This is a genomic window from Mycolicibacterium frederiksbergense, from assembly GCF_012223425.1.
Lineage (GTDB): Bacteria > Actinomycetota > Actinomycetes > Mycobacteriales > Mycobacteriaceae > Mycobacterium > Mycobacterium frederiksbergense.
The window spans coordinates 57,672-114,301 of the sequence record NZ_CP038798.1; the positions used below are offsets into that span (position 1 = coordinate 57,672).

Annotated in this window: 49 protein-coding genes and 14 pseudogenes (2 of these 63 cut by a window edge); 31 read left to right on the plus strand and 32 right to left on the minus strand. The window is 64.8% G+C overall.

What is annotated here, in order from left to right; translation table 11 throughout:
- The 3 genes and pseudogenes from EXE63_RS02060 to EXE63_RS02070 form a co-directional block, all read left to right on the plus strand.
- Positions 1-262 carry the 3' portion of an MmpS family transport accessory protein gene (locus EXE63_RS02060; protein WP_168140583.1) on the plus strand. 164 nt of this gene lie to the left of the window's left edge, so the window shows 262 of its 426 coding nt (coding positions 165-426); its start codon lies beyond the left edge, outside the window; it ends in the stop codon at positions 260-262.
- Positions 259-1,743: pseudogene (locus EXE63_RS02065) on the plus strand (MMPL family transporter); the annotation flags it as partial. The gene EXE63_RS02060 and the pseudogene EXE63_RS02065, both read left to right, overlap by 4 nt.
- A gap of 80 nt (positions 1,744-1,823) precedes the next feature.
- Positions 1,824-2,963 (plus strand): IS3 family transposase, encoded by a 1,140-nt coding sequence (locus EXE63_RS02070; RefSeq protein WP_168140584.1) that lies wholly within the window; start codon positions 1,824-1,826, stop codon positions 2,961-2,963.
- On the opposite strand, the gene EXE63_RS02075 is transcribed toward EXE63_RS02070, so the two are convergent.
- From EXE63_RS02075 to EXE63_RS02085, 3 genes are all read right to left on the minus strand, one after another.
- A complete protein-coding gene (locus tag EXE63_RS02075; protein WP_168140585.1) occupies positions 2,925-3,269 on the minus strand; it encodes an IS110 family transposase in 345 nt (114 codons plus the stop codon). The genes EXE63_RS02070 and EXE63_RS02075 overlap by 39 nt on opposite strands.
- A 244-nt stretch (positions 3,270-3,513) precedes the next feature.
- Complete coding sequence (locus EXE63_RS02080; RefSeq protein ID WP_168140586.1) at positions 3,514-3,819, minus strand: transposase; 306 nt, start codon at positions 3,817-3,819, stop codon at positions 3,514-3,516.
- A gap of 171 nt (positions 3,820-3,990) precedes the next feature.
- A complete protein-coding gene (locus EXE63_RS02085; protein WP_006242318.1) occupies positions 3,991-5,295 on the minus strand; it encodes an IS256 family transposase in 1,305 nt (434 codons plus the stop codon).
- Positions 5,296-5,615: 320 nt separating this feature from the next.
- On the opposite strand from EXE63_RS02085, the pseudogene EXE63_RS02090 reads away from it, so the two are divergent.
- Both EXE63_RS02090 and EXE63_RS02095 read left to right on the plus strand, forming a co-directional pair.
- Positions 5,616-6,605: pseudogene (locus EXE63_RS02090) on the plus strand (IS256 family transposase); the annotation flags it as partial.
- A gap of 105 nt (positions 6,606-6,710) precedes the next feature.
- On the plus strand, positions 6,711-6,944 hold the full coding sequence (locus tag EXE63_RS02095) for a hypothetical protein (protein ID WP_234904137.1): 234 nt from the start codon (positions 6,711-6,713) through the stop codon (positions 6,942-6,944).
- 49 nt (positions 6,945-6,993) lie between these two features.
- Here the strand turns inward: EXE63_RS02095 and EXE63_RS33390 are convergent, their stop codons facing one another.
- The 3 genes from EXE63_RS33390 to istA (EXE63_RS02115) form a co-directional block, all read right to left on the minus strand.
- Positions 6,994-7,725 carry a DUF3024 domain-containing protein gene (locus EXE63_RS33390; protein WP_366515274.1) on the minus strand — a complete coding sequence of 244 codons (732 nt, stop codon included), beginning with the start codon at positions 7,723-7,725 and terminating at the stop codon, positions 6,994-6,996.
- Between the two features lie 233 nt (positions 7,726-7,958).
- Complete coding sequence (istB, locus tag EXE63_RS02110) at positions 7,959-8,750, minus strand: IS21-like element helper ATPase IstB (RefSeq protein WP_062895396.1); 792 nt, start codon at positions 8,748-8,750, stop codon at positions 7,959-7,961.
- Entirely contained in the window at positions 8,747-10,333 is a 1,587-nt protein-coding gene (gene istA / locus EXE63_RS02115) for an IS21 family transposase (protein ID WP_062887208.1), read from the minus strand. Before istA (EXE63_RS02115) ends, istB (EXE63_RS02110) begins: the two co-directional genes overlap by 4 nt.
- Before the next feature lie 211 nt (positions 10,334-10,544).
- Between istA (EXE63_RS02115) and EXE63_RS02120 the strand changes: the two are divergent.
- The 3 genes and pseudogenes from EXE63_RS02120 to EXE63_RS02130 all read left to right on the plus strand — a co-directional run.
- Positions 10,545-11,411: pseudogene (locus EXE63_RS02120) on the plus strand (tyrosine-type recombinase/integrase); the annotation flags it as partial.
- Positions 11,408-13,375 carry a site-specific integrase gene (locus EXE63_RS02125; RefSeq protein ID WP_168140587.1) on the plus strand — a complete coding sequence of 656 codons (1,968 nt, stop codon included), beginning with the start codon at positions 11,408-11,410 and terminating at the stop codon, positions 13,373-13,375. The pseudogene EXE63_RS02120 and the gene EXE63_RS02125, both read left to right, overlap by 4 nt.
- Positions 13,376-13,422: 47 nt before the next feature.
- Positions 13,423-13,641 (plus strand): annotated as a pseudogene (locus EXE63_RS02130) (transposase); the annotation flags it as partial.
- A gap of 532 nt (positions 13,642-14,173) precedes the next feature.
- Here the strand turns inward: EXE63_RS02130 and EXE63_RS02135 are convergent.
- From EXE63_RS02135 to EXE63_RS32725, 4 genes are all read right to left on the minus strand, one after another.
- Positions 14,174-15,640, minus strand: a complete 1,467-nt coding sequence (locus EXE63_RS02135) for an aldehyde dehydrogenase family protein (protein WP_234904166.1) — start codon at positions 15,638-15,640, stop codon at positions 14,174-14,176.
- A gap of 222 nt (positions 15,641-15,862) precedes the next feature.
- Positions 15,863-16,900, minus strand: coding sequence for a dihydrodipicolinate synthase family protein (locus tag EXE63_RS02140; RefSeq protein ID WP_168140588.1), 1,038 nt, complete (start codon positions 16,898-16,900; stop codon positions 15,863-15,865).
- Between the two features lie 27 nt (positions 16,901-16,927).
- Positions 16,928-17,239: a cupin domain-containing protein gene (locus EXE63_RS32720; RefSeq protein WP_234904140.1), complete on the minus strand. Its 312-nt coding sequence runs from the start codon at positions 17,237-17,239 to the stop codon at positions 16,928-16,930.
- Positions 17,240-17,938 carry a cupin domain-containing protein gene (locus EXE63_RS32725; RefSeq protein WP_234904141.1) on the minus strand — a complete coding sequence of 233 codons (699 nt, stop codon included), beginning with the start codon at positions 17,936-17,938 and terminating at the stop codon, positions 17,240-17,242.
- 359 nt (positions 17,939-18,297) lie between these two features.
- On the opposite strand from EXE63_RS32725, the pseudogene EXE63_RS32730 reads away from it, so the two are divergent.
- Together EXE63_RS32730 and EXE63_RS02150 are read left to right on the plus strand one after the other, a co-directional pair.
- Positions 18,298-18,534 (plus strand): annotated as a pseudogene (locus tag EXE63_RS32730) (integrase catalytic domain-containing protein); the annotation flags it as partial.
- Between the two features lie 23 nt (positions 18,535-18,557).
- The gene (locus tag EXE63_RS02150) at positions 18,558-19,433 is read left to right on the plus strand and encodes an integrase catalytic domain-containing protein (protein ID WP_234904142.1); all 876 of its coding nucleotides are present in this window, start codon (positions 18,558-18,560) and stop codon (positions 19,431-19,433) included.
- Between the two features lie 354 nt (positions 19,434-19,787).
- On the opposite strand, the pseudogene EXE63_RS02155 reads toward EXE63_RS02150, so the two are convergent.
- Positions 19,788-20,009, minus strand: a pseudogene (locus EXE63_RS02155) (transposase); the annotation flags it as partial.
- Positions 20,010-20,119: 110 nt separating this feature from the next.
- On the opposite strand from EXE63_RS02155, the gene EXE63_RS33350 reads away from it, so the two are divergent.
- The 5 genes and pseudogenes from EXE63_RS33350 to EXE63_RS33580 all read left to right on the plus strand — a co-directional run bounded on the left by EXE63_RS33350 (position 20,120) and on the right by EXE63_RS33580 (position 24,550).
- Positions 20,120-21,379, plus strand: coding sequence for an integrase catalytic domain-containing protein (locus EXE63_RS33350; protein ID WP_181023472.1), 1,260 nt, complete (start codon positions 20,120-20,122; stop codon positions 21,377-21,379).
- A gap of 154 nt (positions 21,380-21,533) precedes the next feature.
- On the plus strand, positions 21,534-21,878 hold the full coding sequence (locus tag EXE63_RS32740; protein WP_234904143.1) for a site-specific integrase: 345 nt from the start codon (positions 21,534-21,536) through the stop codon (positions 21,876-21,878).
- On the plus strand, positions 21,878-22,459 hold the full coding sequence (locus EXE63_RS02165; protein WP_272955786.1) for a tyrosine-type recombinase/integrase: 582 nt from the start codon (positions 21,878-21,880) through the stop codon (positions 22,457-22,459). Before EXE63_RS32740 ends, EXE63_RS02165 begins: the two co-directional genes overlap by 1 nt.
- Positions 22,357-22,587 (plus strand): tyrosine-type recombinase/integrase, encoded by a 231-nt coding sequence (locus EXE63_RS33220; protein ID WP_366515279.1) that lies wholly within the window; start codon positions 22,357-22,359, stop codon positions 22,585-22,587. Before EXE63_RS02165 ends, EXE63_RS33220 begins: the two co-directional genes overlap by 103 nt.
- Positions 22,584-24,550, plus strand: a pseudogene (locus tag EXE63_RS33580) (tyrosine-type recombinase/integrase). The gene EXE63_RS33220 and the pseudogene EXE63_RS33580 overlap by 4 nt, the downstream one beginning before the upstream one ends.
- Before the next feature lie 4 nt (positions 24,551-24,554).
- Here EXE63_RS33580 and EXE63_RS02175 read toward each other — a convergent pair.
- A pseudogene (locus EXE63_RS02175) lies at positions 24,555-25,613 on the minus strand (IS256 family transposase); the annotation flags it as partial.
- 172 nt (positions 25,614-25,785) lie between these two features.
- Here EXE63_RS02175 and EXE63_RS02180 point away from each other — a divergent pair.
- Together EXE63_RS02180 and EXE63_RS02185 are read left to right on the plus strand one after the other, a co-directional pair.
- A complete protein-coding gene (locus EXE63_RS02180) occupies positions 25,786-26,589 on the plus strand; it encodes an IclR family transcriptional regulator (RefSeq protein ID WP_209999710.1) in 804 nt (267 codons plus the stop codon).
- 24 nt (positions 26,590-26,613) lie between these two features.
- Positions 26,614-27,084, plus strand: coding sequence for a hypothetical protein (locus EXE63_RS02185; RefSeq protein ID WP_047040856.1), 471 nt, complete (start codon positions 26,614-26,616; stop codon positions 27,082-27,084).
- A gap of 224 nt (positions 27,085-27,308) precedes the next feature.
- Here EXE63_RS02185 and EXE63_RS02190 read toward each other — a convergent pair whose 3' ends face one another.
- The 7 genes from EXE63_RS02190 to pcaH all read right to left on the minus strand — a co-directional run bounded on the left by EXE63_RS02190 (position 27,309) and on the right by pcaH (position 32,996).
- Positions 27,309-27,797: a cupin domain-containing protein gene (locus tag EXE63_RS02190; RefSeq protein WP_137144042.1), complete on the minus strand. Its 489-nt coding sequence runs from the start codon at positions 27,795-27,797 to the stop codon at positions 27,309-27,311.
- 71 nt (positions 27,798-27,868) lie between these two features.
- Positions 27,869-28,558, minus strand: a complete 690-nt coding sequence (locus EXE63_RS02195; protein WP_168140590.1) for a 3-oxoacid CoA-transferase subunit B — start codon at positions 28,556-28,558, stop codon at positions 27,869-27,871.
- A complete protein-coding gene (locus EXE63_RS02200; RefSeq protein ID WP_047040851.1) occupies positions 28,555-29,253 on the minus strand; it encodes a 3-oxoacid CoA-transferase subunit A in 699 nt (232 codons plus the stop codon). Before EXE63_RS02200 ends, EXE63_RS02195 begins: the two co-directional genes overlap by 4 nt.
- Entirely contained in the window at positions 29,250-30,431 is a 1,182-nt protein-coding gene (gene pcaDC / locus EXE63_RS02205) for a bifunctional 3-oxoadipate enol-lactonase/4-carboxymuconolactone decarboxylase PcaDC (RefSeq protein WP_168140591.1), read from the minus strand. The genes EXE63_RS02200 and pcaDC overlap by 4 nt, the downstream gene beginning before the upstream one ends.
- Positions 30,428-31,633, minus strand: coding sequence for a lyase family protein (locus EXE63_RS02210; RefSeq protein ID WP_168140592.1), 1,206 nt, complete (start codon positions 31,631-31,633; stop codon positions 30,428-30,430). The genes pcaDC and EXE63_RS02210 overlap by 4 nt, the downstream gene beginning before the upstream one ends.
- A complete protein-coding gene (gene pcaG / locus EXE63_RS02215) occupies positions 31,630-32,199 on the minus strand; it encodes a protocatechuate 3,4-dioxygenase subunit alpha (RefSeq protein WP_168140593.1) in 570 nt (189 codons plus the stop codon). Before pcaG ends, EXE63_RS02210 begins: the two co-directional genes overlap by 4 nt.
- On the minus strand, positions 32,199-32,996 hold the full coding sequence (gene pcaH / locus EXE63_RS02220; RefSeq protein WP_168140594.1) for a protocatechuate 3,4-dioxygenase subunit beta: 798 nt from the start codon (positions 32,994-32,996) through the stop codon (positions 32,199-32,201). Before pcaH ends, pcaG begins: the two co-directional genes overlap by 1 nt.
- 70 nt (positions 32,997-33,066) lie before the next feature.
- On the opposite strand from pcaH, the gene EXE63_RS02225 reads away from it, so the two are divergent.
- From EXE63_RS02225 to EXE63_RS02235, 3 genes are all read left to right on the plus strand, one after another.
- Positions 33,067-33,816 carry an IclR family transcriptional regulator gene (locus EXE63_RS02225; RefSeq protein ID WP_047040843.1) on the plus strand — a complete coding sequence of 250 codons (750 nt, stop codon included), beginning with the start codon at positions 33,067-33,069 and terminating at the stop codon, positions 33,814-33,816.
- Between the two features lie 273 nt (positions 33,817-34,089).
- Positions 34,090-35,067 carry a dihydrodipicolinate synthase family protein gene (locus tag EXE63_RS02230; protein WP_168140595.1) on the plus strand — a complete coding sequence of 326 codons (978 nt, stop codon included), beginning with the start codon at positions 34,090-34,092 and terminating at the stop codon, positions 35,065-35,067.
- Positions 35,067-36,071: a ketopantoate reductase family protein gene (locus EXE63_RS02235; RefSeq protein WP_168140596.1), complete on the plus strand. Its 1,005-nt coding sequence runs from the start codon at positions 35,067-35,069 to the stop codon at positions 36,069-36,071. Before EXE63_RS02230 ends, EXE63_RS02235 begins: the two co-directional genes overlap by 1 nt.
- 206 nt (positions 36,072-36,277) lie before the next feature.
- Here EXE63_RS02235 and EXE63_RS02240 read toward each other — a convergent pair.
- The 3 pseudogenes from EXE63_RS02240 to EXE63_RS02250 all read right to left on the minus strand — a co-directional run.
- Positions 36,278-36,487 (minus strand): annotated as a pseudogene (locus EXE63_RS02240) (transposase); the annotation flags it as partial.
- Positions 36,488-36,533: 46 nt separating this feature from the next.
- A pseudogene (locus EXE63_RS02245) lies at positions 36,534-38,500 on the minus strand (tyrosine-type recombinase/integrase).
- A pseudogene (locus tag EXE63_RS02250) lies at positions 38,497-38,874 on the minus strand (tyrosine-type recombinase/integrase); the annotation flags it as partial. The pseudogenes EXE63_RS02250 and EXE63_RS02245, both read right to left, overlap by 4 nt.
- A 43-nt stretch (positions 38,875-38,917) precedes the next feature.
- Between EXE63_RS02250 and EXE63_RS32485 the strand changes: the two are divergent.
- The 3 genes and pseudogenes from EXE63_RS32485 to EXE63_RS02270 all read left to right on the plus strand — a co-directional run bounded on the left by EXE63_RS32485 (position 38,918) and on the right by EXE63_RS02270 (position 40,854).
- Entirely contained in the window at positions 38,918-39,148 is a 231-nt protein-coding gene (locus EXE63_RS32485; RefSeq protein WP_209999712.1) for a hypothetical protein, read from the plus strand.
- Between the two features lie 450 nt (positions 39,149-39,598).
- Positions 39,599-40,170, plus strand: a pseudogene (locus EXE63_RS02265) (dioxygenase family protein); the annotation flags it as partial.
- Positions 40,171-40,503: 333 nt separating this feature from the next.
- Positions 40,504-40,854, plus strand: a complete 351-nt coding sequence (locus tag EXE63_RS02270) for a 2Fe-2S iron-sulfur cluster-binding protein (RefSeq protein ID WP_168140597.1) — start codon at positions 40,504-40,506, stop codon at positions 40,852-40,854.
- 168 nt (positions 40,855-41,022) lie between these two features.
- On the opposite strand, the gene EXE63_RS02275 is transcribed toward EXE63_RS02270, so the two are convergent.
- The 8 genes and pseudogenes from EXE63_RS02275 to EXE63_RS02310 all read right to left on the minus strand — a co-directional run bounded on the left by EXE63_RS02275 (position 41,023) and on the right by EXE63_RS02310 (position 48,012).
- On the minus strand, positions 41,023-42,342 hold the full coding sequence (locus tag EXE63_RS02275) for an IS256 family transposase (protein ID WP_011727856.1): 1,320 nt from the start codon (positions 42,340-42,342) through the stop codon (positions 41,023-41,025).
- A gap of 109 nt (positions 42,343-42,451) precedes the next feature.
- Positions 42,452-42,592: pseudogene (locus EXE63_RS32755) on the minus strand (carboxymuconolactone decarboxylase family protein); the annotation flags it as partial.
- A gap of 90 nt (positions 42,593-42,682) precedes the next feature.
- Complete coding sequence (locus EXE63_RS02285) at positions 42,683-43,021, minus strand: DUF3024 domain-containing protein (protein WP_062887574.1); 339 nt, start codon at positions 43,019-43,021, stop codon at positions 42,683-42,685.
- Between the two features lie 4 nt (positions 43,022-43,025).
- Positions 43,026-43,604, minus strand: coding sequence for a hypothetical protein (locus tag EXE63_RS02290; RefSeq protein WP_062895398.1), 579 nt, complete (start codon positions 43,602-43,604; stop codon positions 43,026-43,028).
- A gap of 45 nt (positions 43,605-43,649) precedes the next feature.
- Positions 43,650-44,441, minus strand: coding sequence for an IS21-like element helper ATPase IstB (gene istB, locus EXE63_RS02295; protein WP_062895396.1), 792 nt, complete (start codon positions 44,439-44,441; stop codon positions 43,650-43,652).
- Positions 44,438-46,024, minus strand: a complete 1,587-nt coding sequence (gene istA, locus EXE63_RS02300) for an IS21 family transposase (protein WP_062887208.1) — start codon at positions 46,022-46,024, stop codon at positions 44,438-44,440. The genes istB (EXE63_RS02295) and istA (EXE63_RS02300) overlap by 4 nt, the downstream gene beginning before the upstream one ends.
- A gap of 210 nt (positions 46,025-46,234) precedes the next feature.
- A pseudogene (locus EXE63_RS02305) lies at positions 46,235-46,426 on the minus strand (carboxymuconolactone decarboxylase family protein); the annotation flags it as partial.
- A 191-nt stretch (positions 46,427-46,617) separates the two neighbouring features.
- A complete protein-coding gene (locus tag EXE63_RS02310; protein ID WP_099961824.1) occupies positions 46,618-48,012 on the minus strand; it encodes an IS1380 family transposase in 1,395 nt (464 codons plus the stop codon).
- 186 nt (positions 48,013-48,198) lie between these two features.
- On the opposite strand from EXE63_RS02310, the gene EXE63_RS02315 reads away from it, so the two are divergent.
- The 5 genes from EXE63_RS02315 to EXE63_RS02335 all read left to right on the plus strand — a co-directional run bounded on the left by EXE63_RS02315 (position 48,199) and on the right by EXE63_RS02335 (position 52,967).
- Positions 48,199-49,326 carry an FHA domain-containing protein gene (locus EXE63_RS02315; RefSeq protein WP_168140598.1) on the plus strand — a complete coding sequence of 376 codons (1,128 nt, stop codon included), beginning with the start codon at positions 48,199-48,201 and terminating at the stop codon, positions 49,324-49,326.
- A gap of 111 nt (positions 49,327-49,437) precedes the next feature.
- Positions 49,438-50,862: a neutral zinc metallopeptidase gene (locus EXE63_RS02320; RefSeq protein ID WP_272955787.1), complete on the plus strand. Its 1,425-nt coding sequence runs from the start codon at positions 49,438-49,440 to the stop codon at positions 50,860-50,862.
- 31 nt (positions 50,863-50,893) lie between these two features.
- Entirely contained in the window at positions 50,894-51,292 is a 399-nt protein-coding gene (locus tag EXE63_RS02325) for a hypothetical protein (protein WP_168140600.1), read from the plus strand.
- Positions 51,293-51,689: 397 nt separating this feature from the next.
- Positions 51,690-52,646: a hypothetical protein gene (locus EXE63_RS02330; RefSeq protein ID WP_168140601.1), complete on the plus strand. Its 957-nt coding sequence runs from the start codon at positions 51,690-51,692 to the stop codon at positions 52,644-52,646.
- A gap of 141 nt (positions 52,647-52,787) precedes the next feature.
- On the plus strand, positions 52,788-52,967 hold the full coding sequence (locus EXE63_RS02335) for a type II toxin-antitoxin system prevent-host-death family antitoxin (protein ID WP_168140602.1): 180 nt from the start codon (positions 52,788-52,790) through the stop codon (positions 52,965-52,967).
- On the opposite strand, the gene EXE63_RS02340 is transcribed toward EXE63_RS02335, so the two are convergent.
- A complete protein-coding gene (locus tag EXE63_RS02340; protein WP_168140603.1) occupies positions 52,964-53,713 on the minus strand; it encodes an MmpS family transport accessory protein in 750 nt (249 codons plus the stop codon). The genes EXE63_RS02335 and EXE63_RS02340 overlap by 4 nt on opposite strands.
- Positions 53,714-54,023: 310 nt before the next feature.
- Here EXE63_RS02340 and EXE63_RS02345 point away from each other — a divergent pair, with 310 nt between their 5' ends.
- The 3 genes from EXE63_RS02345 to EXE63_RS02355 all read left to right on the plus strand — a co-directional run bounded on the left by EXE63_RS02345 (position 54,024) and on the right by EXE63_RS02355 (position 56,523).
- Entirely contained in the window at positions 54,024-54,860 is an 837-nt protein-coding gene (locus tag EXE63_RS02345) for a hypothetical protein (protein ID WP_168140604.1), read from the plus strand.
- A gap of 267 nt (positions 54,861-55,127) precedes the next feature.
- A complete protein-coding gene (locus tag EXE63_RS02350; RefSeq protein ID WP_168140605.1) occupies positions 55,128-55,928 on the plus strand; it encodes a hypothetical protein in 801 nt (266 codons plus the stop codon).
- A gap of 175 nt (positions 55,929-56,103) precedes the next feature.
- Positions 56,104-56,523, plus strand: a complete 420-nt coding sequence (locus tag EXE63_RS02355) for a hypothetical protein (RefSeq protein WP_168140606.1) — start codon at positions 56,104-56,106, stop codon at positions 56,521-56,523.
- Between the two features lie 40 nt (positions 56,524-56,563).
- On the opposite strand, the gene EXE63_RS02360 is transcribed toward EXE63_RS02355, so the two are convergent.
- Positions 56,564-56,630, minus strand: the end of a protein-coding gene (locus EXE63_RS02360; RefSeq protein ID WP_234904148.1) for a helix-turn-helix domain-containing protein. Its footprint extends 380 nt past the window's final position; only the last 67 of its 447 coding nucleotides appear in the window; its start codon lies off the right edge, out of view — the gene reads right to left on this strand; it ends in the stop codon at positions 56,564-56,566.

Below are 56,630 nucleotides of genomic sequence, written 5' to 3' on the forward strand. Positions count from 1 at the left end.
CGAGTACGAGGTATTCGGCAACGGAAGCTACGCCGACATCAACTACCTCGATCTGGAAAGTCGGCCGCAGCGAGTGGACGGTGCCCCCCTGCCGTGGTCCCTGAGACTGGAAACCACTGACCCCGCCGCCTTTCCGAACATCATCGCTCAAGGCGACAATGACCGCATTACCTGCCGCATCATCATCGACGGGGAAGTCAAGGACGAGAGGACGTACACCGGCATGGCGGCTCAGACTTTCTGCTTGGTGAAATCGGCATGAGTGCAGCGACAAACGGTACACGGACGGACACGTCTGCTGCGCCCCGCAGGACACCCGCGGAAGACTCGCGGTGTGGATCCGCCGTCTCTCCGTGCCGATCATTCTGGCTTGGCTGTTCATCATCGCCGTCCTGAACACGACCGTGCCGCAGCTGGAAATTGTCGGGCAGCAGCAGTCGGTTTCGATGAGTTCCGAGGATGCACCGTCGATGGTGGCGATGAAGCGCATCGGCACGGTGTTCGATGAATTCAGTTCCGACAGTTCGGCGATGATCGTTCTGGAGGGCGACGATCCGCTCGGACACCGAACACGTCGAGCATGTGCAGGACTTCTGGGGAGACCCGTTGACGGCTACCGGCGCCCAGAGCCCGGACGGTAAAGCCGCCTATGTGCAGGTGTACACCAAGGGAAACCAAGGCGAGGCTCTCGCCAATGAGTCGATCGCTGCGGTGCAGGACATCGTCGCTGGTCTCCCAGCCCCGGACGGGGTGACCGCCTACGTCACCGGGCCGGCGGTGCTGACGGCTGATCAGCAGATCGCCGCAGACCGAAGCCTGCGGCTGATCGAAGCCGTCACGTTCACGATCATCTTCGTGATGCTGTTGCTGGTCTTCCGTTCGATCGTCACGATGCTGTTGGTGATCGCGATGGTCGTCGGATCCTTGTTCGCGGCGCGGGGCGTCGTAGCGTTTCTCGGATTACACGAGATCATCGGGCTCTCGGTGTTCGCGACCAACTTGCTGGTGACCCTGGGTATCGCGGCCGCGACAGACTATGCGATCTTCTTGATCGGCCGCTATCAGGAAGCCCGCGGCTCCGGGCAGAGCCGCGAGTCGGACTACTACACGATGCTCCACGGCACCGCACACGTGGTACTGGGTTCGGGTTTGACGATCGCGGGTGCGACATTCTGTCTGCAGTTCACCCGGCTGCCGTACTTCCAGACGCTCGCCGTTCCACTGGCGATCGGCATGGTCGTGATCGTTCTTGTGGCTCTGACCCTGGGTTCGGCGGTTGTGGTGGTGGCCAGTCGTTTTGGTCTGCTGGAGCCCAAACGCAAACTGCGGGTGCGGACGTGGCGCAAGATCGGGGCCGCGGTGGTGCGATGGCCCGGACCGATCCTCGTGGCCACGATGGCGCTCTCCTTGATCGGTCTGCTTACCTTGCCTGGGTACGAGACCAACTACAACGATCGCAACTACCTGCCCAACGACATCCCGGCAGCCGAGGGGTACGCGGCTGCGGAACGCCATTTCGATCCCGCCCGGCTGAACCCGGAATTGGTGATGGTGGAAAGCGATCAGGACATGCGCAACCCCGCTGACTTCCTCGTGATCGAGAAGATCGCGAAGGCGATATTCAATGTCGATGGTGTCGCCCGAGTCCAGACGATCACGCGCCCACAGGGAACTCCGATCGAGAACACCTCGATACCGTTCCAGATCAGCCAGCAGGGCGTGTCGTCCCAGCTCAACCAGAAGTGAGGTGAGCCCTCTGTAGTGGTCCGGTCGTTGTGGGACTCTGTTGCCCGAGTGTTCGGGCAGGAAGAATCGACGAAGACATGACATCGAACAAGCGCCGGCGGCATACCCCGGATCAGATCATCCGCAAGCTGGCCGAGGGCAACAAGCTCCTGGGGACTGGCCAGGAACTCGCTGAGGTGTGTCGGCACCTGGAGGTCACCGAGTCGACCTGGCATCGCTGGGTCGCCCAGTACGGCGGCATGAAGGCCAACGAGGCCAAACGGCTCAAAGAGCTCGAAGCCGAGAATGCCCGGCTCAAGAAGCTGGTGGCCAATCAGGCCCTCGACATCGGACATGGTCAAGGAGATCTCGTCGGGAAACTTCTGACCCCGAACCGCAAGCGCAGCGCCGTCACAGCGCTGCGTGAGCGGTTCGGGGTGTCTGAATGCCGCGCCTGCTCGGTGGTCGGCTTGCACCGCTCCACGATGCGGCTGACGCCGGCGCCGGTCACCACTGAGGAGGCCGAGCTGCGGGCCTGGCTGCGTCGGTTCTCCACAGACCGGCCACGCTGGGGATGGCGCCGGGCCGCGAAGATGGCGCGCCGAGCGGGTTGGAAGGCCAACAACAAGCGCATCCGCCGGCTGTGGCGCGAGGAGGGTCTGCGGGTGCCCCAGCGCCGCCGCAAGAAGCGGCTGACCGGTGTCGGCGTCACCGTCGGCGCGATGTCCCCAATCCGACCGAACGCGATCTGGGCGATGGACTTTCAGTTCGACACCACCGCCAACGGACGCACCCTGAAGATGCTCAACGTCATCGACGAGTTCACCCGCGAAGCACTCGCCATCGAAGTGGATCGCTCCATCGACGCCGACGGTGTCGTCGACGTCCTGGACCGCCTGGCACTCCTCCATGGGACGCCGCACTATGTGCGCTTCGACAACGGACCTGAATTCGTCGCGCACGCCGTAGCTGATTGGTGTCGATTCAACAGTGCCGGTTCGCTTTTCATCGATCCGGGCTCGCCGTGGCAGAACGCCTGGATCGAATCATTCAACGGCAGACTCCGCGACGAACTGCCCAACCTATGGCGGTTCGACTCGCTGCTGGAAGCCCGAGTGATCATCGAGGACTGGCGCCGCGACTACAACGCCAACCGGCCCCACTCCGCCCACGGCGACCGCACCCCAGCCGAGTTTGCCCTACAGTGGGCCACGACCCACCAACCGAAAGTCGCATAACGACTGGACCACCAAACGGGTCCCTCTCACGCTCTTCAAATGCTGAGCGTTAAGCAGCCACAGCTGATCGACTCGATCCTCGAGGAGATAGAACACCGGTTTCCAATACACACCGGTCGATTCCAACCCGACCCGGCTCACCTGATGCGAAACCAGCCAGTCGCCCAATGCCACCAGTTCGGCGGTATCAGTGCCGAACGTCTTTGTCTCACTGCCGCGTCGACGGCCCTGCGGGAACCGCACGGTGGCGACCACCGTGTCTCGATGCACATCCAGACCCGCGCAAAACTCGACCACCTCATCCACGATCAACCTCCCGACTCGCACCAACAGGACAGGGCGACTGCCGGAGGAAGGTCGTCGATCAAAGGAGTCTGAAGTTCGCGCTCACCGGCAGCACAACCGGGTGCCCACAACCCTCCACGCCATACTTTTTTCCGGGCTCACGGGCACCAAGCGGCGTCGGCGTCAGCCCAGCAGCCACCACTACCAGCATCAACCCATGCCCGCACCAACGCAACACCGGCAAACGCCCGCGAACGCCGGATTCTCATTTCATCGGGTGCGCCCGCAGCGGGCCCATTAGTACTTTTTTTAAAAACTGGCGGTCCAAACGTAATTCGGCGTTCTCCTTGCGTAGCCGCTCCAACTCGGCACGCTCATCAGCATCAAGCACCGCGCCATTATCGCCGCCGTCGTCGCGGGCCTGGCGCACCCACCGGCCCAGCAACTGCTCACCCACACCGATCTCAGCGGCCACATGAGCGATCGGACGACCCGTCTCGATCACCAGACGGGCCGCCTGCTCCCGAAACTCCGGGGTGTACTTCTTACGCTTGCCCGAACATACGGACATCCTTCCCGTGAGACCAGCAGTCCCACCAGTCAGGTGTCCACCATCAGGGGTCAACCCCAAGACCGCCGACCAAATCCTCGAATCCGTCGCCAGCTACTGCAAACGAATTAACAACTCAGGACACTAGTCGACGGACGCGAGGAATTGTCAATACCTGTGGATCGGGGTGTTTCAGGCGACCTCCGTTTCGGTTGATTCGGCCGGCTCGGGCGGTGTGATGTCGGCGGGGCGTTCGAGTAGCTTGCCTTTGTGGAAGACGGCGCCGGCACGGACGAGGGCGACCAGGTGGGGTGCGTTGACTGCCCGCCACCGGGCTTGTGCGGCGTCGATAAGCTTGTAGGCCATGGCAATTCCGGCCGCGCGGGATCCCGGCCCCTTGGTGACCTTCGTCCGCAATCGCACGGTGGCGAAGGTTGATTCGATCGGATTCGTGGTGCGCAAGTGGATCCAGTGTTCGGCTGGGTATTTGTAGAACTCCAACAGCACGTCGGCGTCGTCGACGATCTTGGCGACCGCCTTGGGGTACTTGGCGCCGTAGTCGATCTCGAAGGCCTTGATCGCGACCTGCGCGTGGTCGAGGTCCTCGGCGTTGTAGATCTCCCGCATCGCCGCGACCGCACCGGGTTGCGCCGATTTGGGCAGGCAGGAAAGGACATTGGCCTGTTTGTGAAACCAGCAGCGCTGCTCGCGGGTAGCCGGGAACACCTCGCGCATCGCCTTCCAAAAGCCCAGTGCACCGTCACCGACGGCCAACACCGGGGCGATCATCCCGCGGCGGCGACACGACCGCAGCAGATCGGCCCACGACTCGGTCGATTCTCGATACCCGTCGGCCAGGGCGACGAGTTCCTTGCGGCCATCGGAGCGGACCCCGATCATCACCAACAGGCACAGCTTCTCCTGCTCGAGGCGGACCTTGAGGTGAATGCCGTCGACCCACAGGTAGACGAAGTCAGTGCCCGACAGATCCCGGGCCCCGAAGGCCTTGGCCTCCTCCTGCCACTGGCTGGTCAGCCGTGTGATCGTCGTCGCCGAGAGCCCGGCACTGGACCCGAGGAACTGCTCCAAGGCCGGCCCGAAGTCACTGGTCGACAGGCCGTGCAGGTACAGCAGCGGCAGCACCTCAGTCATCTGCGGGGACTTGCGCGCCCACGCCGGCAGGATCGCCGAGGAAAACCGCTGCCGCTCACCGGTATCGGCGTCGATACGCTTGTCGTTGACCCGCGGCGCGGTCACCGCCACCGCGCCCGCGGCGGTCAACACCTCACGCCCGGCGTGGGAGCCGTTGCGGACCACCAGCCGGCGACCGCTCTCATCGAGCTCACCGGCGTGGGCATCGATGTAGGCGGCCACCTCAGCCTTCAGCGCCGCGGCCAGCATCTGCCGGGCGCCGTCGCGCACGATCTCATCCAACAACGACCGACCACCGCCGTCATTGGCGTTGGCCTCATCGGTGTCGTGAACTACGGTGAGCATGGGCGTACCTTCCCAACCAGCGCGTCAACGCCGGTCTTGATCAGAGAACCTTGGACTTCAGATCATCCCCGGGAAGGTGCGCCCACTTTCATGCCGCCCCACCGAGGGTCATCCACAGGTTCTGATCATTGCTCGACGGACGCTCGTTTCCAGCTGTCGCGGTTGTCACGGTTGCGTCCAGCAGAGTGGTGTATGAGTCGGACCTGATTAGCGGTACCGGCGTGTCGTAGCCGAGTGATTGAGGGTCATCGCGTGATTCTTCGAGGGACCCGTCAAAGTCACTCGAGCAAAGGAATCGACGCGATGACCGTTGCCCACACCTGCCTGCGGTGCTGGCTGAACGACTCACCACCTGCCATCCCGACGTGTTGCGCGAGCTGCTGGCCACGTTTATCCACACCCTGATGGGTGCTGAGGCCGACGCCCTGTGCGGCGCCGGATACGGCGAGCGCAGCACCGAGCGCACCAACTCCCGCAACGGCTACCGGCACCGCCAATTCGACACCCGCGCAGGCTCATTGGATCTCGCGATCCCGAAGCTGCGCCAGGGCTCCTACTTCCCGGACTGGCTGCTGGAACGCCGCAAACGCGCGGAGCGGGCTCTGACGACGGTGGTCGCGACGTGCTACCTACTCGGTGTCTCCACGCGACGGATGGACAAGCTCGTCGAAACTCTCGGCATCACTTCGCTGTCGAAGTCGCAGGTGTCGGTGATGGCCAAGGAACTCGACACCGCAGTGGAAGCCTTCCGCACCCGGCCCTTGGACGCCGGCCCGTACACCTTCGTGGCCGCCGACGCCCTGGTGCTCAAGGTCCGCGAGGGCGGGCGGGTGGTCAACGTGCACGCCCTGATCGCGGTCGGGGTCAACGCCGAGGGCTACCGCGAGATCCTGGGTATTGACGTCAGTACCGCCGAGGACGGAGCCGGCTGGTTGACGTTCTGGCGGTCGCTGACCGCCCGAGGACTGTCCGGGGTCAAATTGGTCACCAGCGACGCCCACGCCGGCCTGGTGGCCGCGATCGGCGCCACGCTGCCCGGCGCGGCATGGCAGCGCTGCAGAACCCACTACACGACCAACCTGATGGCCATCACCCCGAAAGCCTCGTGGCCGTGGGTCAGGACGCTACTGCATTCGGTACTCGACCAACCCGATTCTGAATCCGTTGCTGCCCAATACGATCGGATCATCGACGCGCTCGCCGACAAGCTCCCCAAGACAGCTGAACACCTGGAAGCGGCCCGGCCGGATCTCTTGGCGTTCCCCGCGTTCCCCAAGCAGATCTGGCGCCAGATCTGGTCCAACAATCCCCTATCGGTTAACCGGCCCTCCCACGACACGACCGTGGATGCGGCGTGAGGTTCGAGGCCGCCGGTCATGCGGGGCGCATGCTGACAGGGCCGAGAGGGGTAGGCGATGACTGTTCGGGTGCGTACCAGCAGCGAGGGCTATGCGATCGACGGCCCGTGGGAGGGGTGCGCAGCGGCGAACGCATTCCTGGTGCATCTGGTCGGACGCGGGTTCAGTGCGGCGACGGTGCGGGCGTATGCCTTCGATGTGCTCAATTTGGCTCGGTTCCTGCTCGACCGTGATCTCGCGGTGGCGGCGGTTGGCAATGTCAACTTGAAGTGGCCCCAGTGTGACGGCTAGTTTTGGCCCCCCCTTCGCGGTGCGTTGGGATTTTCTGGCGTTGAGGTGGCTAGCCCCAGAAGATGCCTGAGGGGTTGTGATCGATTTCGGTGAGCACATCGTGGATGTGCGGTGTGGGGTCGATCGTGTCGTAGCGGTGAAATTTGAGGTGTCGGTCTCGCCAGTACAGGGTCCAGGTGTTGGTGGTGGCGGTGTAGCGCAGTCGTGCGATCGGGAAACTGGTCCAGTCTGGACCGTAGTCTTCGCGCCACGGCGCTCGTCGTTCGACGATGGTGAGGTGCCGGGCAGCGACGTCGCATTCGACGCGGACTTGGTGACGCGCGTGTTCGGGCACTCTGGCCGCGCACCACTGTTGCACGCGTGCGATATCGAGTTCGGGTAGGGCCATTGGGTCACCACCGGGCGTGTCGGTGGCGGCGGTCAGGGTGTCGTAGGCGGTGTCGAGTTGGCGTTGACGGCGGCGGTGGGGTTCATGATTGGACTCGGCAGCCAGAGCATCGATCAGGTCGTCGAGTTCGGCGGCGGTCATCGTGAGATGAAGCTCGCCGCCGTGGGCGCAGATCGCGAAAACCGCTCTCTGACAGTTGTTGTCGAGGAAGGGCAGGGTGCGCAGGGTCGCTGCGGTGTCAGCGTCGATGGGAATGTCGCGGCGCGGTTGGGCTGCGGTCAGTTGCTGGCGACGCAGATCGTAGATTGATGCTGCCCAGTTGCTGATGGTGCCGTCGTCGCCGCAGTGGCTGCATTGCCAGCCGATGGGTTGCTCAGCATCGCCGCGGACCACCGTGATGCGGCCCGGGCAGCGGCGGTTGGCGGGTCGGCGCCGACACGGCAGCGCGGTTTCCCACCGGGTGTGAGCGTCGCCGGCCGACGCTGCGGAAACGATGCCGCCCAGGTGCTCGGCGAGCGCACGGGCCGGCCCGGGGTCTCGGGGCCCACGTCGAGGAAGTGCTGCAGATCGGCGACCAACATGACCTGGTCACTGTATCGGCTGCAGGCCGGCCAGAGGCGCGTGAGTTACTGCGCGGTGCTGGTGCGGCGGGTGCGGGCATGGGCGAGTCGGTAGGAGGTGGTGCCGGTTTCGATGATCTGCCCGGCGAAGGTCAACCGGTCGACGATGGCCGCACACAGTCGCGGGTCGGTGAAGGTCTTGGTCCACGCGGAAAACGGCTCGTTGGACGCGATCGCCACCGAGGCGCGTTCCTCGCGCTCGGTGAGCACCTGGAACAGCAACTCCGCACCGCGGCGGTCCAATTGCAGGTAGCCCAGCTCATCGATGAGCAGCAGATCCACCCGACCGTAGCGGGTGATCAACTTACTCAGGTGGGCCTCGTCGGCGGCCTCGACGAGTTCATTGACCAGCTTGCTGGCCAGGGTGTAGCGGACGCGGTAACCGGCTTCGGCGGCGGTGGTTCCCAACCCGATCAGCAGGTGAGTCTTGCCGGTCCCGGAGTCGCCGATCAAGCACAAGGGTTCACCGGCTTTGACCCAGGCGCAGGTCGCCAGGGTGCCGATGACTGCGGGGTTGATCGCGGGGTTGGCCTCAAAGCTGAACTCGTCAAGCCGCTTTGGCCGAGGGAACCCGGCGTCATGAATACGGCGCTGCGCCCGGCGGCGATCCCGGTCCTCGCATTCGGCGATCATCAGCTCCGATAAGAACCCCAGATAGGACTGCTGTTCACGTTCGGCCGCGGCGGCGATCTCGGCGAAGCGGTCACGGATGGTGGGCAGCCGCAACATCCGGGCGCCCTGTTCGATTGCCGCGACCGCGGCCTGATCGGTGACGGTGTGACGCGCGGTGGTGTTCATGAGCTCTGCTGCCCCAGCAGCGTGTCATAGGGGGCCACCGACGGCAACGGCCGCTCGTCGGCGATCAGGCGGTGCTCAGCGAGCCGGAGCACCTGGGCGCCCTCACCGCCGCCGGGTGGCGAACCGAGGCCGGCGCGCTGTTCGGCGGCCCGGCGGGCTTCCAGCGCCACCACATCGGCATTGACCGAGCCCACCGACAGCGCAGCGCTGATACCGGCCAGCACATCAGCGCGGTCGAGGTGACGGTGCAGCAGCAGGACTTCAACCAGCACACGGGTTCCGCCAGCATCCCCATGAACCCGCCGGGCTGCGGCCCACCACGCGTCATGTTCAGCGGTGAACAGTTTGGCCGCCCGCGCTTGAGCCAGTGCGGTGGCCCCCGGCAACGCACCGGGTTTGCGGGCCAGGATCTCCAGATAGTGGTCCAAGTCCAGCACCTTGGTGCCTTTGCCGACTGCCCGGGGATGACGTGCCACCACCGTGGTGCGGTCATAGACAGTGACATGCGACGCCGACAGTTTCACCCGCACACGATGCCCGATGAACCGGGCCGGCACCGAATACTGATTGCAGCGCACCATGATCTGGGCGTACCGATCCACCCGCGGAGTCAGCGTCAACGCCGTCTCAAACCCCTGATCGGCAACAGGCTGCAGGAACTGCCGCTCGGTTTCCCAGTCCTGGCCAACACTGTTGGCGCGGTTAGCGATCCGACGACGATCGTCGGCGTCGTCAGCAGCGGCCAAGAAGGCGTTGAGCTCGTCGATGGAGTCGACCACCGGCATCGGCACGCAGTGATTGCGGCGAAACCGGCCCCCTTCGCCTTCCACGCCGCCCTTTTCGTGGCTGCCGTCGTGACCGGGCTGGCAATACCACGCTTCAAAGCCGTAGTGCGAGCGGAACGCGATCCAGCGTTCATTCTCCTGACGGGACCGTCCGAACAACACCTGCTTGACCGCACTATTGAGATTGTCGTAACGGATCTTGTCGACCGGCACCCCGCCGAGGCGGTCGAACCCGTAAACGTGGCCCTCCAGAAACGCTTCCTGGCCCTGGGTGGCGAACGCCCGATGCGCTGCTCGCCCCGAGAACGACAACCGCATCGTAAACAGTGCGGTCTTGGTCTTCACCCCGGCCAGCATCACCCACAGATCGTGGAAGTCGACCTCGGCTTCAGCGCCGGGTCGGTAGGTCTGCGGCACAAATCCCGCCTCCAAGGCCCGGCCCGCCTCCGCAGCGATCTGTGGGCGACGTTTGCGGATGTGGTCGCGCACCGTCGAATACGACAACCCGGCAGCGTCATGCTCATCGACCAGCCGCGCCAACACCCGTCGCGCGGTATGGCGTTGCTTTTTCGGGGCATCCAGATCCGAACGCAGCATCTCATCGATGGCCGCCTTGAACGGCTCCAACCGCGGCGCCGCTCGCGGCCCGGTCTTGCGCGGCGGCGGCACCGCCGAATCCAACGCTTGGCGCACTGTGCGTCGATGCACCCGGTACTTATCTGCCAGCGCCCGGATCGACAAACCCTCAACCCGACGATCCCGGCGGATCGCTGCGAACTGCTCCACCCGTGTCCTCACCTTTCCAGCCACCAACCCTTCACCAGCGATCCGGGCCATCCGGAACCGCCTGTGATCACTGTCAGGTGGGGCCAATTCACGCCGTCATAACCGACGCGGCGTGTCGTCAAGGTGGGGCCAACTCAGACCGTCACAACAGCACACCCGCGACCACACAGGTGGGGCCACTTTCGACCGCCCACCCGGGGCCAAATCAGGCTGTCACAGCCACGCGGTGACGCCGGTGGAGGTGTTCGAGTGGATCGACTGGCAGGACGTGCGCCGTGACCCCCGGTGCAACCCGGCGAGAAGGAATGGCGGGAGCGCGGCGGCATCGACGATTAACCGGCGGGTCGCGGCGGTGCGGGCATTGTTCGAGTACCTGGTGATGACTGGGATACGTACCGACAACCCGGTGCCCTCACCGCGGCGCGGGCAGGGACTGCGACCGGTGGCGCGGGGGCCGCTCGGGCATCTGGGCCCGGGTCGGCCTCGGGCCGGAGGCCGACTGGTGCGGCAACCGCGATTGCTGCCCGAGTCCCTCGACGCGGATGCAGTCGAGCGGTTCGTGGCGTCGTTGCGAACCCATCGGGATCGGGCGATGGTGTGGGCGATGCTATTCGGGGGCTTACGCAGCGCCGAGGTGCGATCCTTGCGGTTGGCCGACATCGACTTCGGCCGGCGACGAGTGCGGGTGCTCGGCAAAGGCTCAAAGGAACGGGTGGTGCCGGTCGATGCAGCATTCTTCACCGAACTGTCGGCCTATCTGCGCCTGGAACGCCCACCAGGGTTGGCGACCGAGGAGTGTTTCGTGGTGCTGCGCGGACCCTCCGCGGGGGCCCCGGTCAGCGAGGCCGGACTGCGGTCGCTGTTTCGGCGGCACCGAGACCACTCCGGTGCGACGAGGGTACGTCCGCATCGGCTCCGTCATACCTACGGCACTGAACTCGCCTCTGCTGGCATCGATCTGATGGTGCTGCGGGAGTTGATGGGCCACGTGTCCCCGGAAACCACCGCCGGCTACGTGCACCTGTCGGTCGAACAACTCGCCGCCGAATACGGTGCGGCTCGCGCCAGCCTCGCTGGGACACGACGATGACCAACCGGACGCTCGCATCGATCGACCTACTGGCCGACTCGGATGCGGTGCTGGACGACTATCTCGAGTACGTTTCCGGCCTAGGTCTCAGTGGCAGGTCGGTGCGTGGTCGCACCCGCAGCGCGAGCACCTTCCTGACCGAGCACCCGGATCTGCAGGACTGGATGACTCGACCGGCGGCCGAGCGGTTGGCCGAGCTGCGCCACAGCGGGGCGTGGCCATTGCTGTGTCATGTCGTTGGCCGGGGCGCGTTACGGCTCGACCTCGAACTCGCGGCCGTCAAGAACCTCACTGGCCTCGGCCGGGCCGTCGAGGACCGCGACCCGGACGGATTCGCCGCCGTGCGCACGGCCGGGCTGGCCTTGGGCTGGACACCGCAATGGATCGAGACGGTCCTGGGTGAATGCCTGGCGGTGCTGCTCGCCTGGCACGGCGGACTCGTCCACGATGTCACCAACGGCACGGTCGACAAGTTCGATGCCGCACTGGCTGCCACACAGTCGATCCCGGCATCGTCGAGGCGCGCCTACCGCAACCGGATCGCCGGGCTGCGGCAGATGCTTTTTCACGCCCGCATCGTCGACACACCACCACAGCGTCGGCGGTGGGCCCGCAGCTACGCCCAACGCTTCGCCGACGTGGCGATGACCGACCCGATCCGGCAGACGCTGCTGCGTTACGTCACCGTCAGGGCATCGGTGCTGCGGCCGAAATCCGTCGAATCGTTGATCAACGATCTGCTGCCGTTCGCGGACTATCTCAGCACCACTCATCCCGAACTCACCTCATTCGAGAATCTGGATCGCCGTCACATCGAGGGTTTCCTGGTCTGGAATCGCACCCGCACCTGGCGTGGGCAACGCGCCGCCGCCGGCGCAGGACGCACCATCTCCAAGGCCGTGATCCAATCGACGGTGCTGAGCGTGCGCAACCTCCTCGATGACATCACCGAATGGGGTTGGGAGCAGGCACCGCCGCGTCGTCTGGTCTTCGCCGTCGATATCCCGAAACTCGATCAACCCCTGCCACGCGCCCTGCCACCTGATATCGACGCCGCGGTGATGAACGCGGTTGCCCAGCTGGAGGATACGTTTACCCGCGTCGGGTTGACGGTGCTGCGCGGGGCCGGGCTGCGAATAGGGGAACTGCTCGACCTCGAACTCGACAGCGTCATCGACTACGGACCCGCCGGCACCTGGTTGAAAGTTCCGTTGGGCAAGCTCGCCACCGAACGCATGGTTCCACTCTCGGCCAACACCATTGCCGCGTTGGACCAGTGGACCAGCAGACGTGGTGTTTGCCGCCCACTGCAGCATCCCCGTACCGGAGCGCCTACCGATTTCCTGTTCGTCTTCCTGTTCGTCGCGCACGGCCGCCGCCTCGGGCAGACGCGGTTACGCAAAGGCCTGCTCGCCGCCGTCGAGTCCTGCGGGCTGCACGGAACTGGCGGCGCACCGTTGGTGGTAACCCCGCATCAGCTACGCCACACGTGGGCCACCGAACTCGCGAACGCGGGCATGAGCCTGCAGGCTTTGATGGCACTGCTCGGACATGTCACCCCGCAGATGACGCTGCGTTACGCCACCCTGGCCTCCCCGACGCTGCGCGATGCCTACGACCAGGCCATGGGAAAGATGCGACGACAGTTCACTCTCACTCCGGTCGGCAAACCCATCGTCCCCGATGCGGTCAGCTGGCTCGGTAGTGAGATGCTCAAAACACGTGTCGCCCACGGCTACTGCGCCCGCCACCAGAGTGCCGGCGCCTGTCCCTATGCCAACATCTGCGAAACCTGCGACAACTTCGTCACCGGCCCCGAGTTCCAAGGCGCACTCAAGGCACAACGCAGCGACATCCAAACCCTCGAAGCAGATGCCCGCGCCCGTGGCTGGCTCGACGAAGCCGCCCGCCACCACCGTGTCGCCGACGCGTTGACCGACCACCTGCACCGCCTCGACCGCTGACCGAATCGACCACCTGGGGTTGATGCGCCCCCGAGGGCCGGATAAAGGAACGGCTCAACAAGGAGATCCGGCGTCGCACCGACGTCGTGGGTATCTTCCCCGACCGCGACGCCCTGATCCGCCTCGTCGGCGCCGTGCTGGCCGAACAACACGATGAATGGGCCGAATCCCGGCGCTACCTCGGCCTGGATGTCTTGAGCAAATCCCGCGCCGTCAACGACACCCCGACCGAACAGGAGGCCACCCCCGCGGCACTGACCGCCTGAACCATCACCTCGAAGAATCACACGACGACGTCGTACACCACGTCCCTGGACTTGACCGTTGTCACAGAGCAGTGCAGTCATCGCTCGCCAGACCTCGTCCGCCAAGGATCACGCAACACCGGCAGCCTCCCCGCGCCGATCGTTGGCTGCGGTCAGCTGCGGAGCCGAGCGATGCGCGCGCCCCGACGGCGAGTACATTCCGCCATCTGCGACCGCGATGCATTGAAGCACTAACAACCCCGACGTGCCGAACTCCTTGTGAGCAAAGCATTGGGCCGTGCGACGACCACCCCAAGGACAAGTTGATGCGTTCCGCTGCCTCCGATCCCCAATGCTGCGCTGCGAGCGACTGATCGACCTCGCTATATGTTCGACACAGGAGATCTTTGCCTCTCGAAAACGGAATGGGATTATCGATGCGAAGGGGTCGGCGTCGCCAATAACGCAGAAGGCTCGGTGACAACCCCAGCCCGCTCAACGCCTTCGGCTGAAAATGCGCGCCTCCCGCATACCGCCGACCAGCGATCGGAGCCTAATCCATGGTGATGGTCACTGCTTTGACTTGCGTGTAGGACAGCAACTCCTCCGTTGACTCTTCGGATCCGATACCTGATGACTTCCGACCGCCGAATGGTAGCCCCCAGTAGTGACGTGCACTGCCGTTTATCCACACGTAACCGGCATCAAGCTCCGCAGCCATGCGATGTGCTTGGCGCAAGTTGTTGGTCCACACTGCGGCGGTCAATCCGAAGTCAACGCTGTTGGCGACTTCGACCGCCTCGGCCTCGTCACGGACAGTCAGCACCGAAAGAACAGGCCCGAAGATCTCGTCGCGGGCGACGGCGGCCTCCGGGGTCACGCCGGCCAACACGGTCGGCGCGACGTACCAGCCTTTGTCGCCCACCCCCTCCGCACGTCCCCCACCAGTAAGCACGCTGGCGCCCGCCGCCCGTCCTGAGTCGATAGCCCGCAGCGACTTCGAGTACTGGGCTTGGTCGATGACAGGTCCCATGTTCGTGCCATCAGCGAGCGGGTGGCCCACTTTGATACCCGCGACCTCATCGACGACCAAATCAATGACCTCGTCAGCGACCGCTTCGTGCAGGAGCAGTCGACTAGTTGAGCCACACGATTGGCCGGCTGTGGTGGTGAAGTTCATCCCCACGACCGCACTTCTTGCCGCCGCGGCAAGGTCGGCGTCCGGCATGACGATCATGGGGTTCTTGCCGCCGAGCTCGAGCGTGACGTATTTGACGCCGTGCTCTGCAGCCAAACGCTGGATACGGCGACCGGTACCCGGGGAGCCGATGAAGCCGATTCGCCGGACCAATGGATGGGCGACCAACGCGGCTCCGGCAATTGCTCCGTGTCCGGTCACCACGCCAAAGAGACCCTCGGGTAGAACCTCCCTGGCCAGCTCTGCGAGCCGAATGGCAGAGAGCGGTGTTTGGTCGGGCGCTTTGAGCACCACGGCGTTTCCCGCCATCAGCGGAGCAGCGATCTTAGATCCCGCAAACAAGACGGGATGATTAAAGGGGACGATTCGAGCGACCACGCCATAGGGTTGCTGCAGTGTGTAATGGAGGTCTGTCGAGAGTGGAATAGTACGCCCGCCGAGGTCCAGTGCGGCGTCGGCCATCAACTCGAGCACTTCGGCGGCCCAGTTGACGTCGTCGCGCATTGCAGGCAGCGGAAAGCCGCCGTCGATTGCGTCCAGCAGCGCAAGTTCTTCGGCGTGATCTCGCATCAGTGTCGCCAAAGCTCGCAGCGCGGTGCCGCGCTGTCGCGGCGTCCGAAGTGCCCAATCATGTTGGGCGGCATGCGCAGTCGCCACCACTTTGTCGACATCTTCGGCACTGCAGTCCGGCACTTGGGTCAACACGTCCCCGGTGCATGGATCGTCTACGTCGTAGACACCATGGGTCCCCAGAGTCGCAGCACCTAGCGGAAGCGTCCACGTCCTAGAGACTGCACGTAGCGCGTCGTCCAGGGACGTCACCTCGTGTCGACCCCGTACATCACTCAAATTCACTTCGTGGCACCTAATTTCTTTCGGCCTATCGATTCTCCGCGGAGAAATGGAACACAAGCGGCGGAACAAGAGCGCGGTGACGCTCGGCAATCGTCGGAATGCCACCCGTCCGCCCAGCCGATGACCGACCACCTGTGCCGTCGTTCGTTTTTAGATTGGGACCGCCGTCCGCGGTCACACGCGCTCTGGTCACGGGGTCTGGGTTAGCGTGACTTCAGACGGCACGTCCAACCCGTCGAGGTGGGGCGCCGCGTAGCGCTGCTGCAATGCGGCCCATCTCCTGCCGGCCTCGCGCGCTCCGTCCAGATACGACTCCGGCACTTCGGTGTAGGGCGGCCGGGTGGGCCCCGTGCGCATGAAACCCGCCGCCTGGAACTGCGCATTGTCGATCTGGATGCTGTACTTCAAAAATTCGGCGAAGTTGCCGCTCGGGTAGAGCGTCTGGAGAGCTGCCTCAAGTTCGTAGGTGAGTGCTTGGCACTCGTCCCAGCGCTCGGCCCTAATCAGGTCGCGCAAGCGGGTCACCGGTGCTGGGCCGCAGGCCACGTTGCCCGACCAGCAGGCGGTGACCTGCTCCGGGAACAGCCGCGCGAAGTAGTACCAGTCGTTTTCGAGCGGCAGCAGCCGTATGCGGCCGTCCACCGCACGGAGGTCGGACAGAAAGGCGGAGCCACTAAGGAGCCCGAGATGCTTGGCCGCGACGACCTGCGGTATATGGCTGAGCGCCTCGTAGGCCGACGTCCCAATCTTCCCCTTGAAAGCACCCGGGTTGTCGTAGACCACCAGCGCCAGGTGGGGCAACGTCTCGGCTACGTCTCGGTAGAACCGCACAATGCCGGCGTCATCGAGCGGCAGCCACATAGGACGCCCGACGAACAGACCATCGGCGCCGAGCTCGCCGAGCCGGTGGCCCCGAGCGATCGTGTCGCGCGTGTTGAGTGTCGTCGCGCCGGCGAAAACGGGGATACGCCCTGCGACGGCGTCGACTACGGTAGCAACGAAACTTTGCAGCTCGTCCCACGTGAGCGAGGCGCACTCGCCGAACGTGCCCGTGGTCATGAGGACGTCGACCCCACCGCGGACCATCGCGTCGGCGAGTTTCGCCGCCTCTTCGAGGTCCACCGAGTTTACGGTGTTAGTGTGGTCGGCAGTCGGGGTGGACGGAGTGGGGATGATGCCCACGACGCCGGTTACATCGTCAGCGGACAATGTCAGTTTAGTGGCCACGTTAGCTCTGTTTCTCTCGGGCGGCCCTTAGCGGGCGCGGAGATTTGCGGGGATCGGAGGGACCGGGTGCGTGCCCACAGACAGCTCAGGCTCTTCGAAGTAGAGGTCTAGGGCTTTCAAAGCTGGGATGTCGTTCACCGAGAACAGAACGGCTTCTTTCGCAGACCGGTTGATGAAGTGGTGCGTGCTCCAGTTGGGCACCACGAAGCTATCGTGCGGACCCCAGTCGAGCTCCACTCCGTCGACGACCGTCGTCCCTTCGCCGCGCACGACGAAGTACACGGCGCTCGAGGTGTGGCGGTGGGCTTCGGTCCGCTGGCCCGGCCGCAGCAACTGCACCTAGCAATCCAGGGTGGGCATGGTTGAGCCACCTGTGACGGGGTTCGCATAACGCAGGACTACGCCGTCATAGGGACTACCGGCAAGACCCGCCATGCGCCCGAGCTGTCGTTCCACGTCACGCCACGGGTAGCGGAACGGGAAATTCGCCATCTTGGCCTGTTCCCAGGCGGGGCGCACCAGCCCACCTCGATCGGCGAGGTGCTCGCCCGGGTTCTCGCGCTGCGGCTGCCGCTTCTCCCCGAAGGACTCGTAGAAAGGCACGTTCAGGCCGAGCACCAACCCGATGTCCAGAACGTCGAACCAGACGACGTTCTCCGAGGTCGTGTTCTCATGATCGTGCCACGCCCAGCGGGGAGTCAGGACCAGATCGTAGTCGTCCATCTGACACGGTTCCCCGTCAACCACCGTTACCAGGCCTGGGCCACCGTGAATCGCGAACCGCAGGGCCGCCATGCTGTGGCGATGGGCATAAGCGATCTCGCCAGGCTTGAGCATCTGCATGCCCATGTTCATTGTATGGGTCGTTCCCCGGGCAGCCGGGTTGATGAAGGAGAGATTGCGACGCGCTGTGAAGCTCTCGGGCATCACGTCACACGACTTCAAAAGCTTCGCGTGTACGTCCTGCCACCGCCACAGAAATGGAACACCAGCCGGCCTAGGTCCACCGACGACATTTTCCAGCATCTCGTCGTACACCCATTGTCCTCGTAGGTTCGCCGCCTCGAGCTCGGCGTCGAACTCGGGAAGCGTTGGGATTTGACTCACAAGCCTTCGTGCCCTTCTCTGCTTTCCAGAACTTACCTCTGTATTAGGAGCTTAACTGCGGGAGAGGGATCTCGTCAATAGCGCGACGTGCCTCACTTAGTTTGAGCGCGTGGCCGGTGGTGGTGCCTCACCTATTTTGAGCGCGTGGTCTAGAAGGCTTGCCCGATGTGGAAGGCAAGATCGATATGGCTGCGAGGCGGCAGGTAACGAACAAACTGCGAGGTCAGTACCGCAAGGCATCCAAGGCGGACAGGGGCAAGATTTTGGATCGGGTGGTGTCCACGACCGGGATGGGTCGCTCCACGGCCCGGCGGATGCTGACCGGCCCGAAGCTGCCGGACCCGGCCGCGCAGGTCGATGGGCGCGCGCTGCGGGCGCGGGGCTTCAGCGACGACGCCAGGGCACTTCTGGAGCACGTGTGGGCGTTGATGGGCATGCCGTGCGGCAAGTACCTGGTGGTCATGCTCGATCTGTGGCTGCCGTTGCTGGCCGAGGCCGGTGATCTTGACAAGCCGTTCGCCACCAAGGGGCATCCGCTGAACTCAAGACAATGAGCGCTGCGACCGTGGACCGGTACTTGAAACCGGCCCGGGACCGGATGCGGATCAAGGGTATCTCGACGACCAAACCCTCACCGCTGCTGCGGAACTCGATCACCATTCGTACCTGTGCCGATGAGGCGCCCGATGCCCCAGGGGTGATCGAGGCCGACACCGTGGCGCACTGCGGCCCGACACTGATCGGCGAGTTCGCCCGCACGCTGACGATGACCGACCTAGTGATTGGCTGGACCGAGAACTGCTCGATCCGCAACAACGCCTCGACGTGGATCCTGGCGGGCATCGCTGAGCTGCAGCAGCGGTTCCCCTTCGACCTGGTGATCTTCGACTCGGACTGCGGGTCGGAGTTCATCAATCACGATGTCGCGGGCTGGCTGCAGGCCCGCGACATCGCCCAGACTCGCTCGCGGCCGTACCAGAAGAACGACCAGGCGCATGTGGAGTCGAAGAACCACCATGTGGTGCGCAAACACGCGTTCTACTGGCGCTACGACACCCCCGACGAGCTAGAGCTGCTCAACCGGCTGTGGAAGCTGGTGTCGCTGCGCCTGAACTTCTTCACCCCGACCAAAAAACCCGTTGGCTACACCACCACCGCAAACGGTCGCCGCAAGCGCATCTACGACAAGCCGGCCACCCCGTGGCAACGCCTGCAAGCATCAGGACTCCTTGAAGCACAACAACTCTCGAACGTTGCCGACCGAATCGAGGGCATCAACCCGGCCGATCTGACCCGGCAGATCAACACCATCCAAATGCAACTCCTGGATCTGGCCCAGGCCAAGACCGAGGCCCTCACCGCCGCCCGCCACCTCGACCTGGAAGCATTGCAACCGTCAATCAACCGATTGGCCACGGCGAAGTAACGCAAGCCCCCACGCGCTCATTATGCGTGAGGCACCAGCTCACCCTTCGCGCTCACAATTAGGTGAGGCACCTCGTAGCGGTGAACAGGTGGGACGAAGGGTCAGCACGGACCCGATGGTCATCGACTTGATGAGGTACCGGGGCGCAATGCGAGTCGCAAAGGTCGCACAACAGCCGGCACTTCTCAGCCGTCGCGACACCTTCGTAAGTGCGGTTTGTCAAGGGGGTTGGGGCGGCCTGCCCTGTCCTCGTCTCTACGTGGTGCATCAAACGGGTTTGATAGCGTCCCGGGGAGTGGTGGACTTCGGATCTGGCGTGGTTCACGCGTTGCGATCAACGAGTCGTGTTGAACGCTAGGTGATTTGGTGTTGTTTGGCAAGTGCTGCAGCGGCGTGTTTTGCGGCGATGACCGTGCGTAGTTCGTCCATCGAGACATCGGACAGATAGCGGCGGGTGACCTGCCACTCGTCATGAGACTCGATGACCACCGCGGTGGCCAGCCGCAGGAACGCCGCCGGGTTGGGGAAGATCTCCACGACATCGGCTCGTCGCTTGATCTCCTTATTCAGTCTATCGGTTAACCGGCCCTCCCACGACACGACGACGTGCCTCACTTAGTTTGAGCGCGTGGCCGGTGGTGGTGCCTCACCTATTTTGAGCGCGTGGTCTAGAAGGCTTGCCCGATGTGGAAGGCAAGATCGATATGGCTGCGAGGCGGCAGGTAACGAACAAACTGCGAGGTCAGTACCGCAAGGCATCCAAGGCGGACAGGGGCAAGATTTTGGATCGGGTGGTGTCCACGACCGGGATGGGTCGCTCCACGGCCCGGCGGATGCTGACCGGCCCGAAGCTGCCGGACCCGGCCGCGCAGGTCGATGGGCGCGCGCTGCGGGCGCGGGGCTTCAGCGACGACGCCAGGGCACTTCTGGAGCACGTGTGGGCGTTGATGGGCATGCCGTGCGGCAAGTACCTGGTGGTCATGCTCGATCTGTGGCTGCCGTTGCTGGCCGAGGCCGGTGATCTTGACAAGCCGTTCGCCACCAAGGGGGCATCCGCTGAACTCAAGACAATGAGCGCTGCGACCGTGGACCGGTACTTGAAACCGGCCCGGGACCGGATGCGGATCAAGGGTATCTCGACGACCAAACCCTCACCGCTGCTGCGGAACTCGATCACCATTCGTACCTGTGCCGATGAGGCGCCCGATGCCCCAGGGGTGATCGAGGCCGACACCGTGGCGCACTGCGGCCCGACACTGATCGGCGAGTTCGCCCGCACGCTGACGATGACCGACCTAGTGATTGGCTGGACCGAGAACTGCTCGATCCGCAACAACGCCTCGACGTGGATCCTGGCGGGCATCGCTGAGCTGCAGCAGCGGTTCCCCTTCGACCTGGTGATCTTCGACTCGGACTGCGGGTCGGAGTTCATCAATCACGATGTCGCGGGCTGGCTGCAGGCCCGCGACATCGCCCAGACTCGCTCGCGGCCGTACCAGAAGAACGACCAGGCGCATGTGGAGTCGAAGAACCACCATGTGGTGCGCAAACACGCGTTCTACTGGCGCTACGACACCCCCGACGAGCTAGAGCTGCTCAACCGGCTGTGGAAGCTGGTGTCGCTGCGCCTGAACTTCTTCACCCCGACCAAAAAACCCGTTGGCTACACCACCACCGCAAACGGTCGCCGCAAGCGCATCTACGACAAGCCGGCCACCCCGTGGCAACGCCTGCAAGCATCAGGACTCCTTGAAGCACAACAACTCTCGAACGTTGCCGACCGAATCGAGGGCATCAACCCGGCCGATCTGACCCGGCAGATCAACACCATCCAAATGCAACTCCTGGATCTGGCCCAGGCCAAGACCGAGGCCCTCACCGCCGCCCGCCACCTCGACCTGGAAGCATTGCAACCGTCAATCAACCGATTGGCCACGGCGAAGTAACGCAAGCCCCCACGCGCTCATTATGCGTGAGGCACCAGCTCACCCTTCGCGCTCACAATTAGGTGAGGCACCTCGCACGACCGTGGATGCGGCGTGAGGTTCGAGGCCGCCGGTCATGCGGGGCGCATGCTGACAGGGCCGAGAGGGGTAGGCGATGACTGTTCGGGTGCGTACCAGCAGCGAGGGCTATGCGATCGACGGCCCGTGGGAGGGGTGCGCAGCGGCGAACGCATTCCTGGTGCATCTGGTCGGACGCGGGTTCAGTGCGGCGACGGTGCGGGCGTATGCCTTCGATGTGCTCAATTTGGCTCGGTTCCTGCTCGACCGTGATCTCGCGGTGGCGGCGGTGACGCCGGTGGAGGTGTTCGAGTGGATCGACTGGCAGGACGTGCGCCGTGACCCCGGTGCAACCCGGCGAGAAGGAATGGCGGGAGCGCGGCGGCATCGACGATTAACCGGCGGGTCGCGGCGGTGCGGGCATTGTTCGAGTACCTGGTGATGACTGGGATACGTACCGACAACCCGGTGCCCTCACCGCGGCGCGGGCAGGGACTGCGACCGGTGGCGCGGGGGCCGCTCGGGCATCTGGGCCCGGGTCGGCCTCGGGCCGGAGGCCGACTGGTGCGGCAACCGCGATTGCTGCCCGAGTCCCTCGACGCGGATGCAGTCGAGCGGTTCGTGGCGTCGTTGCGAACCCATCGGGATCGGGCGATGGTGTGGGCGATGCTATTCGGGGGCTTACGCAGCGCCGAGGTGCGATCCTTGCGGTTGGCCGACATCGACTTCGGCCGGCGACGAGTGCGGGTGCTCGGCAAAGGCTCAAAGGAACGGGTGGTGCCGGTCGATGCAGCATTCTTCACCGAACTGTCGGCCTATCTGCGCCTGGAACGCCCACCAGGGTTGGCGACCGAGGAGTGTTTCGTGGTGCTGCGCGGACCCTCCGCGGGGCCCCGGTCAGCGAGGCCGGACTGCGGTCGCTGTTTCGGCGGCACCGAGACCACTCCGGTGCGACGAGGGTACGTCCGCATCGGCTCCGTCATACCTACGGCACTGAACTCGCCTCTGCTGGCATCGATCTGATGGTGCTGCGGGAGTTGATGGGCCACGTGTCCCCGGAAACCACCGCCGGCTACGTGCACCTGTCGGTCGAACAACTCGCCGCCGAATACGGTGCGGCTCGCGCCAGCCTCGCTGGGACACGACGATGACCAACCGGACGCTCGCATCGATCGACCTACTGGCCGACTCGGATGCGGTGCTGGACGACTATCTCGAGTACGTTTCCGGCCTAGGTCTCAGTGGCAGGTCGGTGCGTGGTCGCACCCGCAGCGCGAGCACCTTCCTGACCGAGCACCCGGATCTGCAGGACTGGATGACTCGACCGGCGGCCGAGCGGTTGGCCGAGCTGCGCCACAGCGGGGCGTGGCCATTGCTGTGTCATGTCGTTGGCCGGGGCGCGTTACGGCTCGACCTCGAACTCGCGGCCGTCAAGAACCTCACTGGCCTCGGCCGGGCCGTCGAGGACCGCGACCCGGACGGATTCGCCGCCGTGCGCACGGCCGGGCTGGCCTTGGGCTGGACACCGCAATGGATCGAGACGGTCCTGGGTGAATGCCTGGCGGTGCTGCTCGCCTGGCACGGCGGACTCGTCCACGATGTCACCAACGGCACGGTCGACAAGTTCGATGCCGCACTGGCTGCCACACAGTCGATCCCGGCATCGTCGAGGCGCGCCTACCGCAACCGGATCGCCGGGCTGCGGCAGATGCTTTTTCACGCCCGCATCGTCGACACACCACCACAGCGTCGGCGGTGGGCCCGCAGCTACGCCCAACGCTTCGCCGACGTGGCGATGACCGACCCGATCCGGCAGACGCTGCTGCGTTACGTCACCGTCAGGGCATCGGTGCTGCGGCCGAAATCCGTCGAATCGTTGATCAACGATCTGCTGCCGTTCGCGGACTATCTCAGCACCACTCATCCCGAACTCACCTCATTCGAGAATCTGGATCGCCGTCACATCGAGGGTTTCCTGGTCTGGAATCGCACCCGCACCTGGCGTGGGCAACGCGCCGCCGCCGGCGCAGGACGCACCATCTCCAAGGCCGTGATCCAATCGACGGTGCTGAGCGTGCGCAACCTCCTCGATGACATCACCGAATGGGGTTGGGAGCAGGCACCGCCGCGTCGTCTGGTCTTCGCCGTCGATATCCCGAAACTCGATCAACCCCTGCCACGCGCCCTGCCACCTGATATCGACGCCGCGGTGATGAACGCGGTTGCCCAGCTGGAGGATACGTTTACCCGCGTCGGGTTGACGGTGCTGCGCGGGCCGGGCTGCGAATAGGGGAACTGCTCGACCTCGAACTCGACAGCGTCATCGACTACGGACCCGCCGGCACCTGGTTGAAAGTTCCGTTGGGCAAGCTCGCCACCGAACGCATGGTTCCACTCTCGGCCAACACCATTGCCGCGTTGGACCAGTGGACCAGCAGACGTGGTGTTTGCCGCCCACTGCAGCATCCCCGTACCGGAGCGCCTACCGATTTCCTGTTCGTCTTCCTGTTCGTCGCGCACGGCCGCCGCCTCGGGCAGACGCGGTTACGCAAAGGCCTGCTCGCCGCCGTCGAGTCCTGCGGGCTGCACGGAACTGGCGGCGCACCGTTGGTGGTAACCCCGCATCAGCTACGCCACACGTGGGCCACCGAACTCGCGAACGCGGGCATGAGCCTGCAGGCTTTGATGGCACTGCTCGGACATGTCACCCCGCAGATGACGCTGCGTTACGCCACCCTGGCCTCCCCGACGCTGCGCGATGCCTACGACCAGGCCATGGGAAAGATGCGACGACAGTTCACTCTCACTCCGGTCGGCAAACCCATCGTCCCCGATGCGGTCAGCTGGCTCGGTAGTGAGATGCTCAAAACACGTGTCGCCCACGGCTACTGCGCCCGCCACCAGAGTGCCGGCGCCTGTCCCTATGCCAACATCTGCGAAACCTGCGACAACTTCGTCACCGGCCCCGAGTTCCAAGGCGCACTCAAGGCACAACGCAGCGACATCCAAACCCTCGAAGCAGATGCCCGCGCCCGTGGCTGGCTCGACGAAGCCGCCCGCCACCACCGTGTCGCCGACGCGTTGACCGACCACCTGCACCGCCTCGACCGCTGACCGAATCGACCACCTGGGGTTGATGCGCCCCCGAGGGCCGGATAAGTTCGATCGGGTTGTTCGACCAGATCTTTTGCCAGTGCGCCCGCGGGAACGCGGTGAACGCCAGCACATCGGTCTTCGCCTCGGCCATCATCGCGGCCACCTTCGGGAAACTGCCCGCCAGCGTGTCGGCGACCCGGTCCCACTGCTGTGCGACCTCCATGGGGTCGGTGTGGGCGAAGATGGTCTTGACCGCCGCGGTGACCGCTGGGGCGTGCTTGGCGGCGACCGCGGTGTGCAGGTTGCGCATGAAATGCACCCGACAGCGCTGCCACGACGAGTTCATGAACTGCTGTGCCACAGCAGCTCTCAATCCCGCGTGTGCGTCGGAGATGACCAGATGCACCCCGGACAAACCGCGCGCTCTCAGCGACGCCAGGAATTCCCGCCAGAACTCGAAGGACTCGCTGTCACCGACGGCGGTGCCCAGCACTTCGCGAGTGCCGTCGATGGACACACCGGTGGCCACCACCAAGGCCTGAGAGACCACGTGCGCCCCAATACGGACCTTGCAGAACGTCGCATCGCAGAACACGTACGGGAACTCGGTGTGGGCCAGGCTACGGGTGCGAAACGCCTCGATCTCCTTATCCAAGCCAGCACAGATCCGCGACACCTCCGACTTCGACACCCCGGTCTCCACGCCCATCGCGAACACCAGATCATCAACACTGCGGGTCGACACCCCGTGGACGTAGGCCTCCATGATCACCGCGTGCAGTGCCTTGTCGATACGGCGGCGCCGCTCCAGCAGCGATGGGAAGAACGACCCGGCTCGCAGCTTGGGGATCTGCACCTCGACGTCCCCCGAGGTGGTCGACACTGTCTTGGGCCGATGCCCATTGCGGTGCACCGTACGACCATCGGTGCGCTGGTAGCGGCCGGCGCCGATCGCCGCGGTGGCTTCAGCTTCGATGAGCTGCTGCAGCCCGGCACGGATCAGCTCGGCGAACACCGCGCCGACGTCAGCGGACTTCAAAGCGTCGAGCTGGGCGAGCAGGGCAGAATGGTCATGGGTCATCGCGTCGTGTGTCTTCCTGTGAGTCACTTGGTAGGTAACTCACTGACCACTACGCGATGGCCCACCCCAACACCGTCAACGACACACCCGGCACCGTCGTCCCCGACCTCCGAAACCCCACCACGCCAGGGGACTTACCCACTCGTTCCTCAGGGGAGGTACCCTTTCTGCCATGCAGAGACCGGCGCAAACGCGACAAATGGATCAACTCGGTACCGCTAAACCGCCTCAGTATCCGATCGAGTCTGTCGACAACGCTCTTCGCCTACTTCTACTCCTGGGTGAACGATCAGAGGTCCGTCTTACCGAGGCAAGCGTCTATCTAGACGTGGCATCGTCGACTGCGCATCGGCTGTTATCGATGCTTCAGTATCGCGGTTTCGTCCGCCAGGATCCGATCAGCAAGGCTTATCTGCCCGGACCGGCCTTGACCGGGGTGGCGTTCGCTGTTTTCGCCAGAATGGATATACCGCGCATCGCAGCTCCGATTCTGCGCCAGCTCAGCGATGCGCTGCAGGAAACAGTGCATATCGGGATGCTGGATGGCACGTCGGTCCGCTTCATCGCGGCGGTCGAGAGCCCGTCCGCCGTGCGGGTGGTATCGCGCCTGGGCAGGACCATGCCTGCACACTGCACGTCGACCGGTAAGGCCATGCTTGCCAACTTCTCCGATGAAGAGCTTCACAAACTGTACCCTGAACCAAATTTGGAACAACTCACCCAGAATTCAGTGAGCACCCTCACCCAGTTGTGCGCCGAGTTGGTAGAGGTCAGAAAGAGCGGTTTCGCGACCAGTAGGGAGGAAAGCGAAGAAGGTGTCGCATCCGTTGCTGTCGCCATACCTGCAAGAGGTCCCGACGTGAGGCTGGCACTAAATGCATCAGCGCCGAGCTATCGGTTACGGCCATCACATGTCCGCCAAGTAGCTGGCATCATCGGCGAAGCTGCCGCAGAGCTTGCTACTAAGCTGGTCTAACTACATTGGCAAAGGAGATGTTCTGTGTCGAGTACCCCCGACCTGCCGGCGTTCGTTTCGACGATCGATGACTACCTGCGCTTAGAACAGCGCCACTCGCCGGCCGAGCAAATGTTCGCAACCGTCCTCACAGACGACTTCGAAATCGGCTTTCGCGGCGGCCACCAATGGAAGGGACTCAATGGTCTGCGGTTGTATCTCACGCAGCGGGACGGGATTTTCGACGAACGCCTCGAACTGCGTCAAGTACTTTCCTACGTTCCGGTGCAGGAGGATGTCATCGAGCTGACGACACGACTCGAGTTCTTCTTCCGTCGCTGGAGAGCTCCTTCGCCGGTCAGCGAAGAATTCACCGGTGCGGCCTTTCACACGTGGCTGATCCGCATTGTCGACCATGAGACCCGCGTGGCCCGGGTGGTTATCGATGGATTTGCAAATCTCAACGACAACGCCAGGGCGGCGTTTGCTATCCCAGATGAAGGGTTCGACGAATAACGCATGTGACCGCATCGTGATCACTTTGCGCTTTACTCGCACAACCCGTGGGCCGACAACACGGGTGCAGATCAGGCCGCCTGCTTCGCCGGGAGACGCCGCGGCCACGAAAGTTGCAGGGCGGCTGGACATTAGCGCCGTGGATGGGTTGACCGGCCGCCGTGTGTTTGACCGCCGTCGTCAAGCGCCCTTCGAAGCGATTCCCTTGACAATTTCTCCACTGCTTACGTGTCGGCGACGCCGAAAGCCTCGGCGAAGCTAACGTTGCCCCTGGTTTCCCTCTGGGTTGCGTCCACGGCAGCCAGGAGGCGGGAGTTCTCGATGACTATCATCTCGACGTCCTGTTGGTCATCTGCATAGTGGCGATGCCATACCCACGGCGGCGTATACACGAAGTCGCCTGCGCTCCACGTTACGCGTTGATCGCCAATCTCCGACCAGCCCGAGCCATGTCGCACGAAGTGAACTGACTCGTGTACGTGTCGATGAAGGTCACTGCCCGCACCGGCGGGGATCTTCTGCAGGAAGAACTCAATGGAGCGGGCGGGTATCCGCAGAAGCAATCCAATTTCTGATGGGCTTCCGGTCTGGATCCAGTGTGCCTCGGTGGAGTTCACGACGAGGTGCTCCTCGGTCACGTGCTGGGTGTCGCGATCCCCTGCGCGCGCCATACTTTCGGCGAAATCGGCTAGCTCGTCACGGGATAGGGTCATCGATCCACTCCTCTGGGAATTTCGTCGCTGAGCGAGCATGGAGTCACTTTTCGGCGACCCAAGCGCCAGGGTCACGACAGAGCTATGTGCAAGCGCTTCTCGAGCGCGGCGATACTGATGGCGAAGGTCTCGAGTACGCGCACGCGTCCGTCTCCGGCGTTGTCGATGTCGAAGATCGCGTACTCGGTATACAGCCGGCTGACGCACCGAAGCCCGGTCAGCGGGTAACTGCACTCCGGAACCAACTTCGCGGTCCTGTCCTTGCCGAACAGCGTCATCATCACGAATACGCGCTTCGCTCCGATGGCGAGATCCATCGCACCCCCGACCGCGGGAATGGCGTCCGGTGCTCCGGTGTGCCAGTTGGCGAGGTCTCCACGCTCGCTGACCTGAAACGCCCCGAGCACACACACGTCGAGATGGCCGCCGCGCATCATGGCGAAGGAGTCGGCGTGGTGGAAGTAGGACGCCCCAGGGGTTTCGGTGACCGGAACCTTGCCTGCATTGGTGAGATCCGGGTCAATGGCGTCTCCTGTCGCGGCGCCTCCCATGCCGAGCATGCCGTTCTCGGTGTGCAGCACCACCTCGGCGGCGGGGTCGAGGTAGTCGGCGACCATCGTGGGCTGGCCGATGCCGAGATTGACGTACGACCCAGGTGCGATGTCGCGGGCGATCATCGCGGCGATCTCCCGGCGGTCCAACGGGCCACGGTCGAGATGCTCGACACGACGCCGTGTCCTTGCATCGAGCGTTCCCGTCACGAGGCGGCCTCGGTGCGGGCGGCGGGAATCGAGGACAGGTCGAGGATGCGGTCGACGAAGATACCCGGCGTCACGACCGTCTCGGGGTCGATGCCTCCGGTCTCGACGACGCGGGAGACCTCAACGACGGTCAGCGTGGCGGCGGTCGCCATGACCGGACCGAAGTTGCGAGCAGTCTTGCGGTACAACAGGTTTCCGGCCCGGTCGGCCAGGTGTGCTGCGATGAGTGCGACGTCGCCGCGGATCGGATACTCCAGCACGTAGTCGCGGCCGTCGATCGTGCGGATCTCCTTGCCCGAGGCGAGCGGGGTGCCGACACCGGTCGGGCAGAAGAACGCGCCAATGCCCGCGCCTGCCGCTCTGATCCGCTCGGCCAGGTTGCCCTGCGGGACCACTTCGAGGTCGACCATGCCGTCCCGGTAGAGCCTGTCGAACACGTACGAATCGGCCTGTCGGGGGAAGGAACAAATGACCTTCGCGACCCGACCGGCAGCCAGCAGCGCGGCCAGACCGGTGTCGCCGTTGCCCGCGTTGTTGCTGACGATGGTGAGCTCGGCGGCGCCCTGTTCGATGATCGCATCGATGAGTGTGGTGGGCATGCCCGCCATGCCGAATCCGCCGACGAGAATTGTTGCGCCGTCAGCGATTCCGGCGACGGCTTCGTGGGCGGCGGCGCAGACGGCGGTGCGGCTCATGACGACGCCCGCTCGTCCTCGTCGAATTCCGGCAATACCTCGGCGGCGATGCGAAACGCGGAGTTGGCGTCGGGGACGCCACAGTAGATGGCAGTCTGCATCAGCAGCTCCTTGATCTCGTCGTTGCTCAAACCGTTCCGGCGGGCCGCTCGCAGGTGCATCGCCAGTTCCTCGCGGTGCCCGCGCGCGACCAGCGCCGTCAGGGTGATCATCGAGCGGCTGCGAAGGTCTAGACCTGGGCGTGTCCAGATGGTTCCCCAGGCGTACTGGGTGATCAGGTGCTGGAAATCGGCGGTCATGTCGGTGGTACCGGCGATTGCCCGGTCGACGTGCCCGTCGCCGAGCACCTGGCGCCGTATCGCCATTCCCGCGCGACACACGTCCTCGACGGTCCTAGTCGCAGGCTGCGGAATACCCACCTGCTCTGCGATGAGGCCGGCGACCCGGTCCGGGGCTTCGGCGGGTGCCAGGTGCCCGACACCGTCGAGCACTACGAGGTCACCGTCCTGGACACCGGAGGCGATGCGCCGCAATGACTCCGGCGGCGTGGGCACGTCGGCGCTGCCTGCCACGGCCAGGACGGGAGTGACGATCTCGCGCAATCGGTCGGAAATGTCGAATGCCGCGAGAGCCTCGCACGCCTGCGCATAGGACTCCGGATCGGTGTGACTGAGGGCGTCCAGCAGCGCCGCGCCGACACCTGGTTGCCGGTCGACGAAGCCCGGCGCGAACCACCGCTGGGCCGCACCCGAGAGCAGGGTTTCGACGCCCTCGGCGCGGACGGTGGCGGCGCGCTCGAGCCAGCCAGCTGGGGTGCCGATCGACGCACCGGTGCCCAGCAGGGTCGCCGAGTCCACCCGTTGCGGCGCGTCGAGCATCAGCTGCAGACCGACACAGCCACCGAGCGAATCACCGGCGTAGTGGAAGGTCTCGGCGCGCATGTCGTCGGCGAGTGCCAGCACGGCGGCCGCTAGTTCGGCGATCGTGAAGGGCTCGCCAGGACCGCCTCGACCGTGACCGGGTAGGTCCCACCCGACGACGCGGGCGTGCGCACTCAGCCATCCAGCCGCAGCGCTCCACAGCGTGGCTGCCGAAGTACCCAGTGAAGGCCCCAGCACGAGGACAGGCGCACCGTCGGGACCGCCGAAGTCGATTGTGGCCAAGGCCGGAATGGTCATGACGCAGACTTGATGAAGCGGCGGGCCCGACTCAAGGTCGAATCGATCAGCCGATCGGCGGCACCGGTGTAGTCGGGCCGTGCTGGGCTACCGGTCAACTCGGTCATTGCACGTTGTTCGGTGAGCAGCCCGCCCGCGTCGGCCAGGTTCGCGGCCGCCCGCGCCGTGTCCACCTGCAACCCGAAGAGCAGTTCGGAGGCCTGGACGGCCGCCACGACGGTGCGGCGGGCGAGCGTGCGCAGTGTGGCCCATTCGGCGTGCCACGCGCCGTCGGAGCGCTCGTCGACACTCGCTCCTGCGGCCAGGTGCAGGGTGGCGCCCAAGGTGCCCGCGGTGAGCGCGGTGCGCCGGATCAACACAGAGCGGACGGGATTGTTCTTGTGCGGCATCGTCGATGAGCCGCCACCAGTCCCCTCGACCAGCTCGCCGACCTCGGGCCGGCTACCGGTCGCGACATCGGCGGCGATGTGCCCCCAGGCGTCGCAGCAGCTCACCAACGCATCCCCGATACGGGTGATCGCCGAGCGGGTGGTGTGCCAGGGCGGAGCCGGCGCCAGCCGCAGAGCGCCGGCGAGCGCGTCGCTCAACGCGATGGCGCCGTCCACCGAACCGGTCAATTCGGTAGCCGCCGCCAGCGTTCCCACCGCGCCACCGACCTGCACCGGCAGCGAGGGCAGCAGCCCGGTCAGCGGTTCGGCGGCGTCCAGTATGCCGGTAAGCCAACGTGCCATCTTGACGCCGAAGGTGCTCGGTAGAGCGGCCTGGGTCAGGGTACGCGCGAGTGTTGGTGTGCTCCGGTGCCTCTCAGCGAGCTCGGACAGCGCCCGGACTTGGACGGTGAACTCGTCGCCGATGCGCATGAGGACATCACGGGCGCAGATGACGAGCGCTGTGTCGACGACGTCCTGACTGGTTAGCCCGCGGTGTAACCAACGCGCTGTCGCCGCCGTTGAGCGCTCACGCAACAACGTGACCAGCGCGCTGACGGGGCTGCCGTCGGTGGCGGCGCGGCGGGCGATCGACTCGGTGTCGGCGTCGGCGATGAGGTCTGCCAAGCTGGCACGCGCCTCCTGCGGTGCGATACCGGCGTCGACGAGGATGTCCAGCCACGCCCGTTCCACGGCCACCATGGCCTCGAGGAATGCGGGGCCGCTCATCAGGGCGCCTGCGAGGTCGTCGCCCGGCCAGAAGAGGTCAGTCATCGCTGGTATCCCGCGTAGCGCAGGAAGACCGTCTCGGGTTTGCCTGGCGCGTCCTGCAATTGGATGTCGAAGCGTAGTCCGGCGCCCTCGCGGGTGGCGATGAGCGTGTCGCGGCGCTCGGGCGGCAGGGACGCCAGCAGTGGATCGCCTGCCAGCTGGCCCCCCGGCACGTAGGCGCGGGTGAACAGCCGGTTGAGCAGCCCGCGGGCGAACACGGTGATCAGAAAGAACGGTGCCGCACCGGGATCGCAGGGACCTGGGATGACGGTGGAAAAGTTGTACCGTCCGCCAGCGTCGGTGCCGGCGCGGCCCCACCCCGTGAAGGTCCAGCCGTCCCGGTGTAGCGAGCCGGTGGACGTGGGGATGGTGCCGTCGGCGTTGGCCTGCCAGATCTCAAGCAGGGCGTCGGGAACAGGCTGGCCGTCACCATCGAGGACCAAGCCGGAAAGCTGGACGGCACCCGGTGAGCCGGCCGGAACCAGCTGGTCGCACCGGTCGAACGGGAGTGCGTAACCGAAAAAGGGTCCGACGGTCTGCCCCGGGGTGGCGGTGAGCAGGGTATTCATCAGTGTTCGCTTCCGCGGTGGGGATCCTCGGTCGGAGTGCGCGTCGCGCCGGTGAGGATGATGTCCCACCGGTATCCGGTGGCCCATTCGTGGGTGGTGACGTCGTGGTCGTAGTTGGCAATCAGTCGGTCTCGGGCCTTTCGGTCGGTGATCGACTGATAGATCGGGTCCAGCGCGAACAACGGGTCGCCGGGGAAGTACATCTGGGTGATCAGCCGTTGCGTGAATTCCGTTCCGAACACCGAGAAGTGGATGTGGGCTGGGCGCCAAGCGTTGCGGTGGTTCCTCCACGGATACGGCCCTGGCTTGATCGTGGTGAAGCGGTAGCTTCCGTCGTCATCGGTCAGGCAGCGGCCGACGCCGGTGAAGTTGGGGTCGATCGCGGACGGGTGCTGATCACGCTTGTGGATGTAGCGACCGCCGGCGTTGGCCTGCCAGATCTCGACGAGTTGACGTCGCACCGGCCGTCCGTCGCCGTCGACCACCCGGCCGGTCACCACTATCCGTTCGCCGATGGGTTCGCCTGAGTGCTGGATGGTGAGGTCCGATTCAAGCGGATGCACGTCGCGTTCGGAAAAGCAGGGCGTCCACAGCTCGACGCCCTCCGGGTCAGCGTGGTGTAGGTCCTTCGTGGGATGACGCAGCAGGCTGCTGCGGTAGGGCGGGTAGCCGAGCCGCGGCTGCGTCTCCTCGATGCCAGCGCGCTGGTACTCGGACTCGATCGCCTCGATCTCCGCGCTGATCGCCTGCTGCCTCGGCAACCCGCCGTCGGGATCGCGGTCGATCGCTGCTGTCATAGCCTTGACACTATTGGCTCCTCGGCGACTGACCTACGCTAGATTACCACTGAGCGGAAAGGATCCGTGAGTGGCGGGAAATACCTCAACGCCCGGCACCAGCGTCGCTTCTCGTTTGCTGCGCATGGTCGCCGCCTTCGATGAGTGGCACCGGACACTGACGCTGTCCGAACTGGCGGGTAGGGCCAGCCTGCCGATGGCCACGGCCCACCGGCTGGCTGCCGAACTGGTTGCGGGCGGGGCGTTGCAGCGCCGCACGGACGGTCGTTTCGAGGTCGGCCGACTGATGTGGAGCGCTGGGCTGCTCGCCCCGGTCGGAGGCGGATTACGGCAGGTCGCAGAGCCGTTCTTGCACGATGTCTACGCGGCAACGCTCGCCACCGTGCACCTCGCGGTACGCGACGGCAACGAAGTATTGTACCTCGAGCGGATGATGGGTAGGGCATCCGTGCCGATCGTTAGCACCGTCGGCAGCAGGTTGCCGATGCACTGCACCGGCGTCGGCAAGGTGCTGTTGGCGCACGCGCCACGCGAAGTCCAGGATCAGGTGTTTGCCAATCTGACTCCGATTACTCCCTACACAATCACCCAGCCTGCGGTGCTGTCCCGACAGTTGGAGGGGGTGCGGCGCGAGGGGTTGGCTACCACCGTGGAAGAGATGTCGCTAGGCGCCTGTTCACTGGCCGTGCCGATCGTCCGGCAGTCCGACGACGCTGTGGTGGCCGCGATCGCCGTCGTAGTTCCGTCCTTGAAGCGAGGTCGCCAGCGACTGCTCGGCGCCCTGCAGGTGGCTGCCCGCGGCATCGTCCGGCTGCTGTGACCCACGGGCCGCCGCAGCAGCGATCGCTGTGCTGTCGGGCGGCTTCTGACAAAACGCGACACCGTCGCTAGCCGTCGAAAAAGTGGTGACTGCCATGACATCTGGCGCGAATCGGAGTCCGCGCCGCGGTGGAGGGATAGACGCGACCGATCCCCCAGTTGAAGCTGGGAAAGCATCAGCAAAGGGTCCGCCGTTCAACGATCAGCGGCGGAATCCATCCTGCCCACCTCGCACTCTCACCTCGCGAATCGTCACTTAAGGAGCCCGAAGAGTATGACCATCACGACACAGGTCGGACCGAATTTCAGGGCATGGGCCACCGAGTATCTCCGGAACTTCTACATGTGTCCCGTCACGCCACTCACCGCGGATTTCGAGCTCGACGAAGAAGGTCTGCGGCGCAACATCGACGCGTTTGTGGAGATGGGCTGTACTGGACTTATCGTAGGCGGGTTCTTCGCTGAGGGCTGGAACATGACACTGGCCGAATGGCGGCGTTACCACGAGGTAGTCGCGGATTCGGCCGCGGGCCGCCTTCCCCTGTTTACGATCATCCTGGAGTCGTCGGCATACCAGGCAATCGAAAAGATGCGCTTCGTGGAGTCGCTCGGCTTCACCGGTGCCGAGATCATGAACCCGTCGGTGCAGCTCAAGACCGACGACGACGTCGTTTCGTACTTCGACTTCGTGGCCCCCGCCACCGGGCTGGCACTGGTGCTCTACCGCACGCCGGTCTCTGGTTTCGTATACAGCCATGACGCCGTCAACCGGATCGCCGAGCACCCGAACGTCGTCGGCATCAAGAACGGCACGCTGAGCTGGACCGACAGCATCGCGTTGCGGCGCAAATTCGGAGACCGGCTAGTGATCAGCGAGCCGAACGAGCGCTATTGGGCGCACGACGCTGCTCTGTTCGGCGGACGCGTCCTCTACGGCGAGCTCTCCCTCATCCTTTACGGGAAGTGGCGACCGGACCTGCACCGTTACACCGACCTGGCGTTGGAAGGTGATCTGGCAGCGGCACTGCCCGTGTCGGCAAAGCTGGACGGGATCCGCGAGGCCTACGACGAGGTGCTGATCCGCCGCATCGCGGCCACCGGCTCGTATGTCGCGGCCATGCCCTATCTAAAGGCGTGGTTCGAGCTGCTGGGGCTGTGTGCAGGTCCGGTGCGGCCGCCCGTCAAAGCCCGGCTGTCGGCTCCGGAACGGGAATTGCTGCAACAGCAGCTTGTGGCCGCAGGGGCCATTTGATGCGCGTCGTGATCCTCGGCGCCGGCGGCCTCGGTACGGTCCTGGGCGGTTATTTGGCCAACGCAGGGGTAGACGTAACCCTCGTCGGCAGGCGAGCGCACGCGGAAGCCATCGCGCGCAACGGCCTGCATATCACAGGCCGTCGGGGCGAGCTGCTGATCAGGGATAACGTGCAGGCGGTGGACGAGGCAGGCAAGGTTACGGGACCCGTCGATTACCTCGTCCTGGCGGTGAAGGGCAAAGACACCGCGCAGGCGCTAGCGGATGCCGCTCCGTTGCGCGATGTCATAGGCACCGTCCTGTCGGTGCAGAACACCGTGGAGAAGGACGCGACGCTCGCGAAGTGGCTTGGTCGTGACCGGGTGATCGGAGCGTCCACTATCGAAGGCGGCACGTTGGTCGCGCCTGGCGTCGTGCGCAACCACCTTTCAGCCAAGGTAACCGCTTACTTCGGCGAACTGGACGGATCGTCCAGCGCGCGCGTCGACATGCTGACGGCTGCCTTCAACGCTGCGGGCCTTCCTGCGGCGGCCGTGGGCAACATCGAGCAGGTCGAATGGGAAAAGCTGGCCCAGATCGCGCTGGCCGCAGCGTGGTCGGTCACGGCGCTGGGCGCGATCCGCGGCGCCTCGGTCTTCGAGGGCATGGAGGTGCCTGAGGGAGCGACGTACTTCGTCGCGCTGGCGAAAGACCTTCTGGCGGTCTATCGGGCAAAGGGATACGAGCCGATGAACTTCTACGCGCCTCTGTCGCGGCTGAAGGAACTCGACGCGCTCCCGACGGTCGAGGCGATCGATTTCGTCATCGGGCAGGGCAAAGCAATGCGCACACAGGGAATGTCGGGCCACCCCTCGATGTATGAGGATGTTTTGCGAGGACGTAAGACCGAGGTCGACTTTATGCTGGCGCCGTACCTCGCCGCCGCTGAAGAACTGGCCATTGACGTGCCGACGCTGCGGGCGGCCTACCAGATCATCAAAACCATCGACCAATTCCTGGCCTAGATTCCACACATCGCGGGCGAACTGCCCGTCCGCGCGTGGGTTCGGTGACGTCGTTGGAAGCAATCTTCAGCTTGCACGCAACGTATGTTGCGGAGTGACCCCGAACTTACGCCGATATGCCGTACCGAAGCGGCCAAGATGGGTCAAGTCCAGGGACGTGGTGTACGACGTCGTCGTGTGATTCTTCGAGGTGATGGTTCAGGCGGTCAGTGCCGCGGGGTGGCCTCCTGTTCGGTCGGGGTGTCGTTGACGGCGCGGGATTTGCTCAAGACATCCAGGCCGAGGTAGCGCCGGGATTCGGCCCATTCATCGTGTTGTTCGGCCAGCACGGCGCCGACGAGGCGGATCAGGGCGTCGCGGTCGGGGAAGATACCCACGACGTCGGTGCGACGCCGGATCTCCTTGTTGAGCCGTTCCTTTATCCGGCCCTCGGGGCGCATCAACCCCAGGTGGTCGATTCGGTCAGCGGTCGAGGCGGTGCAGGTGGTCGGTCAACGCGTCGGCGACACGGTGGTGGCGGGCGGCTTCGTCGAGCCAGCCACGGGCGCGGGCATCTGCTTCGAGGGTTTGGATGTCGCTGCGTTGTGCCTTGAGTGCGCCTTGGAACTCGGGCCGGTGACGAAGTTGTCGCAGGTTTCGCAGATGTTGGCATAGGGACAGGCGCCGGCACTCTGGTGGCGGGCGCAGTAGCCGTGGGCGACACGTGTTTTGAGCATCTCACTACCGAGCCAGCTGACCGCATCGGGGACGATGGGTTTGCCGACCGGAGTGAGAGTGAACTGTCGTCGCATCTTTCCCATGGCCTGGTCGTAGGCATCGCGCAGCGTCGGGGAGGCCAGGGTGGCGTAACGCAGCGTCATCTGCGGGGTGACATGTCCGAGCAGTGCCATCAAAGCCTGCAGGCTCATGCCCGCGTTCGCGAGTTCGGTGGCCCACGTGTGGCGTAGCTGATGCGGGGTTACCACCAACGGTGCGCCGCCAGTTCCGTGCAGCCCGCAGGACTCGACGGCGGCGAGCAGGCCTTTGCGTAACCGCGTCTGCCCGAGGCGGCGGCCGTGCGCGACGAACAGGAAGACGAACAGGAAATCGGTAGGCGCTCCGGTACGGGGATGCTGCAGTGGGCGGCAAACACCACGTCTGCTGGTCCACTGGTCCAACGCGGCAATGGTGTTGGCCGAGAGTGGAACCATGCGTTCGGTGGCGAGCTTGCCCAACGGAACTTTCAACCAGGTGCCGGCGGGTCCGTAGTCGATGACGCTGTCGAGTTCGAGGTCGAGCAGTTCCCCTATTCGCAGCCCGGCCCCGCGCAGCACCGTCAACCCGACGCGGGTAAACGTATCCTCCAGCTGGGCAACCGCGTTCATCACCGCGGCGTCGATATCAGGTGGCAGGGCGCGTGGCAGGGGTTGATCGAGTTTCGGGATATCGACGGCGAAGACCAGACGACGCGGCGGTGCCTGCTCCCAACCCCATTCGGTGATGTCATCGAGGAGGTTGCGCACGCTCAGCACCGTCGATTGGATCACGGCCTTGGAGATGGTGCGTCCTGCGCCGGCGGCGGCGCGTTGCCCACGCCAGGTGCGGGTGCGATTCCAGACCAGGAAACCCTCGATGTGACGGCGATCCAGATTCTCGAATGAGGTGAGTTCGGGATGAGTGGTGCTGAGATAGTCCGCGAACGGCAGCAGATCGTTGATCAACGATTCGACGGATTTCGGCCGCAGCACCGATGCCCTGACGGTGACGTAACGCAGCAGCGTCTGCCGGATCGGGTCGGTCATCGCCACGTCGGCGAAGCGTTGGGCGTAGCTGCGGGCCCACCGCCGACGCTGTGGTGGTGTGTCGACGATGCGGGCGTGAAAAAGCATCTGCCGCAGCCCGGCGATCCGGTTGCGGTAGGCGCGCCTCGACGATGCCGGGATCGACTGTGTGGCAGCCAGTGCGGCATCGAACTTGTCGACCGTGCCGTTGGTGACATCGTGGACGAGTCCGCCGTGCCAGGCGAGCAGCACCGCCAGGCATTCACCCAGGACCGTCTCGATCCATTGCGGTGTCCAGCCCAAGGCCAGCCCGGCCGTGCGCACGGCGGCGAATCCGTCCGGGTCGCGGTCCTCGACGGCCCGGCCGAGGCCAGTGAGGTTCTTGACGGCCGCGAGTTCGAGGTCGAGCCGTAACGCGCCCCGGCCAACGACATGACACAGCAATGGCCACGCCCCGCTGTGGCGCAGCTCGGCCAACCGCTCGGCCGCCGGTCGAGTCATCCAGTCCTGCAGATCCGGGTGCTCGGTCAGGAAGGTGCTCGCGCTGCGGGTGCGACCACGCACCGACCTGCCACTGAGACCTAGGCCGGAAACGTACTCGAGATAGTCGTCCAGCACCGCATCCGAGTCGGCCAGTAGGTCGATCGATGCGAGCGTCCGGTTGGTCATCGTCGTGTCCCAGCGAGGCTGGCGCGAGCCGCACCGTATTCGGCGGCGAGTTGTTCGACCGACAGGTGCACGTAGCCGGCGGTGGTTTCCGGGGACACGTGGCCCATCAACTCCCGCAGCACCATCAGATCGATGCCAGCAGAGGCGAGTTCAGTGCCGTAGGTATGACGGAGCCGATGCGGACGTACCCTCGTCGCACCGGAGTGGTCTCGGTGCCGCCGAAACAGCGACCGCAGTCCGGCCTCGCTGACCGGGGCCCCCGCGGAGGGTCCGCGCAGCACCACGAAACACTCCTCGGTCGCCAACCCTGGTGGGCGTTCCAGGCGCAGATAGGCCGACAGTTCGGTGAAGAATGCTGCATCGACCGGCAACACGTTGATCGCCAATCTCCGACCAGCCCGAGCCATGTTGCACGAAGTGGACCGACTCATGTACGTGTCGATGAAGGTCACTGCTCTCGCCCGCGGGGATCTTCTGCAGGAAGAACTCAATGGAGCGGGCGGGTATACGCAGGAGCATCCCAATTTGAGAGGGGCTTCCGGTCTGGATCCAGTGCGCGTCGGCGGAGCTAACGACGAGGTTCTCTTCCGCGACGTGCTGGCTCTCGCGGCCTTCTGCTCGCGCCAGGGTCTTGGCGAATTCGTCTAACTCGTTACGGTATAAGGTCATCGATCCGGCTCCTTTCGGTATGGGTTCAAAAATTCAGCAAGACTCTGGGTGTCTGACCAGTGACCCCTGGTCAAGCTCAACTTGCCCATTATGGGCCCAGTTCTGGCGATCGTTGATATTTCGCCGCGCCGATGGGACTCGCTGCGGTGACCGCAGAGGCGGCGCAATTGCACTTGAGGTTTGCACCTGCTGTCGGTCATCGCTGATGCCCCGGGTAGCGCAGGAAGACCGTCTCCGGTTTGCCGGGGGTGTCCTGCAGTTGGATGTCGAAGCGCAGCCCGGGGCCGGTTGCTCTGGAAGGCTGGTCTGCTGGCACCTGTGGAAGGCACGCCCGGCGACGAAGTGTTACCTGCCAAGGCCGAGTCCTTTCCACTCAGTGGAACCATAGCGTTCACTTTGCCTGCAAGGAGTCCCTACCGTGTGAAGACCATGGCAGCAATCGACAACAATCCCGACAGTGCGGCTGCGAGTCAGCAGGAGATCAGCGCGGAGATCGGTGCGATCGAGTCGGAGTATGAACGCGCGGGTGCCGAGGAGACGCAGCCGCGGCTGAGCTACCCGCCGTACCGGAGTAGCCTGCTCCGTCATCCGACGCAGGAACTCCACCACGCCGACCCGGAGGGGTCGAGCTGTGGACACCCAGCTTCTCCGAACGCGACGTGCATCCGTTCGAGGCCGACCTCACCATCCAGCACTCGGGCGAGCCCATCGGGGAACGGATGGTGGTGACCGGGCGGTTCGTCGACGGGGACGGACGGCCGGTGCGCCGTCAGCTCGTCGAGATCTGGCAGGCCAACGCCGGCGGACGTTACATACACAAGCGCGACCAGCATCCGTCCGCGATCGACCCGAATTTTACCGGCGTCGGCCGGTGCCTGACCGACGACGACGGCAACTACCGCTTCACCACCATCAAGCCGGGCCCCTACCCGTGGAAGAACCACCGCAACGCGTGGCGGCCCGCGCACATCCACTTTTCGCTGTTTGGAACGGAATTCACGCATCCGGCGCGGCGGGTTCTTCCTCCGGCGCGGCGGGACCCGGTTGATTCGATCGGTTCGTGTCGGTCCATCGTCGGGGCGATGTCGGTGGAAGCGTTTGAGCGGGTTTGCCTTGGTGGAAGATCGCTCCTGCTCGGACAAGGGCAGCCTTGACAAATTCCGTTTCAATCCGATCTGACCGACGTGAGCCGCACCGCGATAAGTGCCCAGTAGGCGCCATGTCGCAACTTGCCGGGGGCCGAGGAGGTCACCACAACGTTCCGTTGGCGCCGCCGTCGCTGTCGGAATTGCTCACAGCTCGATCAGCTATGACTACTAGGACCAAGGAGATTGATGTCTGAGCAAGGCGCGCGAGGCGATGTCGCGACAACGGAAGCGACCGGCAGGCGGCCCGGTAACGGTGATGTCCTGTGCCGCATCACTGTTCGGCTGGACCAGCAGGAGACATCTACTCGGGGACTTCCTGGCGAGACGTTGTTGGAAAGCGCGAGACGTGCGGGTTTGGAGCCGCCGGTCTCCTGTGAGGCGGGCAACTGCGGTACGTGTATGGCGCGGCTCACGGAAGGAAGAGCGACCATGCGGAACAATGACGCACTTACCGTTGAGGAGGTAGCAGAGGGCTACGTCCTGACGTGTCAGGCAGTGCCGGAGGCCCCCTCGGTAACAGTTGATTACGATGCATGAGCAATGATTCGGGGCTGCCCCCGCAGAACTCACGGTTCGCCGACAACAGACAGGCTCACTACACACCTCGGTCGTACTCGGCGAGCACCCTGTCAGCGATCCGAAACGCGGTATTGGCATCTGGGACGCCACAGGGAGGAATTGTCAATACCTGTGGATCGGGGTGTTTCAGGCGACCTCCGTTCCGGCGTGCTGACCGCCGTCTGAGGGCGATGTTGGCGGGGTGATGTCGGTGGGTCGTTCGAGCAGTCTGCCTTTATGGAAGACCGCGCCGGCGCGGACCAGGGCGACCAGGTGTGGGGCGTTGACGGCACGCCAGCGGGCCGCGGCGGCGTCGATGAGCTTGTAGGCCATCGCTAGTCCGGCCGCTCGTGATCCGGGCCCCTTGGTGACCTTGGTCCTCAAACGCACTGTGGCAAAGGTGGATTCGATCGGATTCGTCGTTCGCAGATGAATCCAATGTTCGGCCGGATACTTGTAGAATTCCAGCAGCACATCGAGGTCGTCGGTGATCTTAGCGACCGCCTTGGGATACTTCGCGCCGAAGTCGGCCTCGAAGGCCTTGACCGCGATCTGGGCCTTGTCGATATCCTCGGCGTTGTAGATCTCCTTGATCGCCGCCAGCGCCGACGGGTGCGCTGATTTCGGCAGTGCAGCAAGAACATTGGCCTGCTTATGAAACCAGCACCGCTGCTCTTTGGTGGCCGGGAAAACCTCGCGGACTGCTTTCCAGAACCCGAGCGCGCCATCGCCGATCGCGAGTACGGGGGCGGTCATGCCGCGGCGCTTGCAGTCGCGCAACAGATCGGCCCACGACTCGGCCGACTCGCGGTAGCCGTCGGTGATCGCCACGAGCTCCTTGCGGCCATCAGCACGCACGCCCAGCATCACCAGCAGACAGAGCTTTTCCTGGTCCAGCCGCACCTTGAGGTGAATGCCGTCGACCCACAGATACACGTAATCAGTGGCCGAGAGGTCGCGGGCCCCAAACGCGCGGGCCTCGTCTTGCCACTGCGCCGTGAGCCGGGTGATCGTGCTGGCCGACAGCCCAGCGCCGGAGCCGAGGAACTGCTCGAGGGCAGGGGTGAAATCGTTGCTCGACAGGCCGTGCAGGTACAGCAGCGGCAGTACCTCGCTCATCTGCGGCGACTTGCGCGCCCAGGCCGGCAGGATCGCCGAGGAGAACCGCTTGCGTTCACCGGTGTCGGGGTCGACACGGCGGTCGTTGACCCGCGGCGCTTTCACCTGCACCGCGCCGGCGGCGGTCAGCACCTCCCGGGGCTGGTGATAGCCGTTTCGCACCACCAACCGGTGACCGTTCTCGTCGAGTTGATCGGCGAACTGCGCCACGTAGGCGGCGACCTCGGCCTGCAACGCCGCGGCCAGCATCTGCCGGGCCCCGTCGCGGACGATCTCATCCAACAACGACCGACCAGCACCGCTGGCCTTGTCGTTGGCGTCCTCGGTGTCGTGAACTACGGTGAGCATGGGCGTACCTTCCCAACCAGCGCGCCAACGCCGGTCTTGATCGAATACCTGATTCCGTGAAGATCATCCCCGGGAAGGTGCGCCCATCTTCACGCCCCCACACCGAGGCTCATCCACAGGTATTGATCATTGCTCCGCCACAGTAGATGGCGGCCTGTAGCAGCAGCTCTTTGATCTCGCCGTTGGTCAGGCCGTTTCGGCGGGCCGCGCGCACATGCATCGCTAGCTCTTCGTGGTGACCTCGGGCGACCTGGCAATGTCAACTTGAAGTGGCCCCAGTGTGACGGCTAGTTTTGGCCCCCCCTTCGCGGTGCGTTGGGATTTTCTGGCGTTGAGGTGGCTAGCCCCAGAAGATGCCTGAGGGGTTGTGATCGATTTCGGTGAGCACATCGTGGATGTGCGGTGTGGGGTCGATCGTGTCGTAGCGGTGAAATTTGAGGTGTCGGTCTCGCCAGTACAGGGTCCAGGTGTTGGTGGTGGCGGTGTAGCGCAGTCGTGCGATCGGGAAACTGGTCCAGTCTGGACCGTAGTCTTCGCGCCACGGCGCTCGTCGTTCGACGATGGTGAGGTGCCGGGCAGCGACGTCGCATTCGACGCGGACTTGGTGACGCGCGTGTTCGGGCACTCTGGCCGCGCACCACTGTTGCACGCGTGCGATATCGAGTTCGGGTAGGGCCATTGGGTCACCACCGGGGCGTGTCGGTGGCGGCGGTCAGGGTGTCGTAGGCGGTGTCGAGTTGGCGTTGACGGCGGCGGTGGGGTTCATGATTGGACTCGGCAGCCAGAGCATCGATCAGGTCGTCGAGTTCGGCGGCGGTCATCGTGAGATGAAGCTCGCCGCCGTGGGCGCAGATCGCGAAAACCGCTCTCTGACAGTTGTTGTCGAGGAAGGGCAGGGTGCGCAGGGTCGCTGCGGTGTCAGCGTCGATGGGAATGTCGCGGCGCGGTTGGGCTGCGGTCAGTTGCTGGCGACGCAGATCGTAGATTGATGCTGCCCAGTTGCTGATGGTGCCGTCGTCGCCGCAGTGGCTGCATTGCCAGCCGATGGGTTGCTCAGCATCGCCGCGGACCACCGTGATGCGGCCCGGGCAGCGGCGGTTGGCGGGTCGGCGCCGACACGGCAGCGCGGTTTCCCACCGGGTGTGAGCGTCGCCGGCCGACGCTGCGGAAACGATGCCGCCCAGGTGCTCGGCGAGCGCACGGGCCGGCCCGGGGGTCTCGGGGCCCACGTCGAGGAAGTGCTGCAGATCGGCGACCAACATGACCTGGTCACTGTATCGGCTGCAGGCCGGCCAGAGGCGCGTGAGTTACTGCGCGGTGCTGGTGCGGCGGGTGCGGGCATGGGCGAGTCGGTAGGAGGTGGTGCCGGTTTCGATGATCTGCCCGGCGAAGGTCAACCGGTCGACGATGGCCGCACACAGTCGCGGGTCGGTGAAGGTCTTGGTCCACGCGGAAAACGGCTCGTTGGACGCGATCGCCACCGAGGCGCGTTCCTCGCGCTCGGTGAGCACCTGGAACAGCAACTCCGCACCGCGGCGGTCCAATTGCAGGTAGCCCAGCTCATCGATGAGCAGCAGATCCACCCGACCGTAGCGGGTGATCAACTTACTCAGGTGGGCCTCGTCGGCGGCCTCGACGAGTTCATTGACCAGCTTGCTGGCCAGGGTGTAGCGGACGCGGTAACCGGCTTCGGCGGCGGTGGTTCCCAACCCGATCAGCAGGTGAGTCTTGCCGGTCCCGGAGTCGCCGATCAAGCACAAGGGTTCACCGGCTTTGACCCAGGCGCAGGTCGCCAGGGTGCCGATGACTGCGGGGTTGATCGCGGGGTTGGCCTCAAAGCTGAACTCGTCAAGCCGCTTTGGCCGAGGGAACCCGGCGTCATGAATACGGCGCTGCGCCCGGCGGCGATCCCGGTCCTCGCATTCGGCGATCATCAGCTCCGATAAGAACCCCAGATAGGACTGCTGTTCACGTTCGGCCGCGGCGGCGATCTCGGCGAAGCGGTCACGGATGGTGGGCAGCCGCAACATCCGGGCGCCCTGTTCGATTGCCGCGACCGCGGCCTGATCGGTGACGGTGTGACGCGCGGTGGTGTTCATGAGCTCTGCTGCCCCAGCAGCGTGTCATAGGGGGCCACCGACGGCAACGGCCGCTCGTCGGCGATCAGGCGGTGCTCAGCGAGCCGGAGCACCTGGGCGCCCTCACCGCCGCCGGGTGGCGAACCGAGGCCGGCGCGCTGTTCGGCGGCCCGGCGGGCTTCCAGCGCCACCACATCGGCATTGACCGAGCCCACCGACAGCGCAGCGCTGATACCGGCCAGCACATCAGCGCGGTCGAGGTGACGGTGCAGCAGCAGGACTTCAACCAGCACACGGGTTCCGCCAGCATCCCCATGAACCCGCCGGGCTGCGGCCCACCACGCGTCATGTTCAGCGGTGAACAGTTTGGCCGCCCGCGCTTGAGCCAGTGCGGTGGCCCCCGGCAACGCACCGGGTTTGCGGGCCAGGATCTCCAGATAGTGGTCCAAGTCCAGCACCTTGGTGCCTTTGCCGACTGCCCGGGGATGACGTGCCACCACCGTGGTGCGGTCATAGACAGTGACATGCGACGCCGACAGTTTCACCCGCACACGATGCCCGATGAACCGGGCCGGCACCGAATACTGATTGCAGCGCACCATGATCTGGGCGTACCGATCCACCCGCGGAGTCAGCGTCAACGCCGTCTCAAACCCCTGATCGGCAACAGGCTGCAGGAACTGCCGCTCGGTTTCCCAGTCCTGGCCAACACTGTTGGCGCGGTTAGCGATCCGACGACGATCGTCGGCGTCGTCAGCAGCGGCCAAGAAGGCGTTGAGCTCGTCGATGGAGTCGACCACCGGCATCGGCACGCAGTGATTGCGGCGAAACCGGCCCCCTTCGCCTTCCACGCCGCCCTTTTCGTGGCTGCCGTCGTGACCGGGCTGGCAATACCACGCTTCAAAGCCGTAGTGCGAGCGGAACGCGATCCAGCGTTCATTCTCCTGACGGGACCGTCCGAACAACACCTGCTTGACCGCACTATTGAGATTGTCGTAACGGATCTTGTCGACCGGCACCCCGCCGAGGCGGTCGAACCCGTAAACGTGGCCCTCCAGAAACGCTTCCTGGCCCTGGGTGGCGAACGCCCGATGCGCTGCTCGCCCCGAGAACGACAACCGCATCGTAAACAGTGCGGTCTTGGTCTTCACCCCGGCCAGCATCACCCACAGATCGTGGAAGTCGACCTCGGCTTCAGCGCCGGGTCGGTAGGTCTGCGGCACAAATCCCGCCTCCAAGGCCCGGCCCGCCTCCGCAGCGATCTGTGGGCGACGTTTGCGGATGTGGTCGCGCACCGTCGAATACGACAACCCGGCAGCGTCATGCTCATCGACCAGCCGCGCCAACACCCGTCGCGCGGTATGGCGTTGCTTTTTCGGGGCATCCAGATCCGAACGCAGCATCTCATCGATGGCCGCCTTGAACGGCTCCAACCGCGGCGCCGCTCGCGGCCCGGTCTTGCGCGGCGGCGGCACCGCCGAATCCAACGCTTGGCGCACTGTGCGTCGATGCACCCGGTACTTATCTGCCAGCGCCCGGATCGACAAACCCTCAACCCGACGATCCCGGCGGATCGCTGCGAACTGCTCCACCCGTGTCCTCACCTTTCCAGCCACCAACCCTTCACCAGCGATCCGGGCCATCCGGAACCGCCTGTGATCACTGTCAGGTGGGGCCAATTCACGCCGTCATAACCGACGCGGCGTGTCGTCAAGGTGGGGCCAACTCAGACCGTCACAACAGCACACCCGCGACCACACAGGTGGGGCCACTTTCGACCGCCCACCCGGGGCCAAATCAGGCTGTCACAGCCACGCGAGCAGTGCGGTCAGCGTGATCAACGACCGGCTGCGACGATCCAGGCCTTGCCGGCTCCAGATGGTGCCCCACGCGTAGCGGGTGATCAACTCCTGAAAATCTGTGGTGAATTCGGTGGTGGACGCGACAGCGCGATCGACGTGCGCGTCACCGAGCACCTGACGCCGAATCGCCATGCCCGCGTCGTAGTCGGTCGGGGCGCAGACGGCGAGGTGGCCTAAGCCTCGATCCACCGGTGAGCTGTCGGTGTGAAGTCGATTTCGATTGTGTGCGTTGGGCCCGGGGTGTGCCGTGAGGTGGGTGTGTGTGATGGCCCGATCTCGGTATCGGCTTGTTCCTGTGGGTCTTTCGTCTCGTGCGGGCGGTTGGGGTTGCTCTGTTAGGCCAGCAGTGGCCGGTTTCGGCCAAACAGACTGTGGAACAGGGTGTTCCACGCGGTTTCCCAGGGCCAGTTGCGTGGCAGGTGCAGGGTCAGGCGTCGGGCCGAGGAGGCGATGCGTGCCGGCACGCTGATCAGGGTGCGGCGGATGGTGCCGGTGCGGGCTTTGGCCAGCGCTGGTCCGGTCAGGGTGGCCGCGGCGCGGGTGAGGTTGAACGCCATCGCTGCGCACACCAGCCAGGCGGCGTTGGCGCCGAATCGCCCCGAGGGCAGATGGGCCAGAGCAGAGTCTTTGAGGTCGGCGTGGACCTGCTCGATGAGCGCGTGGCCGCGGTGGGTCTTGTCGGCGGTGACGGTATCGAGGTCGGTGGTGGTGAAGAAGGCATGGAAGCGCCAGGTGTCGAACAGGGTGGTCTGCCCCTCGCCGCTGGCGGGGTTGAGGTCGGGGATGCGCCGCACCACCAGCCTGCCGGGGATCTGCTCGCTGGTTTTGCGGGAGCTGAACGCGGTGAAGTCGATCTCGGCGACCTCGGCGCGCGAGATCCAGCGCTGGGTGTTCTCGTCGTAGATCGCGTCGGTGTACTGGATCGAGATCCAGGCGTCCTCGGGTATGGCGGCGATGGCGGCTTTGACTTTTGGGTCCAGGCGCACGGTGATCGACACGTCGGCACCACCGCGCAGAGCAGCCGCCACGGTTGGGTAGCCGTAGAACGCCGAGTCGGCTCGCAGCAGCGGCCGGGTGGCTGCCGCCGAAGAGCGCAGTCGTGTCACGGTGGCCAGCGTGTCGCCGACGATGCGGGCAGCTCCACGTGCTGATCCGCAGGCGCCTTTGCGTAGGCGTTGGCCGCAGATGATCGGTGCACCATGCTCAGTGGTGAGCGTGGCGATCAGCGCATTTAACCCACGGACCCCGGAGTATCCGTAACCAGATCCCTGTTTGGTGTAGCCGTGCACTTCGATGATGGTGTCATCGAGATCAACACACACCGGACCGTCAACACCGGCCAGCACCGGAGTGCGTTCGTGCAGACCGGCCAGCAACCGCGCCGCCACGGCGTCGAGTTGGCGGACATGACCGAAGCTGAATTCGCGCAGGAACGATCCCAGCGTCGACGGGGCGTACGGGCGGTCGAACACGGTGCCCATCGCGCCGTGGCGCAGCAAGGCCATGTCATCGATGCTGTCAGCACCAGCTACCATGCCCGCGACCAGCGACAAGACTTTCGCCCCGGCGTTGGCGCCCTTGTCGGTCGGCACCGTGATGTGCTCATCAGCCAGGCTGCTCAACCCGCACTGATGAGCCAGAGCGGCCATCGGGACCAGCCCGGCACACGACACCAGATTGGGGTCATCAAAGCGGGCTGACGCCACAGGACGAGTGTGAGATAGTTGCATCTACGAGATGCCCTTCGTTCTGACCGAATGTGATCCTAGACAAATCCCATTCTTTCACCGCGACAGGGCATTTCGTTTTTACAACCCGCCCCAACTCCTATTCGATCGGTGGATCAAGGCTAAGCCGCCCGTATAGCTTGGTTGCTAATCGGGCGGTCAGCCATGAGATGTGCAACTGGAGGTCGTATGGGTGAGTGGCAGTCCGCCGAGGCCAGCGCCGATCCGGGGCCGGACACGCTGACCATTGAGGTTGGCGGTGCGACTCATACGGTGCGTCGCACCGACGGCGCAGTGACGATCGGGCGGGAACCGCCGGCACAGATCCTGCTCCGAGAATCGGGTATCTCGCGTGCTCACCTACGCATCCAGTACGACCAGGACCACTGGTCGGTGATCGACACCGCCAGCAGGAACGGCACTTACGTCAACGGTGTGCGGGTCGAGCACCTCGCCGTCACCGCCCCGGTGACGGTCAGGCTGGGTGACCCCAACGGCATCGCGGTGCACCTCGATCCGCGGCCGCCACTGGACGATGCACCACCCGCTGAGGCCACCGTGCCGGTGGAGGCTGAGGATGACGTGCACCCACTCGGAGCGACCTCCGAGAACGATGCAATTAGTCGCCTCGGCGGCGCGGTGGAGGAGCGCCGGGAGGAGCTGGGACTGTCGGTCAGCACCCTGATCGCCGGTGTGATGACCCATGAGGACTACGCACTGTTCACCGGTGGGCAGCTGTCGCCCGGCGATGACGTGCGAAGGGTTCTCGAGCAGCGGTTGGTGTGGCCCGAGGACACCGTCCACCGCGTTCTGGAGGGAGCCGAGGTCCCCGAGGAGGAGCTGACGGACCTGCTCTCCCCCACCGTTCAGGTGGCGGTGGCGCTGGATGCTGCCGAGGTTGAAGTGCGCACCATTCGCCACAAGGTCAACGAACTGCCCGACCCCCGCGACGAGCGGTTCGCTCGGACGGTGACGCCGCTGCTTACCCAGCTGCGCCGCCTCGATCATCTGGGCACCTCCGCGGCGCGAACCGCCCCCGGCCGCCCGGAGGTCCTCGCAGCATTGGCGGCGATCCGGGAAGCCCGGGCGGAGGTGGTGCTGTATGCCGGGCGGTCACCGGGGGCGAGTCTTGGCCAGCGGCTCGGCGCGGTGCGTGTGCGGGGGCGGTTGTCGGTCGCAGAGATCGCGACGGCGGCGGGAGTGACCACCGCCGACGTCGAATCCGTCGAACGGGAGGACCCCGCCTCGGTTGCGGTGCTTGACGCGCTGGAGCGATTCGTCGCAGCGGTCGGCACTCACCTCCGGGTCCTCGACTGAAACTGGCGCTCGGAGGGCCCCACCGGTGGCCATAAGATATGAGTCGCCCCAGCGTCTGTAATCGGTTTGCTGGGCTCAACCGGGGGTGGTCTGATGATGATGGCGCGACGGATGCTCGCTGTTCTCGCAACGGGTGTCGCCGTGCTCACGGCATGTTCGGCTCCGCTGCAAGGTGAGCCGAGGTCGGCGCTGTGGAATCCCGACTCCGTCGGCGGTTTGCCGCTGACCGACGGGCCCAGCGGCATCCGCCCCGACGCGCCCACGCCGGAAGGCAAGGTCGCCTACACCGACGACGGCCCCATCGACCGCATGGCGCTGCTCGCGGTCAACGACGTCGCCGAGTTCTGGCAGCAGAACTACAGCCCCACCTTGGAGGGCACCTTCGCCCCGGTCGAGAACTACGCCTCCTACGACTCCAACGACCCCAACTCACCCGAACTGTGCGGTCAACGCGGGTACAACGAACCCAACGCCTTCTTCTGCTACCCCCTGGACCTGATGGCCTGGGACCGCGGAGTGCTCCTGCCCATCGGCAGCAAGTACTTCGGTGACGTCACCGTCGCCGAGGTCATCGGCCACGAGTATGGCCACGCCGTGCAAAGGATGGCCGACCTCACCGACCGGTCCACCCCCACGCTGGTCTCCGAACAGCAGGCCGACTGCTTCGCCGGCACCTACATCCGGTGGGTCGCCGAAGGGAAGTCGAAGCGATTCGAACTCAACACCGGCGACGGGCTGACCAAGGTCCTCGCCGGCGTCTTGAGCAGCAAGGACCCCGTCTGGGACGAGGAACACCAGGACATGGTGACCGAAGGGCACGGCACCGCCCTGGACCGCATCACCGCATTCCAGATGGGTTTCATCGAAGGCGAATCATCCTGCGCGCGCATCGATCTCGACGAGATCGAAAAGCGCCGCGGTGACCTGCCCATCATCATGGCCACCGACTCCTCCGGAAACGAACAGACCGGCGAGATCGCGATCACCGAGAAGACACTCACCACCCTCGTCGACCAGCTCAACAAGCAGTTCTCACCAAAGACGCCGCCGACACTGTCGATCACACCACCCGCGCAGCCCTGCCCGGACGCCAAGCCCACCCTCGGCGCCTCGTACTGCCCCGCCACCAACACCATCACCGCCGATCTGGCGGCGCTGCAGACGCTCGGGGCGGTCGGAGACATCAAACAGGGCGTTCTCGTGCAAGGCAACAACACCGCCCTGTCGGTGGTGATCTCACGGTATGTCCTTGCCCTGCAACATGAACGCAACGTCTCCCTGGACAACGCCGCCGCCAGTCTGCGCACCGCATGCCTGACCGGTCTGGCCCAACGCAACATGGTCGACGCTCCGCCTCCAAGCCTCACCTTGACCGCTGGGGACATGGACGAGGCCGTCGCGGGTCTGCTCAACAACGGCTTGGCCGCCAGCGACGTCAACGGCAACACCGTCCCCGCCGGCTTCAGCCGCGTGATGGCCTTCCGCTCCGGACTCCTCGACCAGGACCGCGATGCCTGCTACGGCAGATTCCCGTGAACCGCAACACATCCCACGATGAGGTGATGCGGTGACGGAGGATGCTGACCAGCCCCAGCGCGACGACGCTTCCCGCGAGGGTGTGTTCGCAATGGACCCCGACAAGACGCTTCGACTACTGGCCCGCCAGATGGTCACCGGCCAACAGAACATCGCCGACATGTCGCGCGCAGCGGCAAGGCTTCGCGCCGACCCCGACGCGATGGCCCTGCCCGACACCGTCGACTTGCTCGCACAGTTCGACGCCCATCATCAGCAGTGGTTTACCGAAACACTTCCGGCGCTTGCGGCGTCGATGAAGCTGGCGTGCGAGGTCTACGACACCTTTGGTCCTGGAATGACCACGATCGAGGACCCCCTCGATGCAGCAATCTTTAACAACAAATACTTCGCCTGGGCGTCGGAGCTCACTCCCCGACCTCCCCAATGACCGCTCCCCCGCACCCGACAGAACGGAGCCTCGCGTGACGAGCTACCCACCCCGCCCCGGCGACCCCGGATGGGTCGACCCCGACGCCCCCACGGGTCTCGCTCCCCAGCAGAAGCGGCCACAACCGCGTGGCCCTCAGCAGCCGCCGGCTTCCCCGCCGCCACAACAACACCCGCAGTGGCCAGGCCAGTCGGGACAGGCACCACCGCCGCAACAACCCCCGCAGTGGCCAGGCCAGTCGGGGCAAGCGCCGCCGCAGGGGCAGTGGTCGCCCCAACCGCCGCCGCAGCATCAGCAGCCATGGCCAGGTCCGCCCGGCCCTGGTGGTCCCTATGGCGGTTTTCCCGGTCCAGGTGGTGCTCGCCCGTCGAAGGATCGCAAGCCGCTGATCATCGGTGTGGCCGCGGCCGTGGTGGTGGCCATCGTGGTCGTGATCGGCGTCGTCTCCTTGTCCGGGAACGGAACCGACGGTGGAGGCGACAAGAGTGGGCCGGACAGCAGCCTGTCGGCGAGTGACACCGCCAAGGCCTACCTCGAAGCGCTCAGCAGCGGTGACGCCGCCAAGGCCCTGTCCTTCGGCCTCGCCCAGCCGTCCACCACCGAACTGCTGACCGACGACATCCTGCGCAAGCAGAACGCCAAGATGCCCATCTCCAACATCCGGATCCTCGACGAGGACAAGGCACTTGCCGGGATCGGGCAAACCACCGTCCATGTCGCGGTCAACTTCGGACAGGTCGTCGACGACGCCAAGATCGACCTCAAACAGGACAGCGACCAGGTCTGGAAGCTGGAGACCGCCGCGATAAAGATCGACTTTCTTTCCAAGCCCGACAAGGGCAGCGCGGAGGAGACCGTGACCATCTTCGGCAAGGACTTCAAGAACGGGGCGCTGTACGTCTTTCCGGGCTATCTAGACGTCGCCAGCAGCAACGAGTACCTCACGGTCACCTCCGAACCCGTGTTGCTCGAAGGGCTTCGGACGTACATGTCGACGAGCTTGGACCCGGAGATCAAGTTCAACGACGAGGGACGTCAGGCGATCCAGCAGCAGCTGGTCGCCGCGTTCGCCAACTGCCAGGGCTCGAATCTTTTGGCCCCGCCGAACTGCCCCACGAAGGTGGGCTTCTCCGACGCCGTAGACGGGACGGTGAACTGGGGACCCGCGGATCTCTCCGAGGTCAACATCGGCGACTTGTCGCCGTGGGACATGACCGTGCTCCTGTCGGGGAAGGCCAAGATCCCGCTGAGCTACCGGACGACGTCCGGTGACACCAAGCAGGGCACGGCAAATGCCTATATCGGCGGTGCGGCCGACGTCAGCAAGACACCGCCGGCCCTTAACCTTCGCTGACCGCCTCCCTGAATCCTGACTGGGTGCGATTCCCATGGAGCTCTTCGTGATTGGCTACGTGCCGTGGCGCAACGGTGGGTCAGATCCGACGGGGGACGTGTCGCCGAACCACTGCGCAGCGTTGAAAGTGTGGCATGAGCAATGACTACTGAGAACGTGCGCGATCTCCGCTGGACGTTGGAATCGGTGGTGCGGTCAGTCGGCAGAACCGGCGAGGAGGTCGTCATCCTCGACAAGGATGGCCAGACGGAGCTGGCCGTGATCATCAGCATGGCCGACTACGAACGGTGGAAGATCCAGACTGATCCGCCGGCCCCCTAGGGGGAACACTCCTGGGCGTTGGGCTGTCGACTAATCGCCACATCGGTGCCGGTGCTGGTGATGTCGGGGTGAACGGTCACGACGTAGACGTCGTCGGCCTGCGTTCCCCAGCTCCACAGGACCAGCTCGCTCTCGTTGATCTCCCCGCAGAAGGGGCGCCCGTCATAGTTGGAATCGACGGGAAGCTGCTCCCGGAGGTAGGTCACGGTCTCTGCGAACGGCAGCGGCAGCTCCCAGTCTTCGCGGCTGGGGTTGGTCGAATTATCTTGGGCGATAGAACCTCTCGGCAGGGTGAGACCGGCCCACACGTCTGACTGTGGTGGCGGACCGGCGGGGGGTGGTGTCGGGGTCGAGGTAGTCGTCTCGAGCTGGCTGGAGTCGCGGTTGGCGTTACCCGAACACCGAGCCACAGGGCCCTCGTATTGATCCTCGGCGATCAGCTGGCCGTTGGCGACGATGCTGCACGACAACCTCTTCAACATGCTGTCTGGCGAGCCAGTCACCGACACGAACTTGTCGGTGCCCTTGACGGTGAACGTCGTGCGCCAGGGAAAGCTGACACCGTCGATCGTCTCTGGGTCGGATTTGTCCCCGCGGTCGATTTCGACGCGGCCAGTCGGCGCGGTCCCCGTGACCTCCATGGTCACGGTCACCTCGCGCGAGTCTCGCCACCGGTCGATCAAGACGCTCCCAGCCCCGGCGAGGAAGGGCAGCATGATGATCACCAGGACGCCGAACCCGAGCATCCACGGCCATACCAGGCGCTTTCGCATGCGCACCGGCGGCGGGGGCGGCGGCGGCCATGGCGGTGGCACCTGAGGATAGGGCTGCCAATACGTCACGATGACACCTCGTTAGCGTGCGCTGTAGCGCTGACCACCATGTGCCCGTCCCCCGCCCCGAGCGACCCGGTGGGTCGCGCTCATCCCTATTTCCAGCGTAATGCGGACGGTGATCCCGCCAGCGCGGCAAATCTCAGTGGAAAAGGGCTAAGAAAATAGTGGGGCGTACCAAATACCGTACGTATTAACGTACTGGCGATGCTATGGTCGGCTCATGCGGATAGATCAGAATCGGCTTGTCCCGTCGACCCAGGCGCGGACCACGTTGCCCGCCCTACTCGACGCAGCTCACGACGGTCGCATCGCACACATACTCCGCGACGGCGCGGTCGCCGCCCACCTCATTCCGGCAGACCTCCTTGTCGTCACCGGCAATGTCGAAGCAGCCCTCAACTATTCGGTTGCGAGGCACAACGCCGCATGGATGGCCGACCGGGTCGAGGAAGTTGGGTATCGCCATGCTGGTGACGACATCGGGCGAATCTTGGCGTGGACGTGGGAATGCCGCGAAGACACCGCGGTGACCTGGTTCGGCACGTACGTCGAAGCGCTTGTCGAGATCCTGTCGTCGCGGGCCATTGCGCGGCCGAGTTTCACCTCCGTCTGGTGGGCTCTGACAGTGGCGTTGCGCGGTTTCATGCTCGACGGCGCCATCGATGACTACGAGGCTGCCATTCGAGAACGCCTCTCGGATCTTGGCCACGGGGGCCTATTCGGCGCCGCCGAGCTCGCCGGCCAAGAAGTCCTACGCTCCAGCGAAGATCCCTGGCCGCACACTCCACCGTTCGGTGGCGGATGGGCCAAGAAACGGTGGGGCGACCTCAGCTCATCGGTCGACGGATCGCGAGATCTCTTCGTGCCGAACTCAACGCACGGATATGCCTACGGCTCCGACGACGACTGGCTGCGTGTCGAGGCTGTCGACGTCACCCATGGGAGAACGGGCACGGCGTCCCTGCGATCCGCCGATGGCGGCCAGGTCGTGACCGACATCTCCGCCGGGCTGTGGACCCCGTATCGCACCGAGAAGCCATGGCGCTGGGGCATTTAACTGCTAGAATGGTCCGCAACCGCCGCGGATCGCTCGGCGGGAACCCTGCGCTCCAGAAGTCCACGGCTTCCGGAAAATCCAGGGCCACGCCCCACGGGCGATGCGGCAACCACCTATTGAGCCAGCAGCGCCCCGGCGACCGTGGAACGCCACACCGGCGCTGCTCGTCAATAGGAGGTCGTCATCATGGCACCCCACGAACAACCCAAACCTCGTAACAACGCACGCAAAGCGGCGGCCCGGGCACTCCAAAAGCAAAACCCCGGGATGAGCTACATGCAGGCCCTCAGGAAAGTTACCGAAACCGACATTGGTGCAGAGGCGTCCACTCCCCTGCACATCCGGAGTCTGCTCAACATTTCCTCGGCTGAGGACATCGCCGCCCGTCACCGCGACGCAACCCGCAACATGACTGTGCCGGTGGGGATAAGCGCCAGCGGGGACACCGCCACACTGAACATCGCCCACGCGGCCGTGCACCCCGAAGGGGTGGGCCCCCACGGCGCAATCACGGGGCCCGGAGCGCTCGACTCCGCCCTGACCCTCGCTCTAGCGCTGCGAGCCAACAACGGGGCCGAGCGTGTCCAGGTGGCATTCGCCGGCCCCGAGGGCCAATGTCGCACGGCTGCGCCCGCCGTCGACCAGGTGGTGGCAACGCCGTGGCATGAGTGGTTGCGCGCTGAACTCACCCGGCGCTTGGAGATCGCCCACGCCGCGCAGGTCACGAATGTGTATGACCTCGAAGATGTTCCGAGCCTGGTTGTCCTTCTAGCAGCTGATGGTGGCCACGTCACCCCCGCCGAGGAGGTGGCGGCCATGGCACACGCCGTTCGTACCGGGCGGTCCTTGGGCGTGCACGTCATTCTCATCTCCCCGGACCCCATCATCTGGCGACGCCATTCCGCGGTCACAGGCAACCTGACTTTCCACGTGACCCTCGGCGATGGCAGCGGTCGTCATGTCGCCAGCGCCGACACATTCGATGCTGGCCAATTCACCTTCAGCCCTGCGCAACTCGGCGGCGGTGAGCTGGCCGGCTGGATCACCACGGTGAGACAGGCGTCTTAGCGATCGTCCCCACCGACGTCGGTGACAGGCTGTTCGGCGATGGCCCCGCGCACGGCCGGGTGTCGGTCGAAACGTAAGTGCTTCGGCTACGGCGTGTGTAGACGATCGCCTACACATGCTGTAGACTATAGGCAACATAAAGAATCGTAATGCGTTGAGCCTGAGGGGAGTTCATATGTCGCTGGAGGACATGAAGGCATCGTTGGTCTGGTGTGTCGAAAATGGGGAGCCGTTCACTCCGGCGGCCCGCAGTGCGCTCATCGAGGCCTACAAAACGGCTAACCATGCCACGGTCGCCGAAAGGATCGGCGTGATGACCAACGTGTTGATCGCACGGCTGCGTGCGTCTGCGGAGGTGGTCACCGGCGTCGACAAGGTGCGAGTTGGTGACCTCATTCTCGAATTAGACGGCGATGTAACCTCTTTGGTGGTTCGGCGCGAATTTGGTCCGCTCTACGAGGGGGGCCCGAAATGCCTTGGCATCCATGGCTGGACGCCCCCGCGTGAATACAACCTCTGGGAGAACACCGACATCGAATACCCCGAGCGCACCCAGATGGTGCTGCTTCGTGCGGTGCCTCCGTCCAGTAACTAGCCGAGGCCGTCGAAGGCGGCCGCCGGTTGGAGCGCTGCGGTTAGCTCGGCGCACCGGCCGGGCGTTGGCGGGCACGCTGGTATGCCGCGCGGTATTCGTCGGCGGTG

What these genes read in the sequence shown, in the direction of transcription:
- EXE63_RS02070 (WP_168140584.1), top strand. Translation starts at nt 1,824, where the DNA reads ATGACATCGAACAAGCGCCGGCGGCATACCCCGGATCAGATCATCCGC.
- EXE63_RS02080 (WP_168140586.1), bottom strand. Translation starts at nt 3,819, where the DNA reads ATGTCCGTATGTTCGGGCAAGCGTAAGAAGTACACCCCGGAGTTTCGG.
- EXE63_RS02085 (WP_006242318.1), bottom strand. Translation starts at nt 5,295, where the DNA reads ATGCTCACCGTAGTTCACGACACCGATGAGGCCAACGCCAATGACGGC.
- EXE63_RS02095 (WP_234904137.1), top strand. Translation starts at nt 6,711, where the DNA reads ATGACTGTTCGGGTGCGTACCAGCAGCGAGGGCTATGCGATCGACGGC.
- istB (WP_062895396.1), bottom strand. Translation starts at nt 8,750, where the DNA reads ATGAACACCACCGCGCGTCACACCGTCACCGATCAGGCCGCGGTCGCG.
- EXE63_RS02125 (WP_168140587.1), top strand. Translation starts at nt 11,408, where the DNA reads ATGACCAACCGGACGCTCGCATCGATCGACCTACTGGCCGACTCGGAT.
- EXE63_RS02150 (WP_234904142.1), top strand. Translation starts at nt 18,558, where the DNA reads ATGAGCGCTGCGACCGTGGACCGGTACTTGAAACCGGCCCGGGACCGG.
- EXE63_RS32740 (WP_234904143.1), top strand. Translation starts at nt 21,534, where the DNA reads ATGACTGTTCGGGTGCGTACCAGCAGCGAGGGCTATGCGATCGACGGC.
- EXE63_RS02165 (WP_272955786.1), top strand. Translation starts at nt 21,878, where the DNA reads ATGACTGGGATACGTACCGACAACCCGGTGCCCTCACCGCGGCGCGGG.
- EXE63_RS02180 (WP_209999710.1), top strand. Translation starts at nt 25,786, where the DNA reads ATGCAGAGACCGGCGCAAACGCGACAAATGGATCAACTCGGTACCGCT.
- EXE63_RS02190 (WP_137144042.1), bottom strand. Translation starts at nt 27,797, where the DNA reads ATGACCCTATCCCGTGACGAGCTAGCCGATTTCGCCGAAAGTATGGCG.
- EXE63_RS02200 (WP_047040851.1), bottom strand. Translation starts at nt 29,253, where the DNA reads ATGAGCCGCACCGCCGTCTGCGCCGCCGCCCACGAAGCCGTCGCCGGA.
- pcaDC (WP_168140591.1), bottom strand. Translation starts at nt 30,431, where the DNA reads ATGACCATTCCGGCCTTGGCCACAATCGACTTCGGCGGTCCCGACGGT.
- EXE63_RS02210 (WP_168140592.1), bottom strand. Translation starts at nt 31,633, where the DNA reads ATGACTGACCTCTTCTGGCCGGGCGACGACCTCGCAGGCGCCCTGATG.
- pcaG (WP_168140593.1), bottom strand. Translation starts at nt 32,199, where the DNA reads ATGAATACCCTGCTCACCGCCACCCCGGGGCAGACCGTCGGACCCTTT.
- pcaH (WP_168140594.1), bottom strand. Translation starts at nt 32,996, where the DNA reads ATGACAGCAGCGATCGACCGCGATCCCGACGGCGGGTTGCCGAGGCAG.
- EXE63_RS02230 (WP_168140595.1), top strand. Translation starts at nt 34,090, where the DNA reads ATGACCATCACGACACAGGTCGGACCGAATTTCAGGGCATGGGCCACC.
- EXE63_RS02235 (WP_168140596.1), top strand. Translation starts at nt 35,067, where the DNA reads ATGCGCGTCGTGATCCTCGGCGCCGGCGGCCTCGGTACGGTCCTGGGC.
- EXE63_RS02270 (WP_168140597.1), top strand. Translation starts at nt 40,504, where the DNA reads ATGTCTGAGCAAGGCGCGCGAGGCGATGTCGCGACAACGGAAGCGACC.
- EXE63_RS02275 (WP_011727856.1), bottom strand. Translation starts at nt 42,342, where the DNA reads ATGCTCACCGTAGTTCACGACACCGAGGACGCCAACGACAAGGCCAGC.
- EXE63_RS02285 (WP_062887574.1), bottom strand. Translation starts at nt 43,021, where the DNA reads ATGGCCCTACCCGAACTCGATATCGCACGCGTGCAACAGTGGTGCGCG.
- EXE63_RS02290 (WP_062895398.1), bottom strand. Translation starts at nt 43,604, where the DNA reads ATGTTGGTCGCCGATCTGCAGCACTTCCTCGACGTGGGCCCCGAGACC.
- istB (WP_062895396.1), bottom strand. Translation starts at nt 44,441, where the DNA reads ATGAACACCACCGCGCGTCACACCGTCACCGATCAGGCCGCGGTCGCG.
- EXE63_RS02310 (WP_099961824.1), bottom strand. Translation starts at nt 48,012, where the DNA reads ATGCAACTATCTCACACTCGTCCTGTGGCGTCAGCCCGCTTTGATGAC.
- EXE63_RS02315 (WP_168140598.1), top strand. Translation starts at nt 48,199, where the DNA reads ATGGGTGAGTGGCAGTCCGCCGAGGCCAGCGCCGATCCGGGGCCGGAC.
- EXE63_RS02320 (WP_272955787.1), top strand. Translation starts at nt 49,438, where the DNA reads ATGCTCGCTGTTCTCGCAACGGGTGTCGCCGTGCTCACGGCATGTTCG.
- EXE63_RS02335 (WP_168140602.1), top strand. Translation starts at nt 52,788, where the DNA reads ATGACTACTGAGAACGTGCGCGATCTCCGCTGGACGTTGGAATCGGTG.
- EXE63_RS02340 (WP_168140603.1), bottom strand. Translation starts at nt 53,713, where the DNA reads ATGCTCGGGTTCGGCGTCCTGGTGATCATCATGCTGCCCTTCCTCGCC.
- EXE63_RS02345 (WP_168140604.1), top strand. Translation starts at nt 54,024, where the DNA reads ATGCGGATAGATCAGAATCGGCTTGTCCCGTCGACCCAGGCGCGGACC.
- EXE63_RS02350 (WP_168140605.1), top strand. Translation starts at nt 55,128, where the DNA reads ATGAGCTACATGCAGGCCCTCAGGAAAGTTACCGAAACCGACATTGGT.
- EXE63_RS02355 (WP_168140606.1), top strand. Translation starts at nt 56,104, where the DNA reads ATGTCGCTGGAGGACATGAAGGCATCGTTGGTCTGGTGTGTCGAAAAT.